This window comes from Ruegeria sp. G5 (assembly GCF_056533365.1).
Map to the genome: position 1 here is coordinate 1 of NZ_JBQFOK010000015.1, position 55,360 is coordinate 55,360.

The window sequence follows — 55,360 nt, forward strand, 5'->3', positions numbered from 1 at the left end:
GCGCGCCACGGGCGCGCTGCCGGGCTCAAAAACCGTAAGGTTGGTCGGCGAAGCCGGGCACCCGCGGTTGCGGGAGACCCCGTTCAACGCGTCAGGTCAGGTCTTTATAGCTGATCTCGCGTGTATCCGCGCCTGGGCCTGCTTTTTCACGACGCATGATCAAGCGGTTCAATGCATGGATATACGCCTTGGCCGAAGCTACGACAGTGTCCGTATTCGCCGATTGGCCGGTCGCTATCATGCCGTCTTCTTCCAAACGAACTGATACCGTCGCCTGCGCATCGGTCCCTTCGGTCACCGCATGCACCTGATAAAGCTGAAGATGGGCTTTGTTCGGATAGACCTTTCTGATTGCCTTGAATGTTGCATCGACCGGACCGTCTCCGTGTTCGGTTGCGATGATGTCTTTGCCGTCCATCTCAAGCTCAACGGTTGATTCCGCTTGGCCGCCTGTGCCGCAGGTGACCTTCATCGACACCAGCTGCAGGTAATCGTCGTGCTCATCCATCGTCATTAACGCGATGAGGTCATCGTCGAATACTTCTTTCTTGCGGTCGGCCAGGTCTTTGAACCGCACAAAGATATCTTTGAGCTGGTTGTCGCCCACATCAAACCCGAGGGTTTCGAGCTTGTCGCGCAACGCTGCTCGGCCAGAGTGTTTGCCCAGCGGTAAAGACGTGCCGGACAGACCGATATCTTCGGGACGCATGATCTCGAAATTCTCGCGGTTTTTCAGCATGCCGTCCTGATGGATACCGCTTTCATGTGCAAAAGCATTCTTGCCAACGATGGCTTTGTTGAACTGCACGTTGAAGCCTGACACCGTCGCGACCCGGCGCGAGATATGCATGATCTTGGTCGTGTCGATACCCGTATGCCAAGGCATGATGTCGTTGCGGGTGCGCAGGGCCATGACGACCTCTTCCAGTGCGGTGTTGCCCGCGCGTTCGCCCAATCCGTTGATGGTGCATTCAATCTGACGCGCCCCACCAGCGACGGCGGCCAGCGAGTTCGCGGTCGCCATGCCAAGGTCGTTGTGACAGTGGGTGGCAAAGATGACCTCATCCGCGCCCGGTACGGTTTCGATCAGGCGCTTGATCAGGTCGGCGCTCTCCACAGGTGCGGTGTACCCAACAGTGTCCGGGATGTTGATCGTCGTGGCCCCTGCCATGATCGCAATTTCGATAACACGGCACAGGTAATCCCATTCGGTCCGGGTGGCATCCATCGGCGACCACTGCACGTTTTCGCACAGGTTACGGGCATGGCTGACCGTTTCATGGATTTTCTCAGCCATTTCATCCTGCGTCAGGTTCGGAATGGCGCGATGCAGTGGCGAAGTGCCGATAAACGTATGGATACGACTTTTTTCAGCGTGTTTAACGGCGTCCCAGCACCGGTCGATATCGGCAAAATTTGCGCGGGCCAGACCGCAGATGCGGCTGTTTTTCGAACGCTCGGCAATCTCGCTGACCGCTTTGAAATCGCCTTCGGATGCGATCGGGAAGCCGGCTTCGATGATATCGACGCCCATTTCGTCCAAAAGTTCGGCAATCTCGAGCTTTTCGTTATGGGTCATGGTTGCGCCGGGGCTTTGCTCGCCGTCGCGCAAAGTGGTGTCAAAGATCAAGACGCGGTCTTGGTCGGTCACGTTTGTCATGGGATTCTCTTTCTTCTTCTGTCCTAAAGCCTTTGGCGCGCTGGCGTCCTCCTCTGAGCGGGCGCGCCGGATGGCACGCTCAGAGGCGGATTAGGATCAGTAGGCCACGCAGCGACGCACCGCGAGGGGCGGTGTGGGCAAAAGGGATATCTGCGCGGTTGATCATGAGGTTGAGGTTATACAGTGCGCACCAGGAATGAAAAGATGGAAATTTCGGCTTTGCCTTGGCGAACTTAGTTTTTTCGCATCAGTTGATCGAAGGTGAGTGGCTGCTAGATGGTCGAAAATGAAAACTGCACTTGTCATCGGCGCATCAGGCGGAATTGGGTCAGCCGTTCACAACCAATTGCTTCAACAGTCGGTATCCGTCACGACACTGTCCCGGTCGTCGGACGGGTTCGATCTGATGGACCCTGATCGGATTAATGCGGCCTTGCAGGCTTTGGATGGCCCCTTTGATCTTATTCTGGTCGCGTCCGGTGCCTTAGAGATTGATGGGGCGGTGCCCGAAAAGACAATCAAGGGCGTGTCGGCAGAGGCTATGATGAACCAGTTCGCGCTGAATGCGGTTGGTCCTGCGCTGATTTTGGCGCATGCAAGTCGTCTGATGCCCAGAGACACCCGCGCAGTGTTTGCAGTTTTGTCTGCAAGGGTTGGGTCGATCGGTGACAACCGGTTAGGTGGGTGGATTAGCTATCGTGCCTCCAAGGCCGCTGTGAACCAGATCGTACATACGACTGCGATCGAACTTGCCCGAACCCATAAGCATGCGATCTGCGTTTCGTTGCACCCCGGAACTGTGCGGACCGAGTTCACTCGGAAATACGTAGGTCGTCACCCTGCGGTCGCCCCAGCTGAGGCCGCGCAAAACCTGCTGACCGTGGTGGGCAACCTGACCCCCGCTGAAACGGGTGGTTTTTTCGATTGGTCTGGAAGACCTGTGCCGTGGTAGCGGCTTAACCGTCCGAGGGTGTGTCAGACGCGGGCTCTTGGGCGGGTGTATCGTTGGGTGCCGCGGCTTCGGGTTCGATCCTGTTTTCGCTGGGCAGAACGCCATTCTCCCACGTGCCGGACTCTTCTTCGCCGTTCGCATAGCGCATCGTGCCGTCGCCGTGGCGTTTGTTGTCCAGAAAGTTGCCTTCGTAGACGTCGCCCGTTGCATAGGTCGCCGTTCCACTGCCGCTGATCTTTCCGTCCGCCCAACTGCCAGTATATGTAAAACCACGCGGAGTGGTGATGGTGCCTTGACCGTGGCGATTGCCGTCCACGAATTCACCTTCGTAGACAGTGCCGTCAGGGAAGCTGGCTTTGCCAACGCCTTGTCTCGCCCCTTCAACCCAGTCCCCTTCGTAGCGGTAACCATTTGCGAATGTCAGTACACCGGTTCCGTGGCTGAGGCCGTTTTTGAACTGTCCTGTGTAGACCACGCCGTTTGGATAGGTCGCCGTGCCGTTGCCCTCAAAGATGCCCGCAATCCAATCCCCGTCATAGATGATGCCATCGGGATACGTGTGGGTCCCCTTGCCGTGCGGCAGATCCGAGCTGAAATCCCCGACATAAACCGAGCCGTCAGGGTACGTCATTTCACCAAAGCCATCGATCTGACCTTCGGCCCATTCGCCATTATACTCAAACCCATCCGAGCCCAGGAAACGGCCTTTTCCGTGCCGCCGGTCATCGACATAGTCGCCTTCGTAGATTGCTCCGTTGGCGTAGGTCGCTTTACCTTTTCCCTGCCGTCGACCGTCGATTAGATCGCCTTCGTAAACATCCCCGTTTGCCAGAACCTGTCGGCCCTTGCCGGTCATGCGATCTTCGAGCCATTCTCCGGAATAGGTCATGCCGTCCGGGACGGACAATGTGCCCTGTCCGTGACGCTTGCCGTTCAGAATTTCGCCTTCGTAGACGTTGCCTTGGGCCGAGGTGATCTTGCCGGTGCCTTGTTTGACACCTTCGACCCAGTCACCATCATAGATGTAGCCGCTTGGATCTGTCAGAACGCCGCTACCGTGATAGCGCGCATCCTTGAACCCACCGGCATAACGCACGCCGTTGGCATATATCGCCACACCAGTGCCGTTTATCGATCCGTCGGCCCATTCGCCTTCGTAGCTGCCGCCGTCCGGATAGACGATTTTGCCCTGGCCTTCGGGCTGTCCATTGGCAAATGTACCCTCGTAGACCGAGCCATTGGCGTATCGGGCTATACCTTGCCCCTGAATTTCGCCTTCGGCCCATTCCCCCGCATATTCAAAGCCGTTTGGCAGGCGATACGTGCCGGTGCCGTGTCTCAGGCCGTTCAGGAAGGTGCCTTCGTAGACGCCACCGACCTCATCGTCAGCCGTGATCACTTGGCTATCCTGCGCATTCGCGGCCAAAGCCGTCAAAGCGATCGCCGTTGCAGCAATTGAGGTACGGAATGCGTTCATGGTTGTCTCGGCCTGCCCGGTTATCATCCTTTGGCGCAAAACTAAGATACCGTTGGAGACAGGGCAACGGCTTTTGCCGTATTTGCCTTTTCCTCGCGGCGCGATCTGGTAAATGGCATTAGAACAGACGAGGGCAAGAGGGCACCATGGCCGACCGTTTCCGCATCACTCTGGCGCAACTTAACCCAGTTGTCGGGGATATCGACGGCAATGCGGCTAAGGCCTTCGATGCTTGGGAACAAGCGCGTGCAGCCGGGGCCGACATGATCGCTTTGCCCGAAATGTTCATCACAGGCTACAATACGCAGGACCTGGTGATGAAACCGGCGTTCCATCGGGCGGCTATGTCAGCGGTTGAAGCTTTGGCGGAAAAATGCGCAGACGGCCCTGCATTGGCCATCGGTGGCCCGTGGGTCGAGGATGGCAGCCTTTTCAACGCCTATCTGATTCTGAAAAACGGAAAGGTGGGCAGCAAGGTGCTCAAGCACCATTTGCCGAACGAGACTGTCTTTGACGAAGTGCGCCTGTATGACTCTGGCCCTCTTGGTGGGCCTTATTCGGTCGGCAATACCCGCATCGGCAGCCCGATCTGCGAGGACAGCTGGCATCCAGATGTCGCCGAGACACTGGAAGAAACAGGGGCCGAGTTTCTTCTGATCCCGAATGGATCGCCTTATTACCGCGACAAGTATGACGTGCGTCTGAACCACATGGTTGCGCGGGTTGTCGAAACCGGTTTGCCGTTGATTTACCTGAACATGGTCGGCGCGCAGGATGATCAGGTATTTGACGGCGCGACCTTCGGCCTGAACCCGGGAGGTGAGCTTGCGTTTCGCATGCCGGTTTTTGACGAGGCCGTAACCCATGTCGATCTGGAACGCGGTGATGACGGTTGGCGCATAGTGCCGTCCGAGATTGTGCCCCAGCCTGATGCGTGGGAGCAGGACTATCGCGCGATGGTTCAATCCCTGCGGGATTACATGGGTAAGACTGGGTTTCGTAAGGCGGTGTTGGGTCTTTCGGGTGGCGTGGACTCGGCCTTGGTTGCGACCATCGCGGTGGATGCGATTGGCGCGGAAAACGTACGCTGTGTCATGTTGCCGTCGGAATATACCAGCCAGTTATCTCTGGATGACGCTGAGGCAGTCGCCAAGGCACTGGGCGTTCACTATGATTACGTTCCGATTTCGGAAAGCCGCGCAGCGGTAACGGCGACCTTGGCCCCGATATTCGCCGGGCGGGACGAGGACCTGACCGAAGAAAACATCCAGTCCCGCCTGCGCGGGCTGCTGTTGATGGCAATGTCGAACAAATTCGGTGAGATGCTTTTGACCACCGGCAACAAATCTGAGGTGGCAGTCGGCTATGCCACGATTTATGGCGATATGAACGGTGGCTACAACCCGATCAAGGATTTGTACAAAACGCGCGTGTTCGAAACCTGTCGCTGGCGTAATTCCAACCATCGCGCATGGATGATGGGGCCAGAAGGCGAGGTTATTCGCCCTTCGGTTATCGACAAACCCCCGAGTGCCGAATTGCGCGCCGACCAAAAAGACAGTGACAGTCTGCCGGACTACCCCGTATTGGATGCGATTCTGGATATCCTGATAGATCAGGACGGGTCAATTGCAGATTGCGTCGCCGCTGGCTTCACCGAAGAGGATGCGCGCCGGGTCGAGCATCTGGTTTATATCAGCGAGTATAAACGCTTTCAGTCCGCTCCGGGTACACGTCTGACCAGCCGCGCGTTCTGGTTGGATCGACGGTATCCAATCGTGAATCGGTGGCGGGATCCGTCCTGATTTTGCGCGGATAATTGTCCGCAAATTAGCCTCAATAACTCGCTTTATGCGAAAGTGTTTCGCTTTCGTTGCTGAGTTATCCGTTCTTCTGCGAAAAAGGTCCTTGTCGCTTGAAGCGGTGCCGCCTTTTGGCCATATTTTAGCTGTATTGTTGCCCGATGTCGGGCGAGTGTGACGCAATTCTGTTTGCTGCAGAGAGACGAGTAAAGTTCTGGTCTGGGTTGTGCGGGACACTTAAAATTTGGTGGCTGTGTTAACGATTTGGTATCGCTATGCGTGAGGAATACGACAAACCGCTCCATTCTCCGCTTCCGTGGAGATCTATGGAATCCGAAGGCCAGGCTTTGGATGAGTCCAAGCTTGATCTGGCGATTTCTGACCTCTTGCAACAAGAACAACCCAAAGCACCGGTCAAGGCAGATGTGAACCCTCAGGCTGAAACGACATATGCCGACCTTTCGGAAGCAGAAGAGCTTGCCGAAGAAGACACTGATACGGTTATTGGGTTTACCGCATCATTGAAGCAGAAATGGGCGGAACTCGTCGGCGCAGCCTGATGCTGCAGCCTTTGAGGCGATCGGCTGAAACCGCCGCGCGTGTGCGCAAGAACACATATCACGAAAATAGTGGCAAACCCGACTAGGGTCGTATTGCCTCTGGTCAGGTCTCAGGCATTCATTGCGGTCCGAGCAATGATGTAAGAGCGGCTGATGCCCGGCCCCAAACCGACATTTGTAGAACCTGATCTGAATCTTCCGAAAAATGTCGATGTCGTCGTTATCGGAGGTGGGATTATTGGTGCCGCAACAGCTTACGAGCTGTCTGAACGTGGTGCGCGTGTCCTGCTGTGTGAAAAAGGGCAGATCGCGGGCGAACAGAGCTCTCGCAATTGGGGATGGGTCCGCTTGGGTTTGCGTGATCCGCGCGAAATCCCGTTGATGCTGGAAGCGCAGCGCATTTGGGACGGGTTGGATCAACGCACGGGCCGAAAAACAGGCTTTACCCGCTCGGGCATCTTGTTTTCAGCGTCAGGCAAGCGCGACGCTGAAAACCTGCAACGATGGATGCGCCATGTCGACCGGCTTGAGACGGGTGCGACGATGGTATCCGGGCAAGCCTTGGCCGCATTATTACCGGACCAGCACATGATTATTGAGCAGGCTTTGTTCATGCCTCTCGATGGCCGGGCCGAGCCGCAATGGGCAGCGCCTGCAATCGCAGAAGCGGCACGGGACAGAGGGGCTGTGCTAATGACGAACTGTGCCGTTCGCAGCGTCGATGTGCATGCTGGACGAATTGCGGGTGTATTCACAGAACGCGGGCGCGTCGCCTGTGACTATGTTGTTCTGGCCGGGGGCGCCTGGTCACGATTGTTTGCTGGGAACGCTGGCATCGATATCCCACAGCTCAAAGTGTTGAACACTGTTCTGCGGACCTCACCTGCGCAAGGTCCCGAAGCCGCCGTATGGTCGGATGATTTCGCGGTTCGCAAACGGGCCGACGGTGGGTACACGATCGCGTCGGGGCATGAAAATACGGTTGATATCGTGCCGGACAGTTTCAGATTGGCGCGCCAGTTCTTGCCCGCATTCCATCAGGAATGGCGATCGCTTCGGTTCCGTTTGTCCAAGCGCTGGTCTGTCGAAGCGGGCTATGACAGGTCGTGGCTTCCAACCGACGTCACGCCTTTTGAACACTGTCGGGTTCTGGATCCCGAACCATCACAGAAAGTGCTGAGGCGGGCGTGGAGCAAGGCGCAAAAGGGGCTGCCTGCGTTGCAAAAAGCCGAGCTTATCCAAAGCTGGGCGGGGCTGATTGATGTCACCCCGGATGCGATCCCCGTAATCTCGGACGTGGAAACGATACCCGGAATGTATGTGGCGACCGGTTTCTCAGGGCACGGTTTCGGTATTGGCCCCGGAGCGGGGCGGTTGATGGCCGATCTGGTTGCCAGAACAACGCCATGTGTTGATCCGGCCGCCTTTCGCCTGTCCCGATTTACGGATGGCTCAATTGTGCGGCCGGATACAGGGTACTAGCCCTTAGCCCATCATCTGATAGCTGACCGGTACAAAGCGGAAGCCGTCACCACGGGTTTCCACGAAACCGGCCGCTGGGAAAGGCATGTGGAAGCCGATCATCGGCACTTTGTCGGCCGCCAGCATTCCCAGAACTTTGCGGCGTGACGCCGTCGCTGCTTCCTTATCCATGTCAAAACGAACTTCCCATTCCGGGTGCGCGAATGACCAGACGTAGTGGTTTGCCAGATCCGCAGTCAAAACAAGACGCTGACCATTGCTTTCCAGATGGTAAACCGTGTGACCCGGCGTATGACCATAAGCCGCGACAGCGGTTATACCCGATGCAACCTCACCACCATCTGTGAGGAACGACAGTTTCTCGGCTTGGGGTTTCACCTTGGCTGTAACCAGATCACCCACGCGGTTACCCGCATCCTGTGCGGCCCAGAAATCATATTCCGGGGCTGCGGTCACAAAACGTGCCTTGGTGAAGGTTGGGGCATCGTTGGTTGTCATGCCGCCGATATGGTCGGGGTGCATGTGAGTCAGAACGACCACGTCGATCTGATCCGGCGTCACACCCGCATCCGCCAGCGCGGCTTGGATACCGCCCTGACCAAGTCCGGTGTCAAACAGGACAAGCTCGGACCCGGTGTTCACCAGTGTTGGCGTGAAGAAGAATTGGGCTGCATCTGCCGGGATGAAGTTGTCGGCCGACACTTTGGCAAAGTCTTCATCAGAAGCGCCGCCGCCAAAGATTTCCTTGGCGCCGTCTCGCGGAAGGCTGCCGTCCAATAGCGATGTAACGGTGAAGTCGCCCAGCGTAAATGATTTTGCGATGGTCGAATTGGCTTTGGTTTCTGTGCCTGCCGCCAGAACCGGCGCAGCAGCTGATGCAAATGGCAAAGCCGCCGCTGCACCCAATGCAGCCCGGCGGGTCAATTTAACAGTCATTTTGTGTCTCCCTGTGTGTGCGAGCCATCTTTAGATAGGTCACGGTTTTCAACATGCATCTGACGTTCCCGTGAACAGGCGCAGTGACTGGACAAAACGCCCCCCGTATGACATGAGCCGCGCCAACAGGAGACTCCTATGACAACCACCCGTTTCGCCCCGTCGCCCACCGGCTATATCCACGTGGGCAATCTGCGTACCGCCCTGATGAACTATCTGATCGCCCGCAAAGCAGGCGGCACGTTCATCCTGCGTATCGACGACACTGACCCCGAGCGGTCGAAGGAAGAATATGTCGATGCCATCAAGCAGGATATGGAGTGGCTGGGTCTGCATTGGGATCGGATCGAACGTCAGTCCGACCGCTTGGATCGCTATGCTGAAGCCGCGGACAAATTGCGCGAAATGGGTCGGTTTTATGAGGCGTTTGAAACGCCAACCGAGCTGGACCTTAAGCGCAAAAAGCAACTGAATATGGGCAAGCCACCGGTTTATGACCGGGCCGCGCTCAACCTCAGCGACGCCGAGAAAGAAGCGCTTCGTGCCGAGCGGGGAAATGGTGTCTGGCGCTTTAAACTGGACCATGAGCGCATCGAATGGACAGACGGGATTCTGGGTGACATTTCGATTGACGCAGCCTCGGTCTCTGATCCCGTGCTCATACGCGGCGATGGCCAGGTTCTGTATACCATCGCTTCGGTGGTAGATGACACAGAAATGGGTGTGACCGATGTTGTGCGCGGCTCTGACCACGTCACCAACACCGCAACCCAGATTCAGATTATCGAGGCGCTGGGTGGCCAATGTCCCCGTTTTGCCCACCATTCCTTGCTGACGGGTCCACAAGGTGAGGCTCTGTCCAAACGTTTGGGCACTTTGGCCCTGCGCGATCTGCGTGAACAAGGCGTACAGCCAATGGCCCTGCTGAGTCTGATGGCGCGCTTGGGGTCATCTGATCCGGTCGAGCTGCGCGCGGACATGGCCGAACTGATCGAGGGTTTTGATGTAAACCGCTTTGGCGCGGCGCCGACCAAATTTGACGTTCAAGACCTGTTCCCGCTGACGGCCAAACACCTGCAATCGCTGGATCTGTCAGCTGTGGCCGATGCCGTTGCAGGGGCGGGCGTTCCGGCAGAATTGGCAGAACCCTTCTGGGCGATGGCTCGCGAAAACATCACGACTCTGGCCGACCTCAAGGGATGGTGGGACCTGTGCCGCGACGGCGCGGAGCCTTTGATCGCTGACGAGGACCAAGAGTTTATCGCGCAAGCCATTTCTCTGTTGCCGGAAGGCCCGCTGGACAGTGACAGCTGGTCGACCTGGACGGCGTCAGTCAAAGAAGCGACAGGTCGAAAAGGCAAAGGCCTGTTCATGCCCCTGCGCAAAGCGTTGACCGGAATGGAGCGGGGACCCGAGATGGCAGCCCTTTTACCATTGCTTCAGGTTATCCGCGCGCGCGGGTAATTCGCTGATGAAAACTGTTACAAGGCGGGGTTAACGGCCCCCGCCTTTTTCTATGCTTGGCTGACGATATCTACTGAAAGTCGTCGCAGGCGATCGTCAACGAACTCCGCCTCGCTCGCTTTCAGTTGTTGATGCCGTGGGTATCGTGGTGCAGCCCGATCGTTGAGGATAGGTACGTCCCAACCATCAGTGGTGGCAAAGAACCGGTCTGCGCCATCTTCGCCGTATGCCCGCAAGTACCCCTGAACCACTACGTCAATATAGCTGAGAACAAGTGGATGGCGGTTCGTCGGTTCGTTCTGCTTATCATGGGGGACCGCATAAACTGCGATCTCGACCTCATGGGTAAGCGGGTGTGACACCGATTGTGTGGCTGGTACCCGGTCGTAAGCCCATTCGCGCTTGTCCAATGCGGCCCAGTCGTTTTTGGGCACGTGCGCGATCATTCCTTCAATCTCGGTGTCCGGATCAGGCACGACGGTCAGGAAGGCGACCTGCCGCAAGTCGGTGTGGCGCCAGACGCGCTTCCAGCCTTGCAACCGGGCGGGTCGCGGGTCGGGGAAATCGTGCGTCGCAAGGTTCACAAGGCTGCCATAGCCAAAGAAGTAGGGGTCTGCCATGGGATCTCGGTTCCTGTTTCGCTGATTGATGTATGTCAAACCGCTTTTTTGCAAGACATGCAATAAGGTCGCATCGTGAAAACTGGGAGGCAATCATGCGCATTACCAAAAGGACGAACATTGCAGTACGCCTGTTGATGTACTGCGCCGCGCATCAGGATCGGCTGGTGACCAAGTCCGAGATCGCAGAGGTTTGTAATATCTCGGAAAATCATCTGGCGCAGGTGATCAATCAGCTTAGCCAGCTTGAATATCTCAGCACGCAGCGCGGACGGAACGGCGGTATGGCTCTGGCGCGACCGGCCGAACAGATTCGTATTGGCTCGGTCTTTCGTCATGTCGAAGGAAACTTGCCTTTGGCCGAGTGTTTTGCGGACGCTGACAATACCTGTCCTTTAACCGACGCTTGCAGATTACGCTTGGCGCTGCAGGACGCGGCCGAAGTCTTTTACGCCTCGCTGGACGAAATCACCTTGGACGCGCTTGTCTGTGACAACGACAAACTGTTGAAAATCCTTCAGCCGGTCGCCTGCGTTCGCTAGTTCTAGTCACTGGCCCGCAAGATGCGGGCCGGTCGCACGGCAAGAGGGCGAAGGGCAAAGGCCAGACCTGCGCCCAGGGTCACGAGAACTCCGGCCAAGACTATGCCTATGGCGGACGGCCATATGATGCTGAACGCAGTGTCGAAGATATAGGTGGCGACGGCCCATCCGCCCAATATCCCCGTTAACAAGGCGACGCCCCCGGCGGCGGCTCCCAGAAAAACTGCGCGCAGGGCAAAGCTTAACAATATGCGTCGTCTGTCTGCACCCAGTGTCTTGAGAACCGCAGCTTCGTATCTGCGTGCGGGTTCACCTGCCGCGGCAGCGCCGATCAGGACCAAAAATCCGGTCAACAGCGATACGCCCGCGCCGTATGAGGTTGCCGAAGCCAGCCCGGCCAAAAGGCCCGAGACACGATCTATCGCATCGCGCACACGGATAGCGGTGATATTGGGGAACTGCCCGGCAAGATCGCGCAAGATCGGACCTTCGGCCTGCTCTTCGGCATAAACCGTTGCAATGAAACTATGCGGTGCACCTGCTAATGCTGCGGGGTTCATGGACATAATAAAGCCCATGCCAGCCGTCGAAAAATCAACTTCACGCAGTGAGGTGATTTCGGCAGATATATCCCGCCCGAGTATGTTTACCGTCAGAGTGTCGCCCAGTTTAAGACCCATTTCTTCGGCCTCTTCAGTCGCGAAACTGACTTGTGGGGTGCCGGTATAGGTCTCGTCCCACCATTTCCCTGTGGTGATGCGAGCGTTTTCGGGTGGTTTTTCCGAGTATGTCACGCCGCGATCTCCGTCCAGCACCCAGTGATCCCCGGCGACATCGCGGGCTGCGCGCCCGTTAATTTGTGTGATAATCCCACGCAACATAGGTGCGCTTTCGATACGGCTCACGGCTGGGTCGGTTTCCAGTCGTTCAAGGAAACCGGGCATCTGGTCCTTTTGGATATCAACGAAGAAGTACGAGGGGGCAACATCCGGCAAGTTGCCCGAAATCGCGTTGCGCAGCGTCCCGTCTATTTGGCCTACAGCGGCCAAGACCGAAAGGCCCAACCCCAGGGATAAAACCACGGAAGCGGCCCCTTCACGCGGGTCTGAGATGGCCGACAGAGCCCAGCGCAGTGCCGGTCGCCCGCGAGCCCACGGCGTCAGCGCGCGGGCTAGTTTTCGGATGATTACGGCCGACAGTGCCAGCAGTGCCAATGCCCCTATCAACCCACCGGCTGTCCATAAGGTCAGCCGTGTTGAACCACTGAACCATGCTGCCAAAGCGACCAGAACGGCTAATCCTATGGCAGTTGCCAGTAAGAATACAGGTCGCGGGAACACCCGGGCCGACGTCAGAGCATCGCGAAAGAGGGTCGCTGCGCGCACCTGTTCTGTGCGTGCCAAAGGCCAAAGCGTGAAAAGAAACGCGGTCAGTAAGCCGTAAAGCGAGGCTTCGATCAGGGGGCGGGCATAGATCGCGAAAACTGCGGGTACCGGCAATTGTGCTTCGATCAGCGGGGCCAGTAAAACTGGGATCGCGCCGCCCAAAACCACCCCAAGCAGTACGCCCACGCCGGACAGGACCCCTATCTGCAGCATATACGTCTGGAAAATCGTCGCCCGATCTGCACCAAGCGTTCGCAAGGTGGCGATCGTTTCAGTTTTTCGGGACAGATAGGCGCGGACCGCGGCCGAGACACCAATTCCCCCGACGGCCAATCCCGATAGACCAACAAGGACAAGAAAGGCGCTTAGGCGTGCGACGAACTCGGATATTCCAGGGGCGCCGTTTCGCGCATCGGTCCAGCGCATCCCTGTGCCCTCGAAATTGTCGCGCGCGGAGCCAGAGAGTTCTGCCAGGTCATTACCTTGCGGCAGCGAAAGGCGATACTTAGTCGAAAACAGTGTCCCCGGAGCCAGCAGTCCGGATGCCTGCAGATCTTTAGTCCGGACAAGGGTACGTGGTCCCAACCCAAACCCATCGGCGGCGCCATCGGGCTCATGCACAAGAGCGGCGGTTAGGACAAAGTCTTGGGTTCCCAAAGCGAATACGGATCCGATGGACAGGTTGAGCCTGTCGATCAGAGAGGGGTCCATGACGGCACCGGGCAGATCGCCATTGCCATTCAGCGCCTCTGATAGAGCGATATCCGGCTCAAGGACCAGCGTGCCCAGCAGCGGATAACTGTTGTCGACAGACTTCACCTGCGTCAACGCGCGATCCGTGCTGTCCCCAGCTGACGAAACCGCCATGGACCGGAAATCGACAACCTCTGATATCGCGTTGGCCGACTGCAGCATCCAGTCACGCTCTTCGTCTGTGGCAAAGCGGTAGGTGAATTCCAACTGGGCGTCCCCGCCCAGAAGAGCTGCCCCTTCCTGGGTGAGACCGGTTTGGATCGCATATCTGACAGAACCCACTGCGGCGATCGCGGCAACACCAAGGGCAAGACAAGCCAGAAAAACCCGAAATCCGCGCAGCCCGCCACGCAATTCACGGCGTGCCAAACGCCCGGCAAGGCGCAGGCTCATTCGGCGGCCTCTTGCAGCGTATCTTCGGCGATCCGCCCATCTCGCAAGCGAACGACGCGGTCACACCGGCGTGCAAGGCTGTGGCTATGGGTGACCAGAATGAGCGTCGCGCCGTGCTTGTCGCGAAGGTCGAACAACAGGTCTACGATGGCCGCCCCATTTGCTTCGTCCAAATTCCCCGTAGGTTCGTCGGCCAATAGAATCTGCGGTCGCGGCGCTGATGCCCGGGCCAAAGCGACGCGTTGTTGCTCGCCACCCGATAGCTGAGCGGGATAGTGGTTTCGCCGATGCGACAACCCAACCGCGTCCAATTCGGCCTCTGCCCGGGTAAAGGCATCCTTCTGCCCCGCCAATTCCAGCGGGGTCGCGACGTTTTCCAGTGCGGTCATGGTTGGGATCAGATGAAAGTTCTGAAACACAACACCCATCGACTGCCGCCTGAAACGGGCCAGAGCGTCTTCATCCAAGCGGGTCATATCCTGACCCAAAACCTCGATCGTGCCGGCCGTGGCGCGTTCAAGCCCGCCCATCAACATCAGCAGCGAAGACTTACCTGACCCGGATGGTCCGACCAGTCCCAAGGTTTCCCCCTTGTTCACGGACAATGTGATATCGTGCAGGATATCCACCAGACCGGCATTGCCATCCAACGACAATGCCGCATTCTTAAGGGACAGGACGATTGAGGTCATTGCGTTTTCCAACCTTGGGCGTTCGGATTTGATATGGAGCGTTAAAGATGTTGCGCAAGGTTTTGATGACGGTGCTGTTTACCTGCTGCGGTTTCGGAGCCACAGCCGAAACGACTGTGATCGCGGCGCTTGGCGATTCACTTACCCAGGGCTATGGGCTGCCCGAGCAAGATGGGTTCGTGCCGCAACTTGACCGTTGGCTCGCGGCTCAGGGCGCTGATGTTCGCCTTATCAACGCTGGTGTCTCGGGGGATACCACTGCAGGCGGGGCCGCGCGCGTTGACTGGACCTTGACGCCAGAGGTTGACGGCATCGTTGTGGCCCTTGGCGGAAACGATCTGCTGCGCGGGATCGACCCAGCAGTGTCGCGGTCCAATCTTGAGGCAATCGTCAAGACTGCCGAAGCCAAAGGCGTCGCTGTTCTATTGATTGGAATGCAGGCGCCGGGGAATTACGGTCCTGACTACAAAGCGTCGTTTGATGCGATGTACCCTGAATTAGCGCAACAATACGGTACTGCATATGCCCCAAGCTTTTTCACGGGTTTGACTGTCGAAGGGAACCCGGAGGCCGCGCGTGAGTACATGCAGCCAGACGGAATCCACCCCAATGCCACGGGTGTCAGCCGTATTGTCGAGGACTTGGGTCCCCACGTTCTGACCTTGGTTCAGACGATTAACCCGTAATCAGACAACCGTCACAACGGTTCCGATCGGTACGCGGTCGTAAAGATCCACGACATGCGCGTTCAGCATGCGGATACAACCGTTTGAGGCTGCACGTCCTATGGTTTGCGGCTGGGTTGTGCCGTGGATGCGGAAATAGGTGTCTACGCCGTTTTGAAACAGGTATAGCGCACGGGCACCCAGCGGGTTGTCGCCACCACCGGGTTGGACATAATCGTTATCCTTGAACCGCGCATAGGTGATGGGTTCACGCTCGATCATTTCGTCGGTGGGGCGCCATGTGGGCCATTCTTTCTTGACGTCAATCGTTGCGGTACCCGTGAACTCCAGCCCCGCTCTGCCAACGCCGCAACCGTAGCGGATCGCTTTGCGCGGCTCGGTCACATAGTACAAATAGAACGATCGGGGGACGACCAGAAGCTGCCCCGGCAGAAACTCTTTCTTGACCCGAACGAATTGGGGCGTGGGGTCATATTCGACGGGTTTTTTCTTTGCAATCGCTGCGCCTGGTACAAGGCTAGTCACGGCAGCGGCAGTCAGGAATGCACGGCGTGTAAACATATCGGTTCTCTTCAATACAACAGGAAAATCATGACCATAGTGTCGGAATGATAGCCGATCTGGTCAATCTGCGGTCAAGAGTAACTGAAATGTGATGTCGTCAACGGGCCACAGTTGTGTTGGTAGACGCAAAAAGGGCAGAGGTTTTCCTCTGCCCTTGGAACGGCTTACGCCAGTTCAATATTATCCGCGCTTTCGCGGCCGTCACGACCCGAGCGCAGCTCATAGGTGACTTTCTGGTTGTCGGCCAGGCCGGTCAGGCCCGAGCGTTCTACGGACGAGATGTGCACGAACACATCTTTGCCGCCATCTTCGGGCGCGATAAAGCCGTAGCCTTTGGTGGTGTTGAACCATTTAACGGTGCCTGCGGGCATATCCGTATTCTCCTGTTTGGTGCTGCCCACGGGGATGCGGCAGCCTGGCGTCGTAGTCTGGATCGAATGACTGAGCGCCGGAAAAGGAGACAGTGGGTCGAAATAGAAAAACGTAAGCCCTTTGCATATGGCACTGGGGTGGGCGTGTGGCAAGGGAGATTGTATTGGGCTTCGACAAAGGCCGAAGAAATCCGCCGTCAGCTGTTCAGAAAACCGCTTAGCGTGCCATCCAATGCTTGCGCAAGCAGACTGCCAGGTGGCAGCATTTGCGGCTGGTCAGAAGATGGGGTCCAATACCTTTGGCACACGCTTCTTACCATTGAACCATAAAAATGGATAGTCTCGCTATTTTTCGGCGTTTTCAGCGGGTTGTTCTGTGGATTGTGAATGTTCTTTCGGAGCTTGGGAGCGCCATAAGGGTAATGCACATAAGACGGGGTCAACGGCACATCCTGATGATCCAAGGCCAGCAATGACAACATGACAGGGCCAAAGAAGTTTCTTGGAAGGTCGGCTGAGAAAAAATTCACGTGTCCAATTCTATCGAACAGGGTACGCGCTGATTTATCCTCATCCTTGATATCCACTTTAGTGTCCCAGGATTCACGAAATTGAATTCGGTCTGTTGAAAGTACTGTCATATAATCTGCAAACAGATCCGAGGATGGGTCCAGGTACATGACTCCATTCCACAGGAACCGGGTGCCATCGCGAAACTCTCGACCGATTGTAACCAGATTGGCGTCGACATTTATGGGTCTCAAAAAGTAGACATCGCAATCAACCCATATCAGGTTTTCGACCTGCATCATCGTCAGGCGAAACAAGTCTGAAAATCGCGCTGGAAATTTTTTTAGGACATCCTCAAGCTTGTTTGTGAGAGGGAGCACCTCGGATGCGTCGCGCAGAATGACGCCTTCGGGTAGCCGCGCAATTGATTTTTCATAGGAGAAGAGCGAAATTGGCTGATCTGCGCGCGTAAAAGAGGATAGACAGGCATGCTCAAGAGGGCTCAGGTCCGACCTGTCCCAAAACGTCCCAAATCCTTCTTGTTGCATTCGTGAACCCTATTGAAACCTTAGCCGAAATAAATGATGTGCTGGCACGTAGGAGGTTTCAAGCCTCCATGCTTCAAGCGTATTGGCATGATCCGCATCATTAGTGTTTAGATCATAAATTGAGGCTCCGAACTCAGACAATCCACAGAAATATGGATGAAAACCCCTTCTGTTCAGAGCCTCTCAATTCCCGGAGAATTATTGCGGTTGTCCGATCTCTCACCGCGCAAACTTCTTGTGCTTCAATCGCTTGGGCTCCAGCGCGTCCGGTCCCAGACGGCGTTTTTTGTCCTCTTCGTAATCCTCGAAGTTGCCCTCGAACCACTCAACATGCGCGTCGCCTTCGAAGGCCAGAATATGTGTGCAGATCCGGTCGAGGAAGAAACGGTCGTGCGAGATCACAACAGCGCAGCCGGCGAAATCGACCAGCGCGTCTTCCAGCGCGCGCAGGGTTTCGACGTCCAAATCGTTGGTCGGTTCGTCGAGCAGCAGGACGTTGCCGCCCTCTTTCAACAGGCGGGCCATGTGGACCCGGTTGCGTTCACCACCCGACAGCAGCGAGACCTTTTTCTGCTGGTCGCCGCCCTTGAAGTTGAACGACGAGCAATAGGCGCGGGAATTGACCTGCGCATCGCCCAGTTGGATGATCTCGGCGCCGCCGGTGATCGCCTCCCACACGGTATCGTTGTCTTTCAGGTCGTCGCGGGATTGGTCGACATAGGACAGCTCGACCGTGTCGCCCAGCGTGATGGTGCCGCTGTCGGGCTGCTCCTGCCCCGTGAGCATCTTGAACAGCGTCGATTTACCCGCACCGTTGGGGCCGATGACGCCGACGATGCCGCCGGGGGGCAGGGCAAAGTCCAGCCCTTCGATTAGTTGCTTGTCGCCCATGTGCTTGGACAGGCCTTCGACCTCGATCACCTTGCCGCCAAGGCGCTGGCCGTTGGGGATGACGATCTGGGCGCGGGTCAGCTTTTCGCGCTCGGACTGTTCGGCCAGTTCGTTATAGGCGTTGATCCGGGCCTTGGATTTGGCCTGACGGGCTTTTTGGCCCTGACGCATCCATTCCAACTCGCGCTGCAGGGTCTTCTGCTTGGACTTGTCCTCGCGCGCTTCCTGCTCCAGCCGTTTTGCCTTTTGTTCCAGCCATGCGGAGTAGTTGCCTTCGTAGGGGATGCCGCGACCACGGTCGAGTTCCAGGATCCAGCCGGTAATGTCGTCCAGGAAATAACGGTCGTGCGTGACGATCAGGATGGTGCCCTTGTAGTCGATCAGGTGCTGTTGCAGCCATGCGATCGTCTCGGCGTCCAGGTGGTTGGTCGGCTCGTCAAGCAGCAGCATGTCGGGCGCTTCCAGCAGCAGCTTGCAGAGCGCCACGCGGCGTTTCTCACCACCCGAGAGGTTGGCAATGTTGGCATCGTCCGGCGGGCAGCGCAGCGCCTCCATCGAGACGTCAATCTGACTGTCGAGATCCCACAGGTTCTGGCTGTCGATCTCGTCCTGCAGCTTCGCCATCTCATCGGCAGTTTCGTCGCTGTAGTTCATAGCCAGATCGTTATAGCGGTCAAGGATCGTCTTTTTCTCGGCCACGCCCAGCATGACGTTTTCGCGCACGGTCAGCGACTCGTCCAGCTGCGGTTCCTGCGGCAGATAGCCGACTTTTGCGCCCTCAGCCGCCCAAGCCTCGCCGGTGAAGTCTTTGTCGAGGCCCGCCATGATCTTCATCAGGGTCGATTTACCCGCGCCGTTGACGCCAACGACACCGATTTTCACGCCGGGCAAAAAGCTCAGGTGGATGTTTTCAAAGCACTTCTTGCCACCGGGATAGGTCTTTGAGACACCCTGCATGTGGTAGACATATTGATAGGCGGCCATGTCGCGTCCTCTGGGTCGGGGAAATCAGGTTGAACCGCTAGATATCCAAGCATTGCGGGCGGGGCAAGCTGGTGGTTTTGTGAATTTCGCGCAGCGGCGCCTTTGTTTAGATTGGCGCAGTCGCAACACCCGGAGGGCAGATTGGCTGAACTGGCAGAATTGATTGCGGGATGGGCGCAACCCGGTCGGGTCGAATGGATTGGGCTTCGGCCAGAGCGACGAGCGCCGATGTTCGAGGTGGAGGCGGCCGAGGTGACCTCCGACGGGCTCGCGGGTGATCGTAGTCGGGCAGGTAAGCGGGCGGTGACCGTGATCCAGCAAGAGCACTTAGGCGCGATTGGCAGCTATCTGGGTCGCGGGCTTATCAAGCCGGAAGTTCTACGGCGCAATCTGGTGGTGTCGGGGATCAATCTAGCGGCGCTCAAGGGCCGTGAGGTAAGGGTTGGTGAAGCCATTTTACGCTTTACCGTGATCTGTGCACCCTGCAGCCGAATGGAGGAAGCACTGGGCAAAGGGGGCTACTCTGCCGTGCGCGGTCATGGTGGCTGGTGTGCCGAAGTGGTTCAACTTGGGCGCGTCAAGCTGGGCGATGTGGTGCAACCTGTTGATTGACAAGCCGCCTCAGTTCTGAACATCAGCGGGGAATGGAGCGTTTCCTAATCCCATATGCGCGGCCCGGACAGGTCATTGGGCTGTTGGGTGGGTCATTTGATCCGCCGCATCGCGGTCATGTGCACGTGACGCGCGAGGCGCTGAAGGCGTTTGGTCTTGATCGGGTTTGGTGGCTGGTATCTCCGGGCAACCCGTTGAAAGAACGTGGCCCTGCACCCATGCAAGACCGAATGCGAGCGGCGCAAGCCATGATGCAGCATCCGCGTGTCGACGTAACGGATTTGGAAGCTTTGACCGGAACGCGGGCAACAGCGGACACTCTGGCTGTGCTTCAACAGCTATATCCGCAGGTGAAATTCGTCTGGTTGATGGGGGCCGATAATTTGGCGCAGTTCCACAAATGGAAAGACTGGCGCCTGATTATGGATCGCGTGCCAGTCGGCGTTGTTGCGCGGCCGGGAGACAGGATATCGGCCCGCATGTCCCCCGCAGCGCGGGTTTACGCCAAATACCGGATCGACGGTCAGGCGCGGCAATTGTTGGGCCGGGCCGAGGCTCCGGCCTGGTGTTTTGTCAACATGCCGATGGTGGATGTCAGTTCAACTCAACTTCGCAATCGCGGCATCTGGGCGAATGGGGTGTTGCCGGAATAACCCCTCAAGACGCATAATCCCGGCGACCGGTTGTTTGCCCGAATACTCTGGGATTTTAATTGATCTATGGCTGATCGTTTTTCGCGTCGTATGTTTCTTGGTGGCCTGTCGGCCGCAATGCTACCTGGCATGGTGCTGGCCGATGCACCCGCGGTGTCCTTGCGGCCCCAGTTGCGCGGTGCCCAGCCAAACGGTGCAGAGCGGCTGATACAAGCCGCTGGACTGCGCGGAGAGGTTGCATTTGCGGTGGCGGATGCCAAAACCGGGATCGAACTGGAAGCAGTAGGCGGTGATTTGGGCCTGCCGCCAGCCAGTGTGGCCAAGGCGCTGACTGCTCTTTATGCGCTGGATGTGTTGGGCGCCGACTACCGGTTTGAAACCGCTTTGATGGCCGATGGTCCGATAGAAAACGGGATACTGAATGGCGACCTGATTTTGGTCGGAGGCGGCGATCCCTTGCTGGATACGGATGCGCTGGCCGCGATGGCGGCAAGTTTGCGAGAGGTTGGGATCACCGAAGTCCGTGGTGCGTTCAAGGTTTACGACGGTGCGCTGCCCTACGTTTTCAGTATCGACCCCGGGCAACCGGATCATCTGGGATACAGCCCGGCCATCAGTGGAATTTCTCTGAATTTCAACCGGGTACATTTCGAGTGGAAGCGGGCCGGAACAAATTACGCCGTCACAATGGATGCGCGTAGCGCGCGATACAAACCCGCTGTCGATATGGCGACGATGTGGGTCGATAGTCGCAAAGCGCCAATTTACACCTATGAACCAAGTGCTCGGCAAGACCGTTGGACGGTCGCGCGGTCTGCATTGGGGAACGGCGGCGCGCGCTGGTTGCCGGTACGCAAACCTGCGCTTTATGCGGGCGATGTGTTTCGGACGTTGGCGCGATCGAATGGGATCGTTCTGGGGCGTGTTCAAGTGACAGGTGAGGCACCGCAAGGGACTGTTTTGGTGATGCACGAGAGTGACTCGCTGGACAGTATTCTGCGTGGAATGCTGAAATTCTCGACCAACATCACCGCCGAAATGGTCGGAATGGCAGCTTCAAAAGCCCGTGGTGCGAATTTGCAGAGTTTGACGGACTCTGCGGCGGAAATGAATCGTTGGGCCGCGGAATCCTATGGCGTTCAAGGCATCTCGATGGTTGATCACTCGGGGCTGGGTGACGCGTCGCGGGTCGCGCCGGGTGATTTCGTCAAGACTCTGGTTGGGGCGCAGAAATCCGGGGCGCTGCGGCCATTGTTGAAGCGTTTCAACTTGACCGATAGCCAAGGTCGGCCTGTAAAAAATCACCCGATCAAAGTGGACGCAAAAACAGGAACGCTGAACTTTGTGTCGGGCTTAGGCGGGTTTTTGACGACACCCGATGGATCTGAATTGGTCTTTGCGATCTTTACGGCTGACGTTGATCACCGCGCAACTATTCCGCGCGCGCATCGGGAACGGCCAGCAGGCGCCCGCAGTTGGAACAGCCGTTCACGCAGACTGCAACGCGCCCTGATCGCGCGTTGGGGAACGCTGAGTGGTAGCTGAGGTCAGGTCGTGTGACGCGCGCGAGCTCCGCGTTCAATCGCGGCGGCGTGCAGGCGGTCAATGCTTAATTCATAACGGATTTCTTCCAGCAGGCGCAGCTCCGTTTCCGCCAGTGATCCATCGGCGGCGGCGACATCGCACGCCAGCGCATATGCAGTTTCATTCAAACGCTCAGGAAGGTTGTCGCGGATCAGGCCGAACAGGGCATCCAGACCGTCCTCTTGCTCAAACAAATCGAACACGATTTGAGAAACACGGCGGGTGCGGTCGATGTCGTAATCCGCAAAAACCGGCAGCATGTTCACCGCGCCCTCGATCTTGACCAGTTCGGCCGTGCGGATTGTTTCGTCCGAAGCAGAAATCGCAACCATGATCGCAACAAGGCAATCCTGAGGTGACATAGGGTGTGGAACTTGGTCAGTCATTTGATCGTCCTGCTTGGGCTGTTCTAAAGGCGCACGATAGGAGGGTCGCGAAACGGGTTCAACGGACTTTTGGCCGCAAGGGCTTATAGTATGGGCAATGGTCCGCGCGTTTTTGTCTGCCGCAGTACGAAATTGCTGCGTGTGTCGCGGACCAATCCGGATTTCAGAAGACGTTGCATGATAAAGTGTTCAAGGTCTTCGGGCGTCTTGGCATAGACCTTCAGTATGAAGTCATGATCCCCAGTGATCGAGGCGCATTCAACGATCTGCGGCTCGGTCTCAACCAGTCGCAGGAAGGCGGCGATACTGTCCTCGTGATGATCGCGAAGCGCGATGTGGACATAGGCGATGGCGTTTAAACCGACCAGTTTTGCAGGAACCCGCGCAGCATAACCGGCCAGAATACCCGCTGCTTCGAGGTCACGTACCCGGCGCCAACACTGCGACGCAGACAGGCCCGTGCGTTCGGCCAAATCCTGCATCGAAAGGCGGCCTTCCTTCTGCAACTCTTGCAGGATTGCGATATCTGCGATTTGGAGTATTTGGTTCGTCATTTTGGTATCTTTGAAATGTTTAACCCAAAATAGCCGAAATTCCGACGATAGAAAATCCAATAATCCCAAAATAGTCGGCTAAAATTCTCTTAAGGAGGATACACAATGCCGAATTCGACCAAGTATGTAGCGAAAGTGGCCGATACACAGGGTCATATCGTTTATTCGCCCGAAGAGGACGCTGTTTGGGCTGATCTTTATGCGGCGCAGGCCAACAATATTAACCGTTACATGGCGCAGGATTATTTGGATGGTTTGGCGCGGCTGGCTTTACCCAAGACAAAGGTGCCGTCCTGCGTCGAAATCTCGGAGCGTCTGATGGATATGACCGGTTGGCGCGTGCAGCCGGTTCCGGCCTTGATCGGGTTCAAGACATTTTTCGGGATGTTGGCTGACCGCGTGTTTCCTGCCGCTTCCTTTATTCGGTCTCGTGAAGATTTCGAATATATCGAAGAGCCCGATATTTTTCACGAGATATTCGGGCATACCCCGTTGTTGAGCGATCCTCGCTTTGCCGCGTTCAGCCAGGCGATTGGCAAAGCTGGCGTGCGGGCGGGCGACAAAGATTACGCGTGGCTCATACGTCTTTATTGGTTTTCCATAGAGTTTGGCCTGCGCCGCCAGAATGGCGAGATCAAGGCCCTGGGGTCGGGGCTAGCCTCATCCCCGACTGAGCTGGTTTACGCGGTTGAGAGCGATATCCCGGATCGTGATCCGTTCGACATAATGACAATCCTGCGGACACCGTATCGGATCGACATGCATCAGATGGGGTATTTCGTTTTGGACGATCCTGAAGATTTGTTCGCGGCCGCGGATCGCGATCTGCTGGCAGACGTTCGCCAAGCGCAGAGGTTGGGGCTGCTGCCCAGCAAATTCCCCGAAAAAACAACCGCCGCGGAGTAGATAGAAATGGCGCAATCAAACGAAACCTGTAACCTATCTGATCGAAATTGCGCGCCCTGTTCAGGCGGTCTTCCTGCGTTGTCACCTGAAGATGCCAGATCACGCCTGGGCGCGCTTGCTGCTGATTGGACCCTTGATGCAGACGGTAAGCAGCTATTAAGGCACTTTGCGTTCAAGGGCTTTGCCAAGGCGACCTATCTTGCCAATCTTTGCGCGTGGCTGGCCGACAAGGAGGGACATCATCCAGATATTTCTTTTGGTTGGGGATATGTGGATGTTCGTTTGACAACGCATGAGATTGGCGGGCTCAGCGAAAATGATTTTATCTGGGCGGCGAAACTGGATCAGCTAACGGCCTAGTTTATGGTCAGCCGTCGTTCTCGTTAGGAAAAATCCCGCCCTTTATTGACTCATGCTGCACCGGCACAATAGGAGGGGTCGGTCGGTTGCATAGGGCAACCGGTCCTGTTTTCCTGATGGAGCCCGTACACAAATGTCTGAACTGCGTGAAACCGCGATGTCGTCCAAGGCCTGGCCTTTTGAAGAGGCGCGTCGGGTCCTCAAACGCTATCAGAAAGCAGCGCCGGAAAAGGGCTATGTTCTGTTTCAAACCGGGTATGGCCCCTCGGGTTTGCCCCATATCGGGACCTTCGGCGAAGTGGCCCGGACGTCCATGGTACGCCACGCTTTTGAACAGATCAGCGATATCCCAACCAAGCTGATTTGCTTTTCGGACGACATGGATGGGTTCCGAAAGGTACCGACGAATGTTCCGATGCAAGAAGAGCTTAAAGAAGATCTGCATCTGCCATTGACCAAAGTGCGTGATCCCTTTGGAACCCATGAGGGCTTTGCACAACACAACAACGCAATGTTGTGTGATTTCCTTGATAGTTTCGGATTCGAATACGAATTTGCGTCGGCCACAGATTACTATACCAGCGGCAAGTTTGATGACATGCTGCTGACAGCGCTAGAGCGTTTTGAAAAGATACAGGAAATCATGCTGCCTACCCTTGGGGCCGAGCGGCGTGAGACCTATTCTTGCTTCCTGCCTGTAAGCCCGAAAACCGGTCATGTGCTGCAAGTGCCGACGTTGGAGCGAAACGTGGCCAAGGGTACGATTGTGTATCAGGAACCCGATGGTGAAAAGGTCGAAATCCCGGTCACCGGCGGCAACGTCAAGATGCAGTGGAAGCCTGACTGGGCGATGCGCTGGGCCGCCTTGGGCGTGGATTATGAGATGTCGGGTAAGGACCTGATCGACTCGGTCACGCAGTCGTCCAAGATCTGCCGGGCGCTGGGCAAACAGCCGCCCGAGTCCCTGAGCTATGAGCTATTCAATGATGAGCAGGGGCAGAAGATTTCCAAGTCGAAAGGCAACGGACTGTCTATGGAAGAGTGGCTGACTTATGCCGCGCCCGAGAGCTTGTCATATTTCATGTACCAAAAGCCCAAAACGGCAAAGCGTTTGTATTTTGACGTTATCCCGAAAGCGGTTGACGAGTATCATCAGCAACTGCGCGCCTATCCGGATCAAGAGTTGAAAGCGCAATTGAACAATCCGGCCTGGCATATTCACGGTGGGGATGTCCCCAAGTCGACCTTGATGGTGCCGTTCGCAATGCTGCTGAATTTGGCCTCAGTCTCAGGTGCCGAAGACAAAGAAGCGCTTTGGGGCTTCATTCGTCGTTATGCGCCTGAAGCGACGTCAGAAACGCATCCCGATCTGGATCAGGCCGCAGGTTTCGCGGTGCGATACTTCAACGATTTCGTCAAACCAACAAGGCAGCATCGTGCACCGAGCGAACAGGAACGTGAGGCGCTTGAGGCGTTGAAAGCCGCGCTTGAGGCCTATGACGGCCCGATCGAGGACGAGGCGCTGCAATCGGTGGTCTATTCCATCGGTCGTGAACGCTTTGATCCGATGCGGGGCTGGTTCACGGCGCTCTACGAAGTGTTGCTGGGCGCTTCACAAGGGCCGCGCTTTGGTGGCTTCATCGCGCTTTATGGTGTGCCGGAAACGATCGCGCTGATTGATAATGCACTGGCCGGAGAGCTGGCCTGATTTGACCTGTTTCCGCATGGGGCTACCCTTGTTTCAGGAGGTAGCCCCATGCGTCGTTTCTTACTTGCCTTGTCTTTGAGTTTTGGCCTGACCTCGGCTGTGTTCGCACAGAGCGATGAAATTGAGGCTAATATCGCGGCGCAGATACAGGCGTTCAAAGCGGACGATTTCGCAACGGCCTTTACCTTTGCCAGCCCGAACATTCAGCAGCTTTTCCAAACGCCCGACAATTTCGGGGTGATGGTGCGCCGCGGATATCCCATGGTCTGGCGCCCGTCTGAAGTTAGGTTCTTGGATCTGCGCGAGATTGACGGGGCCCTGTGGCAGAAGGTCATGATCGTCGATAGCGACGGGCAGGTCCATATTCTGGATTACCAGATGGTACAGCTTGAAAGCGGCTGGAAAATCAACGGCGTGCAGCTTCTGGCCAATTCGGACCCTGCAGCCTGACGCAACACCACCGTCACGGCGGCATGACTGGCAGTTAATTCCTTTCGGATACTCAGACCTTTGCGCTCGGGGCACCCTCGGGCACTGGGTTCACGCGCATGGTGTTCGACCGCCGCGCAATTGGGAAAGGGATTTTGATGAACAAGGCAATCACAGACGGTATCGTGTTTATGCCGCCTTCTTTTGCAAATGGCTTGAACGTTTGGTCCAGTGGCGATGGAACACCGGGTTCACCGACTTATGCCGGGTCTGGCAACGGGGTGTTTGTTCCTGCCGACGCGGATTTTGGCGGCTGTCTCGAAATTCTAAAGATCAGCCCGACGCAAAAGCTGCGCTATATGGGGCAAACTCCGCTGCAACCAGGGTGCTATTTGCAGATCAAGGCTCGCGTCAAGGCGATTAGCGGTCCGTTGCCCGAAGTCAGGATCGCAGCATGGGCTGGCGGGGCAGGTGACACCCATATTGATAGCGTTGTTGAACAAGGCCCTGCGGTGCAGCTTTCGGGGTATGGCAACGTACACGAAGTTACGGCGATTGTTGGCGCGGGTCAGCGCCAGGGTGTGGATATGCCGTGGGGTGTTTCTGCGCTATACGGCCATTTCGGATTGGACCTTGTTGGTGCCAATGGATCGGTTGTGCGCGTTGATGATATCGAGATTGCGGATGTCACCAGTGTCTTTCTACGCGATATGATCAGCCTTGTGGACGTTCGCGATTTCGGTGCGGTCGGAGATGGCTTGGCGGACGATACAGATGCGTTCGAAGCGGCGGATCAAGCCGCTGGCGGCCGCCGTGTCTTTGTATCTGAAGGTGTTTACCGTTTGACACAAAACACCACAATATCTTCCGAAATCGAGTTCGAGGGCACCCTGACCATGCCTGACGACAAGATGCTGCTTTTGACGAAAAACTTTGATTTGCCGGCTTACATCACAGCCTTTGGAGACGAAGAGCTGGCGTTCAAGAAAGCGTTCCAGGCGCTGCTGAACAATTCGGATCATGAATCCTTGGACATGGGCGGGCGCAAAATTTCGGTTAACGCGCCGATTGATATGGCAGCGGCTGTTCCGAATAGACAAAGCGGCTTTTCAACGCGGCGGATCATTCGCAACGGTCAATTCGATGTCAAAAGTAATGAAGCGTGGGATACCGAGTCGTTCACATCGGTCGCGACCTATAATCCAAACGACCCGACGCGGCTGACGAATGTTGCAAATGTCGCCAATATTCCGGTGGGGTCGCTTGTGCAAGGAAGTGGCGTGGGACGCGAAATATATGTGCGCTCCAAGAATGTCGGTGCTGGTGAAATAACGCTGAACGCGCCAATCTATGATGCATCGGGCACGCAGACATTCACGTTCGTTTCCTTTAAATATCTTTTGGATTTCAGCGGGTTCAGCACATTGCGCAAATTCGGAATGGAAGAGATTGAATTCCAGTGTAATGGCCGTTGCAGCGCGATCCGTCTGGCTCCGTCTGGCAGCACCTTTGCAATCTCAAACTGCTTTATCAGCCGTCCGATGGATCGGGGGATCACGTCGACGGGCACAGGCTGTCAGGGGATGCTGATCGACAATTGCCAGTTCTTGTCCACCGAAGAGTCGTTCAACGTGTCTGATCGAAAGTCGATTGCGTTGAATGCAACAGCTAACGACGTCAAGTTGCGGCACAACCGGGCTGTCAGGTTCCTGCACTTTGCCGTATTAGGTGGCACGAACAATCTGGTGTTGGGGAACCATTTCTTTCAGGGCGACAGCATTCCACAGGGCGTGCGCAGTGCGGGCCTGGTGATGATCGGGACGTATAACAGCTCGACCATTTCCGAGAATTATGTCGACAATTGCTTTGTGCAGTGGACGAATGAACGAGATGCCAACCCTGTCTACACGGCCGGGTTTTCATTCAGCGCCATGAGCATCACCGACAACATTTTCTACTCGAGCGAAGTTGCCCCTTGGTTCAGTTCGATTGTCATTCGCCCACACGGCGGAGGCCATTTTCTGAATGGTGTCGTGGTAACTGGAAACAAATTCCGTTCGACCAACGGCAGTATTGATCGCGCGGAACGGGTCGATACAAGTTTTGCAAGCCTGAATAAAAACGCCCATATGAATGTGACTTTCCAGAACAATACGTTCCACGGTGTCACGACAAAGGTCGAAAGCCCATTGCGGTTAAGGCATACACAGAACTCGGTTGCTCAAGTCTGGACGATCTCTGCGAATAGTCGGTTGCCGTTCGTGGGAAAAACCCGTGGTGCCGATGCGGTAACGGCGTTGGGGCCGCTTAAGAATGCTTTCGGGGCGACTGTCTACGCAACGCCTTACGTTGATCTGGAGCGCGGGTCCAACGGCGACGCTATCCAACTACGCTGGCCTCAGGCCGTTCGGGGAGAGGTATCCGCGATTACCCGAATGGATCGCTGAGGTTTAACTCAGTATTCGCCCCAAATAGCCAACCTGATGCCCGTGTTGCTACGGGCATCGTTTTGTTCGAGACCAATCACCCAAGTCGTGGGCTTTCCTGGTTTTCGGATGAGGATCGAGGGGCGTATGCGCCAATACAGCGGGTCTCCGCTGCGATAAGAGGTTTCTATCTGCACGAGCGGGTTCACAAGGCGCGGCGCAGACAGCCCTGCGGTCAGGTCCAGCTTTCGATAGAGTGCGTCATGGGTTCGATACTCGAGCGTTGTATCGACGGCCAACCAGCCGTTGCCCCAACCGGACTGAAATCCCTTGCCATAAGACAGCGTTGCTTTGTACAGCGCCCAAGCACCATGGTACCTGTGGTGCACCCCCGCACCGAACTGCGCTGCGAAGCGACCTTGGTTTTGAAGATCTACGATTGGTACGCGCATAAATGCAGTGGCATGGCCATATAGATCCCGGTTTTCTTCAAAGTCGAACCCGAGCGTCAGGTCGTCTTTCAGGCCCCATTCAGCATAAACCGACGATTTGTAATCGTAGCCATAATCGCCATCCTTAAAGACGGTCGCAGAGGCTGCGGTAAAAGCCGAACCCTTTTCGCGCAACCAAGCGCCTGACCAAGCCGGGGCGGCCATCAAAAATAATACCAAAAGGTAAACAACGCGAAACATGCGGGCAGCATCGACCAGCATGGTTAACGGATCGTTAGTAACTCTTCTTTTCTCTGAACCTGCAAAATTCCTGTGCGGGCAACGAAACCCAAGACCTTTTCCAATACTGTGTTAAGTTTAATGCATACAAGGGAGATTCCAGATGCCTAAGATCGTCAAAAACGCCAGCATCCAAACCGTTATTACCACCTTCGAAATGACACCGGGTACGTGTCAGGATTTGTTGGAAGCCCTCACCGATGCCTATTCCGAGTTTATCTCGAAGCAGCCCGGTTTCATCGCCGCTGGTCTGCATGTGAACGACGCGCAGACCCGGATCGCCAATTACTCACAATGGGAGCGGCGCGAGGATTTTCTGGCCATGTTGCGCACACCCGAAATGCGCGACCGAAACCGAAAGATCAATGAGCTTTGCAAAAGCTTTGAGCCGGTCATGTATGATGTAGCAGAAAGTTTTGCCGGATCGTGACCTGAATCAAAGTAAGCCAAGCTGAAAAGACGCATTTTTCCGTGGAATGAAACGGAGGTGTGCATCATGTATCACAACATTCTGGTCCCAATTTCCTTTGATGCCGAGCGGGACATTTCCGGCCCTATGAAACTTGCCGATGTTCTCGCCACACCCGATGCTCAGGTGACACTGTTGCATGTGGTCGAACATATTCCGAACTACGCCATTTCCTACATGCCGCCTGAGTATCTGACTGAGGCGCGCAGGGCGCTGCAGACGGAACTGGATGACTTGGCGGCCAAGTTGCCCAATGCCAAGGGCGTTGTGATCGAGGGCCACTCGGGGCGTACGATTCTGGATTGGGCGCAGGAACATAAACCCGATCTGATCATAATGGCGTCGCATCGGCCCGGAATGCAAGACCTGTTGCTAGGCTCTACGGCTAACCACGTGGTTCGCCACGCTGCTTGCGCAGTGCACGTCGTTCGTTAAGGCAGGGCAAGGTCTTCGGGGCTCAGGCGCCACGCCTTCCCGAAGCCACCGTTCAGAAGGCCGTCAGTGACGGAGAACCGCACAAAGCTGAAATCGGCGAAGCCTACATACAGCTTCGCTTTGGGCCGCAGTTCAAGGTAGTGGCCTCGCAGTCTGTCGTGTTCAGTTGTCGCGCGCGGGACAAACTCTGCCCGCGCGTGCAGCGTCAACCGGGGATGGGTCAGCGGGTCTCCGGTTTCGCCGGGTTCACCGATCAACAGCGCGCAGACGGGGTTGGCGTGCAGCGCGCGGGTATGATCCGAGAGGGATGAGATCAAGGTCATCGGTCGACGATCCGGATCTATGGCCAACGCGATCCGTGAAATCGACGGCACCTGAGTGCCTTCGCGCAGAACCGCCAAGGCCCCGAACGTTGCCGAATCCATTAGCCCTCGGGCAAGGCTGCGCGCTGAATCGTCTGCTGTCCTGAAGGGATCTGCCTTGGCCATTTTGTGTGTCCAATAGGGGTTCGTTGGCGTTTTTGAACCTTAGCTTCTGCAGGCCACAAGTACACGCTTTTGCAGGGGTTTAATTCACAAATGCGTGGTTTCGGTCAGATCGATGAAAAAGCCTCGGATTCGTCGCAATACGTGTATACTACAGATGTATGCCTCCTCAAGAATCCAATTCGCGCCCGGTTTTCACCGACCCGACGGCGCCAAGCCGACGCCGCCGCGCGGATGCCACACGCAGGCGGGCGCTATCTCCGTTTCGTATCTTTTTTATGATCCTGATGTTGCCGGTCACAACGGCGGCGATCGCGATGAGTGTTTATATCCGCACTTCTGAGTTTGAACAGGAAGAGGCTTTGTTGCACCTGATCGCCATGACCGGGTGCGAGGCCGCGACAAAGATCATACCGGGGCCATATTACGACGGGGAACCCGGCTATCACCTGCGCAACGATCCCGATGGCGACGGTATTGCGTGCGACCGGTCCTCGCGCGTTTCCCAACCGCAGGCCAGCGCGTCCCCGGCTATTGCACAACCTGCGGCGCGCGAAGTTGGCGATGCCAAGTTTTTGCGCCCCTGACGCTGGTTCTGTCAGACCTTTGAGGGCGAGCCCATCGAATGACCCGGGATGAGTTCAACACCTTTTGCGCATCGCTCAAGGCTACAACGCATGTTGTGCAGTGGGGCAATGCGGACGTGTGGAAAGTGGGCGGCAAGGTCTTTGCGATTTGCGGTTGGAACAACGGCAAGGATGCGTTCACCTTCAAGGCCACCGATCTGGCGTTTGAGGTACTAAGCGATGAGCCCGGCATCCGCCCTGCGCCCTATCTGGCCTCGCGGGGGATGAAGTGGCTGCAGATCTATGAAGAACGCGGGATGAGCGACGCCTCGCTGCGCGAGCATATCGTAACGTCCTATGATCTGGTGGTGTCCAAGCTGACCAAAAAGGCAAGGGCGGATCTGGGGGTCTAGGGTACACGGCAGACCTACAACCTTGGGGTGCTGATCAGCATGCCCGGGTGAGGCGCGTGGTTGAAAATGCGCCGAATTCATAAGTATCAATACGAGATTATCGACCGCCATGCTACCTTGTGCGCGGCGGGATTTCTTTGATCGCGCCCTATGGCAATTTCGCCAGACGAGGGAGGACAGTCATGTTTGCACGTATTACTCAATTCAAAATGAAGCCAGGCACGCGCGAGGCCGCGACGGCGAAAATGAACGCGTTGAAGTCAGAAATCATGGGCATGCCTGGCATGCACAGCTTTACCAACGTGATGAACGAAGACGGCTCGGGCTATGTGATCTCGGTGGTCGAGAGCGAGGCGACCTCGGACGCGAACGCGCCCAAAGTGGCCGAGCTGTGGGGCCATTTCGCCGAATTCATGGAAGGCCCACCGACACCGGTTGGGTATGATGTGATTGCCCATTGGGATAAGGGGTGAGTTAAAGGGCGGGGGTTTCCCCGCCCTTTTTGGGGCGGTGTAGGATGGGGTTTTACCCCATCATGCGTTTGGCCGCCGCCGGGTGATGGGTTGGAAACCTATCCTACGCTTGCTGCAAGTAAGAAGTGTAGGGTGTGTCGGATGAGGTATTATCCCACCATGCTTTTGGATGCTTCCAGTTTGCTCGGTCGAAAACCCATTCTACGAATGCTAGCCAAAAGCTGACAATCCGTCTAATTTGCTAGGGAGAAGCTCGGCACAAAGCGCGACTCCAAGTTGTGAAGCGCTGGCTTGGGTAATCACGTCAATTCTTGAACTCTCATTTGGATCAAACCTGCTAGATGTGTAATCTGGAAGAACAGATACGATATTTTTGACCTCTTTAAGAATGTCTTTGGGGAAAAATTTCTCTAGTTCATTCAAGAGCTTTTCTTGGTCGTGACCAATCTTTTTCCTCAAGTGTTCTTTGGGAAAGCCGTTTTCAAGCATGACTGCCTTAGCCGCCAGCTCAAACGTTAACCAAGTTTCAGAATTGGAGAACCCAACAAAATAAGATCGCGACAAATTGTCGGAAATCGAATTCAAGTACGAGTTGCTTTTCTGCCAAAAAAAGCGAGCGGTGTCGGATTTAATTGCTGAAGGTTGTACGTTGTTGGCTAGTAGAACCACTATGGATTGAGCCGAAACATGATTAAAGATATCGTCCCGATTGCGACAAAAGTCCCGCAACTCCTGTTCGGAATGGAAGCCGCAAATACTATGAGGTTTAAAGGTAACTGTGCCAAATGGAATAGGTAGCGCAACTTTTTTGACTCTATCCAAGGAATTGATAAACCCGGTACCCATTCCCGGCCAACTCAGCGAATATTCGGGAAACAGTTTTCTATAATCAGAAGCTATTTCTTGCTCTAGTTCCGTGGGGAAGTTTCCGTAGACCGGGCCTAAAATCATTTTCGCAGCACTTTCTGCTCGACAGTGAAATGGTACGCCAACTTCGCTCATTTTTTCGTCCGCATCCAAAATGTCTTTTTCAGACCATTTTTTCAATTCTACCTCTTCCTCCGCTTCACATTCCCGCCCCGCTGCCCCGGCCTGCCCGCCGTTGACCGTCCGCGCGATTTCAACGCATCCTCGGACGCTTTCTCGACCGCCCATTGACGCGCCATGGGGTCGTCGGCGACGGCCAGATCGACCGCCTCCAGACGTTTGATCTCATCCCGGATACTGGCGGCCTCTTCGAATTCAAGGTTCTCGGCGGCTTTGCGCATTTGCTCGCGCAGGCCGTCCAGGTGCGCTTCCAAATTCGCGCCGTGCATCGGTTTGTCGATGGTGGCAGTGACGCGGTTCATGTCGACGTCGCCTTCGTAGAGACCGGCCAGCACGTCCTCGACATTCTTTTTCACCGTCTCGGGCGTGATGCCGTGTTCCTCGTTATACGCGATCTGCTTGGCGCGGCGGCGGTTGGTCTCGTTCAGTGCGCGCTCCATGCTGCCGGTGATCTTGTCGGCATACATGATCACTCGCCCCTCGGCGTTCCGCGCGGCGCGGCCGATGGTCTGGACCAGAGAGGTCTCGGACCGAAGGAAGCCTTCCTTGTCGGCGTCCAGAATGGCGACCAGCCCGCATTCGGGGATGTCGAGCCCCTCACGCAGCAGGTTTATGCCGACCAACACGTCGAACGCGCCCAGCCGCAAGTCGCGTAGGATTTCGATCCGCTCAATCGTGTCAATATCCGAGTGCATGTAGCGGACTTTGATGCCCTGTTCGTGCAGGTATTCGGTCAGATCCTCGGCCATGCGTTTGGTCAGGGTCGTGACCAACGTACGGAAGCCATCGGCGGCCACCTTGCGCACCTCGTCCAGCAGATCGTCCACCTGCATCGATACGGGGCGGATTTCGACCTCTGGGTCTAGCAGGCCGGTGGGACGGATCACTTGTTCGGTGAAAACGCCACCCGATTGGTCCAGCTCCCAAGCCGCCGGGGTGGCCGACACAAAGACGGATTGCGGGCGCATGGCGTCCCATTCCTCGAACTTCAGCGGGCGGTTGTCCATGCAGGACGGCAGGCGGAACCCGTGTTCGGCCAGTGTGAATTTGCGGCGATAGTCGCCTCGGTACATGCCGCCGATTTGCGGGACAGAGACGTGGGATTCGTCGGCAAAGACGATGGCGTTGTCTGGGATGAATTCGAACAAGGTCGGGGGTGGTTCGCCCGGCGCGCGGCCGGTCAGATAGCGCGAGTAGTTTTCGATCCCGTTACAGACGCCGGTGGCCTCGAGCATTTCCAGATCGAAGTTGGTACGCTGTTCCAGACGCTGGGCCTCCAGCAGTTTGCCTTCGCCGACCAGTTGGTCCAGCCGGATGCGTAGCTCTTTCTTAATCCCGATGATCGCCTGCTGCATAGTGGGCTTGGGCGTCACGTAGTGCGAGTTTGCGTAGACCCGGATTTGCTCCATCGTATCGGTTTTCTCACCCGTCAGCGGATCGAATTCGGTGATCTGTTCCAGTTCTTCACCGAAGAAAGACAGCTTCCAAGCGCGGTCCTCGAGGTGGGCAGGCCAGATCTCCAGTGAATCACCACGTACCCGGAAGGAGCCACGCTGAAACGCCTGATCATTGCGGCGGTATTGCTGGGCGACCAGATCCGCCATCACTTGCCGCTGGTCATAGTCACTGCCCACCTTCAAATCCTGGGTCATCGCGCCATAGGTCTCGACTGAGCCGATGCCGTAGATGCACGAGACCGAGGCCACGATGATCACATCGTCGCGCTCCAGCAGCGCCCGCGTGGCCGAGTGGCGCATCCGGTCGATCTGTTCGTTGATCTGGGATTCTTTCTCGATATACGTGTCCGACCGCGGCACATAGGCCTCGGGCTGGTAATAGTCATAGTAGCTGACAAAATACTCGACCGAGTTTTCGGGGAAGAACCCTTTGAACTCACCATAAAGCTGCGCGGCCAGCGTCTTGTTGGGTGCAAGGATGATGGCGGGGCGCTGGGTTTCCTCGATCACCTTGGCCATGGTGAAGGTCTTGCCCGTGCCGGTCGCGCCCAGCAGAACCTGATCGCGCTCGCCGTCCCGGACCCCTCCGGCCAGTTCCGTGATGGCTGTGGGCTGGTCGCCTGCCGGGTTGAATTCGGTGTGCATGACAAACGCCTTGCCGCCTTCCAGTTTAAGGCGGGCGCGGACATCTTCGGCAGTCAGCTGGGTCTTGTCGGAATGAGCATAGGCCATAAGGGAGGGATTCCTTTCGCGCCTGATTTTGGTCTGTTTTTGTTCTTGTTCAAGGGGGCATTTCCATTGCACGAAATTGCGACAATTGCGGACTTGTCCACACCGCGCGTCTGACGCATAAACACCCTCAGCCAAGTGAGTACGGAGAGGCGATATGCGCGCACGGATTTACCAGCCTTCACGGAATGCCATGACCTCGGGTATGGCAAAGACCCGGCACTGGATTCTGGAGTATGCTCCTGCATCGGCGCGCGAGGTTGATCCGTTGATGGGCTGGACTTCTTCCAGTGACACACAGACTCAGGTGCGCCTAAAGTTCGATACCAAGGAAGAGGCGCTGGATTACGCCAAGGACAACGGCATAGATGCGCAGGTCAGCGAACCGCACAAGCGCAAGCCAAACCTGCGTGCCCGAGGCTATGGCGAGAATTTTGCCACTGATCGCCGGGCACCCTGGACACACTGAATGATCGAAATTCGAAGAGCAGACCCAACATCGGACGAATTGCGTCCGGTGGTTGAGGCGCATTTTGCCCACAGCGAAACGGCCGGCCCTGCTGAAAGCAATCATACGATGGATGCGGCTGGGTTGGCAGGTGCGTCCATGCGGTTCTGGGCCATGTATGACGGTGACCGGCCTGTCGGGTGCGGGGCTCTTAAAACGTTGCCGGATGGAACTGTCGAGGTGAAGTCTGTGCATGTGCTGGCGCGCGAACGCGGCCGCGGTTTGGCACGAACCATGATGGATTTTCTGGCGGATGTCGCGCGAGAGGACGGTGCATCTGCGCTGGTTCTTGAAACCGGCGCGGATCACCTGCCGGAATATGACGCGGCGCGAAAGCTGTACGAAGCCCTTGGATATTCCTATTGCGGTCCAATCTTCGGGTACGACCCGGACCCCAACAGCGCATTCATGCGCTTGGCCCTTGAACCCCGGTCGTAAAACCAGCAAGAAGGGCGCAGCGGTCCCGTAGCTCAACTGGATAGAGCAGCTGACTTCTAATCAGCAGGTTGAGGGTTCGAGTCCTTCCGGGATCGCCATATCATTCAAATCGAGAGTATTTGAACAACTCAAAAGGGCCGACAGCCTGTATGCTGTCAGCTTAAAATATCGGTTGCCGAATGCGCAGCTGGTCAAGTGGTGGCTTCAGCTGCGCCACATCTCACTTGATAAACACCAAGCGGCCAAGGCAGTAGAGCCCGATCAGTACGGCCACAAGAAGCACCGGATTGTCCACAAGTTGGCCAAACCACGATGAAACACCAAAATCGCCAAAGTTGAATCCGCTAAGACTGAACTTTGAACCGCCACCAGAGACGGACCCAAAATCAAACATAGTAATAACACCCCACAAACAATGGGGTATTATGGCACAAATCCGCTGAAAAATCGCGATATTCGGATGTTTGGTGTGTAAGCAGCTGTAAAATAACATTTTCCTCCGCTGCTGGTGATGTAATTCCAGTTGCTGCCAGCTCGGATTTTGCAGAGAATCACTTGAATTTTCAGGACGCTAGATTGGCTGATCCACTTAGGCCGGTTCAGACCGGGGCAACGCGGGAAGAAGGTGCTGTAACGACCAGTCCCGGGATGGAAAAGCCGACCTTTAGCAATTCAAGCTTGCGGATAAGCGCAAATTTTGGAAGCCGTTGAAAAAATTCTTGCAACCGGTTGCAATAGGAAACATTGTGTCCGGGAAGACTGGATTCGGGAGAACGGCATGCTCAAGATCGGATTGCTGGGGGCAGGGCGAATTGGCCGTGTGCATGCAAATACCATTTCTGCGCATCCTCAGACCGAACTGACGGCAATTTCGGATGCAGTTCCCGATGCGGCCAAGGCGTTGGCTGATGAATTCGGGGCTCAGGTAATGAATTCCGAAGAGATTATTGCTGATTCTTCGATTGACGCCGTTCTTATTGCGACGCCCACTGATACCCATTCTGATTTGATAGAATCCGCTACACAGGCGGGAAAAGCGGTTTTGTGCGAAAAGCCGGTCGACCTTGGCCTCAACAGGGCGATTGTCTGTCAAAAGACTGCTGCGGCGACTGAGAAACCTGTGATGATCGGCTTTAATCGCCGCTTTGACCCCGGGTTTTCGGCACTGAAGAATGCTTATGACAAGGGTGAAATCGGCAAGGCGGAACTATTGTCGATTACGTCGTTCGACCCTGCACCACCACCGGTAAGCTATGTAAAAGTCTCTGGCGGTTTGTTTCGCGATATGATGATCCATGACTTTGACATGGCCAACTATCTGACCGGACGCGTTCCGGTTACGATCTCTGCCGTCGGATCCTCGGTCGTGGACCCGGAAATCGGACAGGCTGGGGACGTTGATACCGCTGTAACCACAATGACTTACGAAGACGGCAGCTTGGCGGTTATCAAGAATTCAAGACGCGCGGCTTATGGCTATGATCAACGGGTTGAGCTGTTGGGGTCCAATGGGCTTTTGCAGGCACATAACGTGCTTGAAAACACCGTGGTAAAGTCCACGGCTGACGGCGTGATTGGCGCGAAACCCACATATTTTTTCCTCGAGCGATACATGCCCGCCTACCGCGCTGAATGGGATGCTTTTGTGCAGGCTTTGCTTGGGGGAACAGACATGCCTGTTTCGCTTGAAGACGGTGTTGCTGCACTGGCGATGGCCGAAGCTGCGACCCTCTCTGCCAAGTCCGGCAGGCCGGTCGCGTTGGAGGAAGTTTTTTGAAACCGGTTGCAAAATGATCGGATATCCGGAAACTGAAGACAGCCCGGTTTCTGACCGGGGCAGAGGAGATTCGGTTTAGCCGAATGGTCGGGCAAATCCCGGCAAAAAGTTTGACTGTTCTATTGGGAGGAATGGAAATGAAAATGTTCGTTAAAGGGGTACTGATGGCCAGTGCAGTCGCGCTTGCCGGTGCCACCGGCGCGGCCGCGGAAGGCGAGAAATACATTCTGGTCAGCCACGCCCCTGACAGTGACAGCTGGTGGAACACCATCAAGAACGGCATTGCCCTTGCAGGTGAGCAAATGGGCGTCGAGGTGGAATACCGGAACCCGCCCACGGGCGACCTGGCTGACATGGCGCGGATCATTGATCAGGCCGCCGCGTCTGGGCCAAACGGCATCATCACGACACTGGCAGACCCGGACATTCTGGAAGGCCCGATCCGCGCGGCCGTGGATTCCGGCATCGACGTGATCATCATGAACACCGGTACGCCTGAAAAGGCCCGTGAAGTCGGCGCGCTGATGTATGTTGGCCAGCCGGAATATGATGCAGGTTATGCGGCGGGGCTGCGTGCAAAAGGTGATGGCATCGGGTCGTTCCTGTGCGTGAACCACTACATCGTGCAACCTTCCAGCCAAGAGCGGTGCCAGGGTTTTGCAGACGGTCTGGGCATTGAACTGGGCGAGCAGATGATCGACGCCGGTCAGGACCCCGCGGAAATCAAGAACCGCGTTCTGGCGTATCTTTCCGCAAACCCCGACACGGATGCTGTTCTGACGCTTGGCCCGACCTCGGCTGATCCGACCATTCTGGCGCTGGAAGAAAACGGCATGGCTGGCGACATCTATTTCGGCACCTTCGATCTGGGTGGTGAGATCGTCAAAGGCATCAAAAGCGGTGTGATCCAGTGGGGCATCGACCAGCAGCCCTTCCTGCAGGCCTATCTGCCGGTTGTCGTTATGGCCAACTATCACCGCTACGGCGTGCTGCCGGGCAACAACATCAACTCGGGCCCCGGTTTCGTGACGGCTGACGGGTTGGAGAAGATCGAAGAATTCGCGGGCGAATACCGCTGATCTTCACTGTGGTGCGGGCGCCATATGCGCGCCCGCCCCTCATCAAGTTCTAAACATTCTGTAACGCGCGAGGGGAGGCAACAATGGCTGAATCAGCGCAAACCGCAGCCGGTGGCGACGAACGGATCAAAGAGATCTCGCCGCTGCGCAGGGCTTTAATCCGTCCGGAATTGGGCGGGATGGTCGGTACTGTGGCCGTGTTCACCTTTTTCCTATTGTTTGCCTTCGACAGCGGCATGTTCACCTCTCAGGGTGTTATGAACTGGTCGATCGTTTCGGCTCAATTCATGATTATCGCCGTTGGGGCCTGCCTGCTGATGATCGCCGGAGAGTTCGATCTGTCCGTCGGTTCGATGATCGGCTTTGCGGGGATGATGATCGCGATCTTTTCGGTCACACTGAGCTGGCCGGTTTGGATGGCGATCATTGTGACCTTTGCGCTGTGTGTCTCAATTGGCGCAGTGAACGGATATATCGTCGTACGAACAGGTTTGCCCAGTTTCATTGTGACGCTGGCTTTTCTGTTCATTCTGCGCGGTTTCACAATCTATCTGCCGCAAACGATCGAGCGTAAAACGATCATTGGGGGCATTCGCGATGCGGCTGAAGGGGATTGGCTGGCTTCGGTCTTTGGCGGCAAGGTCGGGCAGGGGTTCTTTGTCTGGCTGGGCGACAACGGGCTTATCGAAACGTTTGAGCGCGGCACGCGCGCCGGGCAACCCGTCGTCGACGGTATCCCGATGTTGCTGATCTGGGCGGCAATCATCATAATCTTTGGCCATGTTTTGTTGACTAAAACCAAATTCGGAAACTGGATTTTTGCCGCCGGAGGCGATGCCGAGGCCGCGCGAAATTCGGGTGTTCCGGTGAACCGCGTCAAAATCCTGATGTTTATGTTTACCGCTTTCTGCGCGACAGTATTCGCCACCTGTCAGGTGATGGAGTTCGGCTCGGCCGGGGCTGACCGCGGATTGCTCAAGGAATTCGAAGCGATCATTGCCGTGGTGATTGGCGGGGCGCTTCTGACGGGCGGCTACGGCTCGGTCCTGGGGGCCGCACTGGGAGCACTGATCTTTGGCGTGGTGCAACAGGGGCTGTTCTTTGCGGGGGTCGAAAGCTCTTTGTTTCGGGTGTTCCTGGGCGTGATCCTGCTGGGGGCGGTGATCCTCAACACCTATATCCGTCGTATCATCACAGGAGAACGCTGAGATGACCGAAGATACCAAGTTCCATCACGGTGACTCTGACCAGAGCGCGCCCATTATACGGATGGTCGACATCCAGAAACACTTTGGTTCGGTGATCGCCTTGGCCGGGGTCAGTTTTGATCTGAAACCGGGTGAGTGCCATTGCCTTTTGGGCGACAACGGCGCGGGTAAATCGACCTTTATCAAAACCATGTCCGGCGTTCACAAGCCAACGGCGGGCGAGATCTTTTTCGAAGACAAGCCGATGCATTTCGAGGACCCGCGCGATGCGATCGCGGCGGGGATCGCGACAGTACACCAGCATCTGGCGATGATCCCGCTGATGAGCGTCAGCCGAAACTTTTTCATGGGGAATGAACCGACGAAGAAGGTCGCCGGTATCAATTTTTTCGACAAAAAACTGGCCGACGAGATCACGATGGAAGAGATGCGTAAGATGGGCATCAACCTGCGTGGTCCCGATCAGGCTGTGGGTACCCTGTCCGGTGGCGAACGTCAGACTGTCGCTATTGCTCGAGCGGTGCATTTCGGCGCAAAGATTCTGATCTTGGATGAGCCGACCTCGGCGTTGGGTGTCCGTCAGACGTCAAACGTTTTGGCCACCATCGACAAGGTGCGAAGTCAGGGCGTGGGCGTTGTCTTCATCAGTCACAACGTGCGCCATGCACTGGCTGTCGGGGATCGCTTTACCGTTTTGAACAGGGGCCAGACACTGGGCACAGCCAAGCGTGGTGAGATTTCGCCCGAAGAACTGCAAGATCTCATGGCAGGTGGTCAGGAACTGGCCGAGCTGGAAGGATCGCTTGGCGGAACCGTTTGACGCGACACTGTCATACTTATTGGAAAAACTGGAATTCAACGGAACGCCGTTCAAGGCCTTGTGTTGAAAGGAAACACGAATGAGAAAGACAATCCGACTGACTGCGGCACAGGCATTGGTGCGCTATCTTGGTGCGCAGATGAACGAAGCCGGAGAGCCCTTTATCGCGGGTGTTTGGGCCATCTTCGGTCACGGCAACGTGGCCGCGCTGGGCGAGGCTTTGCACGCTGTCAAAGACAGCTTGCCCACGTATCGGGGCCACAACGAACAGACCATGGCGCATTGTGCGATTGCGTATTCCAAGCAGATGCGTCGCACACGGGCCATGGCTGTGACGTCGTCGATCGGACCTGGGGCGACAAATATGGTGACAGCCGCCGCGCTTGCTCATGTAAACCGTTTGCCAGTTCTTTTTTTACCCGGTGACGTGTTTGCCACCCGCGGTCCAGACCCTGTTTTGCAACAGACCGAAAGCTTTGGTGACGGTACGATCAGCGCGAATGACTGTTTTCGCCCGGTCAGCCGTTACTTTGATCGCATCACGCGGCCCGAACATCTGCTGACTGCGCTGCCGCGCGCGTTTCGTACGATGACCGACCCGGCCGATTGCGGTCCGGTGACGCTGGCCTTTTGTCAGGATGTGCAAGCCGAGGCTTACGACTATCCCGAAAGCTTTTTTGAACCCCGTGTCTGGTATCAGCGACGTATCCGCCCGGATGAAGGGGAACTGGCCCGCGCTGTCGCGGCGATAAAGTCCGCGAAACGCCCCGTGATCATCGCTGGGGGTGGTGTGCATTATTCGGACGCGACGGACGCGCTTCAAAGCTTCGCGGAAATGCACAACATTCCGATCACCGAAACGCAGGCGGGCAAGTCAGCCTTGGCCTGGGATCATCCGTTGAACCTCGGGCCCGTTGGTGTCACCGGGGGCGAGCCGGCAAACGCGACTTGCGCCGAGGCCGATCTTGTTTTGGCAGTCGGTACGCGGCTGCAGGATTTCACCACGGGGTCATGGGGCCTGTTCTCAAACCCCGAGCGTGAGATCGTTTGTCTGAACACCAATGCCTATGACGCCGAGAAACACGGCGCGATGCCGTTGCAGTCCGACGCCCGCGTTGGTCTGGACGAGCTGGGCGCGGCTTTGCAAGGTTATCGCGCCGATCCAGTGTCGGACACGCTCAAGGCCGATTGGTATGGCAAGGTTGATAAGCTGACCGATGCGCCCGGCGACGGGAACGCGCTGCCGACGGATATGCAGGTTGTGGGCGCGGTCCAGCGCGCCTCGCATAACGATACGGTGGTGATGTGCGCGGCTGGCACCATGCCGGGCGAGTTGCACAAACTGTGGAAAGCCCCGCGTCCCGGTGCGTATCACATGGAATACGGCTTTAGCTGCATGGGGTATGAGATCGCGGGCGCCATGGGCATCAAAATGGCTGAGCCTGAGCGCGACGTGATCTGTTTCACCGGCGACGGCACCTATATGATGGCGAACTCCGAAATGGCCTCGGCTGCGATGATGGGCGTCTCCTTCACCGTGGTGATCACGGACAACCGGGGCTTTGGCTGCATCAACCGTTTGCAGATGGGCACAGGTGGGGCCGAGTTTAACAATCTGCTGGACCATGCGGTGCATGAGAACCCGTCCAATATCGACTTTGCCGCCCATGCGGCGGCGATGGGGGCGACCTCGGTCAAGGTCGGCTCGATTGCAGAGCTCGAGGACGCGCTGGCCAAGCGCGCTGACATAAAGGGGCCGTATGTGGTTGTTATCGACACCGATCCTTACCCCTCGACCGAATATGGCGGCACGTGGTGGGAGGTTGCAGTGCCCGAGGTCAGCATCCGCCCCGAAGTGAACGAAAAACGCGCGGCCTATGAGTTGGCGATCAAGGAAAGAAATACGAAATGAGCGTTAAAATCGGGATTTCTCCGATCGCGTGGCAGAATGATGATCTGCCGGATCTGACGGCTGCTTACACGATGGAGCAGGCGCTGAAAGAGTCGCGTCAGATCGGCTATACCGGCGTCGAACGCGGTCAGCGGATGCCCGGTGATACCGAAGGTCTGCGTGCCTATCTTGAGGCAAATGACATAGCGCTCTGCGGTGGCTGGTGCTCGGGCGCGTCGCTGGTGAACGACTTTACCACCGAACGCGACGTCGTGCGCGAACAGGTCGAGCAATTCGTGGCGCTGAACAGTCCTTGCATCGTCTATGCCGAATGTTCGAACACCGTGCAGGGCCAGATCGAAACGCCGGTTAATGACCGCCCCAAACTGCCCAAAGATGAGGTTCTGGCCTACGCAGCCAAGATCACGGAACTGGCCAAGTGGATGGCGGATCAGGGCATGCCGATGGCCTATCACCATCACATGGGCACGATCATCGAAAGCGAAGACGACGTGAACTGGCTGATGGAGGGGTCAGGTCCCGAGGTGAAGCTGTGCTTTGACACAGGTCATCTGCTGTTTGGCGGTGGCGATGTGCTGTCCACGTTGAACCGTTGGGGCGACCGCGTGCATCATGTGCATTTCAAGGACATTCGCCCACATGTGGTGCAGGATACCCGCGAGAACAATCGCAGTTTTCTGGATGCCGTGATTGCAGGCGCATTCACCGTACCCGGCGACGGCTGCATTGATTTTCAGGCTGTGGCGAACGCGCTGAAGGCGATGGACTACAGTGGTTGGATCGTGGTCGAAGCTGAGCAAGACCCAGCCAAGGCACCGCCCTATGAGTATTCCAAAATGGGCTACGACCACATTGTCGATGTCTGCGGAGAGGCTGGATTGGAAATCACTGCTTAACAACCCGTCCTATTGGGCAGCACCAACGCCATGAGAAAGGAGATTATCATGGTAAGTCAGAAACTTGGATATGTCGGATATTTTGACCGAGAGTCCTGTGATCTGGACGAATTCAAGGTGCTGACCTCTCAGAACCTCACGGCGCAGACTGTGCCGCATGCCGCTGCTATTGAGAAAAACGTGCCCGTCTACGACATGGATGCGCTGCGTCCGATGTTGGAAGACGGGGACGCGCGCCAGGGGCTTTTGGCGGAATGGGGCCATGTCCTGAACGCATCTGCCGGGGTAATCGCGCTCAAGGGCGCTTTTGCGGATACCACCGTGATCGACCGCGCGACGGATGTATTTCGACAGATCATAGCCGAAGAGCGTGCCGGCGATGCCGGAGAAGGCGACCATTTCGCTGCATCCGGGGCGAATGATCGCGTTTGGAACGCGTTGCAGAAACAGTGCCTGCGGGATCCCGAGGGCTTTGCTTTGTACTTCGGAAACACGGCGATTGCAGCCGCATGCGAGGCGTGGCTGGGGCCAAACTATCAGGTGACGGCACAGATAAATCAGGTGCGACCCGGCGGTCAGGCGCAACAGGCGCACCGTGATTATCACCTGGGGTTTCAAAACGCTGAAGGTGCGGCGCAATACCCAGTGCATGCGCATCTTGTAACGGCAACCCTGACGCTGCAGGGCGCGGTCGCGCATTGCGATATGCCGGTGGAAAGCGGCCCAACAAAGTTGCTGCCGTTTTCTCAGCTTTATCCACCCGGGTATCTGGCGTTTCATGACGCAGCCTATAGGGACCACTTTGAAGCCAGTTATTTTCAACTGCCGTTGGAAAAGGGCGACGCGGTGTTTTTTAATCCTGCCCTGTTCCACGCTGCTGGGGAAAACCGCAGCAATGATATCCATCGCATGGCGAACCTTCTGCAGATCTCTTCAGCCTTCGGTCGTGCGATGGAGGCCATCGATCGCAGGGAAATGACACAGACAGTCTTTCCTTCGCTGATCGCGCTGAAACAACGCGGAGACCTGACCGGGTTGGAACTGGATGCGGCTATCGCGGCAACGGCTGAAGGTTACCCATTCCCGACCAATCTTGATACAGACCCACCGATTGGTGGAAACGCGCCAGCCAGTCAGGCGGATATTTTGCGCGAGGCTGTCTCGCTTGGTTGGACCGAAACGCAACTTGCCGAAGCTTTGGCTGCACTTGAAACACGTCAGGCTGCCTGAGTGAAAACAGGGCAGGCCGCCAAGCCTGCCCACCAAGGAGAATACAATATGGCGGACCTGCTCAAAAAGCCTTTCGGGACCCGGGGCAAAGTGCATGACATAACTCCGGCCAATGCGGGCTGGCGCTATGTCGGATTTGGGCTTTACCACTTGCGCGCCGGGGATGCCGCGTCCGAAGTAACAGGTGATCGCGAAGTCATTTTGGTAATGGTTGAAGGCAAGGCCCGCATCAGCGGAGCAGGGCAGGATTGGGGCGTTCTTGGCGACCGAATGGATGTGTTTGAAAAGACGCCGCCGCATTGTCTTTACCTTCCGAACGGAACCGAGTGGCAGGCGGTGGCTGAAACCGATTGCGTCATGGCCGTTTGTTCGGCCCCCGGTAAAGGCGGTCACGCGGCGCGTCGGATTGGGCCGGATGGCATCACTCTGACCGAACGTGGCAAAGGGGTGAATACGCGCCACATCAACAACATTGCCATGGAAAACGAAGACTATGCCGACAGTCTGCTGGTGACCGAAGTGTTCACGCCGAATGGCCACTGGTCCTCTTATCCCAGCCATCGCCACGATGAGGACGACTTTCCTCGGATTACGTATCTGGAAGAGACGTATTACCACCGGCTGAACCCGTCGAATGGTTTTGGAATACAACGTGTCTATACAGATGACGGGCAGTTGGATGAAACAATGGCCGTGTCCGATGGGGATGTCGTGTGCGTTCCGCGTGGCCATCATCCATGTGGGGCCCCATATGGGTTCGAGATGTATTACCTGAATGTTATGGCAGGACCCTTGCGGAAATGGCGCTTTGTTCCTGCGCCTGAGGTCGAATGGATCATGGAGCGCGACGTCTAGCACAAGGCCGCGCCCAACTGCACGCTAACGCATTGGCGGAGCACCAAAGGCGCGGATTACCAGCCGTGCGGCGGCTTCGACGGGGTTTTGCGTTTCCTTCAGGATTGCCACCCGGTCGAACCGGTCGGGATCGTGGTTCACGGCATCCCGTAGGGCCGCGCCAAAGGCCATGCGCAACTCGGTCCCGATGTTGAATTTGCAGATTGAAGTTTCGCGGGCCAACCTGCTGCGTTGTTCAACCGGCACACCCGATCCACCGTGGATCACCAAAGGCACTTGGGTCAGAGCGTCGATTTCAGCGATGCGAACCTCGTCCAACCCGCCCTCTTTGTCTTGCTGCAGGTGGACGTTGCCAACAGAAATTGCCATCGCGTCAACGCTGGTTTGCTGCGCGAATTGCGCGGCTTCGTTTGGATCAGTGCCAGCTGACCCCTCGCCCCCCGAATAACCGACGAAACCGATCTCTCCCTCGCAGGAGATGTCAGCCGTATGCGCCATTTCGGCGATTGCGGCGGTTTCGTCAATGTTCTGCTGAAGCGGCTTTCTGGAGCCGTCAAACATCAGCGATGTAAAGCCGCTCTCCAGTGCGATCTTGCATTCTTCAAACGTGTAGCCATGATCCAGATGTGCCACGACCGGGATCGAGGCGTTTTCGGCCAGATGCCTGAACATTTTTCCCAAGATCGGCAGAGGCGTGTGCTCGCGACAACTTGGGCCTGCCTGCAGAATGACGGGGGCGTTTTCAGCCTCAGCCGCAGCCACATAGGCGCGCATGTCTTCCCAGCCCAACGTAACCAACCCACCGACCGCGTAGCCTTGCGCATAGGCAGGGGTCAGAACATCTTTCAATGTGACCAGCGTCATTTGAACTTGGCGATCATGTCTTTGATGCCCGGTATCGTTTCGATTTGATAGGCATGGGTGGGCTGGAAATACTGCACCAATGATCGCTGCGTCAGGCCGCCGAGGATGGTGAAATAATACATCTCGTACCCCGGCAGAACGCAGCACGGATGATACCCATTGTCGATGCAGATCGTTGATCCGTCGACGATGTGATAGGCATCGCCGGGCGCGTTATCCTCGCGTTGCAACATCTGAAGCCCCGAGCCCCAATTGGGTTTGAAGCGAAAATTATAGGTCTCGTCGTGGCGTGTTTCGTCTGGCAGACGGTTGGTGTCGTGTTTGTGGCTGGGAAAGCCCGACCATCCACCCTGACCGACAGTAAACAGCTCGCTCACCAGAAGGCGACCGACCTTGTCATGCTGTTTCTGGCCGAGGATGTGCTTGATTTTACGGTGCGTTTTGGTGTCGTCGCTGCCGTACTGAATAAGATCATGTTCTCGTACGTCGAACGGGTTCAGGACCTTGTCGTATTTGGCACCGGCTACAAAAACTTCGGCCGTGTCGGACACGCAGACCATCTGGGCCTTGGCCCCGACAGGGACGTACACGCCTTCGGGTTCACCATCCCATACATCTTCGCCGCGGTTCCCCAGTTTTGGAAACTGCACCCCCTCGATTTCGACATCGACCGAGCCGGTTGCCGGAACGATGCAGGTTTCATAACCGGGCACCTGGTATTCGAACGCTTCACCGCGTTTGAGTTTGACGATGTTGAAATAGTTCAGGGGCACCGTCGGATCTTCGGCATCGACGATGGGTTTGTTCTGATTGTCATAAGGGGCGATATGCATGGGACCTCCTAGGTCGTCGGACCGGGGTGGGACGCAAGAAAAGCATCCAGTTCAGCAGTCGTGGGCATAGCCGGAGAGCAACCGGGCCGGGACACGACAATTGATGCGCAGGCGGATCCGCGCATGACTGCGTCTTTTAGGGGATGTCCAGCCGCGATCGACGCCAGCAGGCCCGCCATAAAGCTATCCCCGGCACCGACGGGTTTGATGGCGTCTACAGGGTAAATTCCGGTTTCGATTTCTTGCCCGTCAGCCAGCGTAACGGCCCCTTTTTCACCCATCTTGTATATGACAACCCGCCCAGGTTTCTCGGCCAGCTCTTTTGCCTTGGCAAAGCCCTTGTCGATGCCGCCGGCCATGAATCCGAACTCTTCATCATTGCCGACGATCAGGTCGCTGGCCTCACCCGCACGCGACAGAACATCGGCGGCCACGTCCGGTGAGGGCCAGCTATATGGTCGGTAGTCAATGTCAAAGATAACCGGCAACCCGGCTTTTTTAGCGTTGTCAAAGGCGCGAAACGTGGCGCTGCGCGAGGGCTCGCCCGCAAATACGGTTCCGGCGGAAATGGCGGCTGTGAACGCGGTGTAGTCGACCTTGTCCATGTCGTCTTCGGTTACTTGAAAATCGACCGCGCCATTGCGGTAGATCACGTTCTGGAAATTCTCGGTGCAGCTTTCGTATATCGCCAAAGATGTCCGGAACTCGCCCCCCACCACCCGTATGAAAGAGGTGTCCACGCCGTAATGAGTAAGCCGGTTCATGCAAAAACGACCTACCGCATCGTCCGAGACCGACGTGACAAGTGCGGCGTGGCTGCCCAGTTTGACCAGCCCTGCACAGATGTTGGCCGAGGACCCGCCGAGATCTGCGTGAAAACTACCGGCGTCCTCGCTTTTGACGCCAATCGGATCGGCAAACAAGTCCATGCCTGCGCGTCCAAAGACGGCAAACCGGTTTCCCTTGATACCGTCCATCAAAGTGCTCACGTCTGGTCCTCCGGCAAAAAGGGGTAGGCAAGGATCGTTGGTCCTTGCGTTGAATCGATTCACACGATACTCATTTTGCAACCGGTTGCAAATACATTGTTCGGAGCCGTTGCAAATGCCTGAAATCGGAATTGGAATCGTTGGTGGCGGCTATATGGGCAAGGCCCATTCCGTTGCGATGGCGGCGGTTGGGGCGGTGTTCAATACCACGTTGCGACCGCGACTGGAGATGATCTGCGCATCGTCTCATGACAGCGCAGAACGTTACAGGACGGCCTTTGGATTCAACCGAAGCACACATGATTGGTCTGTGTTGGTAAACGACCCAAAGGTCGAGGCCGTTGTAATTGCTTCGCCGCAGTCCACACATCGTCAGATTGCCGAAGCAGCCTTTGCCCTTGGCAAGCCGGTTTTCTGTGAAAAGCCCTTGGGTGCATCCCTTGATGACAGTCGCGCAATGGTTGCCGCGGCAGAAGCCGCCGGGACGGTTAATATGGTTGGCTTCAACTATATCCGTACCCCTGCAAGCCAATTCGCGCGGCAGTTGATTGCTCAGGGTGAGATTGGCGACGTCACGTGGTTTCGCGGTGAACACACCGAGGACTTTTATGCCGATCCTCAGGCCCCGGCGACCTGGCGTACCACTGGTATGGCAAACGGAACGATTGGCGATCTTGCGCCGCACATGGTCAACGGCGCGCTGGCTTTGATTGGCCCGATCGCCCGCGTCATGGCTGACGTGGAAACTGTGCATCGGACGCGCCCGGGCGGAGAGGTCACCAACGACGACCATGCTCAGATAATGTGCCGTTTTGAAAATGGCGTCATGGGCAATCTGTATTTCAGCCGCGTCGCGACCGGGCGCAAGATGGGCTACGCTTATGAGGTGACAGGGACAAAAGGGGCCATCCGTTTTGATCAGGAGGATCAGAATGCGCTGTGGCTATACCGACGCGAAGGCCCCGAGGCCGGTCGCGGATTCACCAAGATTCTGACGGGACCTGCGCATCCGGATTATGAACCCTTCTGTCAGGGGCCCGGGCATGGCACTGGCTATCAGGACCAGATAATTATCGAGGCCAAGGATTTCTTGCAGGCCATCGAAGCAGGTCAGAGCGTTTGGCCCACATTCCGGGACGGTCACGAGGTTAACCGCGTATTGGCGGCGGCCCTTGCATCCTCGGATCAACAGACCTGGCAAAATGTTGGCAACTTCTGATCGACGCGAAACACCAAACACGGACGAGAGACTAAGACCATGGCAAAGCTGAAATGGGGCATGATAGGAGGTGGCGAAGGCAGCCAGATCGGGCCTGCGCACAGGTTAGGGGCACAGGCGGATGGTTTGTTTGAGTTCGCGGCTGGCGCATTGGATCACCGGCCGGACGTCGGCCGGGAATATGCGCAAAGGCTGGGGGTCGCATCCGATCGCGCTTACGGCGACTGGAAAGAGATGCTGGCCGGTGAAAAGAACTGTTCCGACCGGATTGACCTGGTGACGATTGCGACGCCGAACTCAACGCATTTCGAAATCGCCAAAGCCTTTCTTGAGGCTGGCTTTAACGTCCTTTGCGAAAAGCCCATGACCATGACGGTTGAAGAGGGGGAAGAGATTGTCCGGGTGGCCGAAGCGTCGGGCAAGATCTGCGCTGTGAACTATTGCTATTCGGCTTATCCGATGGTTCGGCAAGCCCGTGCAATGGTACGCTCCGGTGATATCGGCAAAGTCCGCCTGATTGTCACCAATTTCAGCCATGGCCACCACGGGGATGCAACTGATGCCGACAATCCGCGGGTCCGGTGGCGTTATGATCCGGCGATGGCTGGCCTGTCCGGGCAGTTTGCCGATTGCGGGATTCATGCGTTGCATATGGCCAGTTTCATCAGCGATGACGAGGTCAAGACGCTGTCCGCCGATATGGCGTCGACCATTCCCAGCCGTGAACTGGAAGACGACGCAATGGTCAATTTCCGAACCGAAGGTGGGGCGGTTGGGCGCTTGTGGACCTCGTCCGTGGCGATCGGACGCCAGCATGGATTTGATATCCAAGTGTTTGGTGAAACGGGTGGTTTGCGCTGGGCGTCTGAGCAACCCAATCAACTGATCTACACTCCGGTCGGCGGTCGGACGCAGATCATCGAAAAAGGTGAGGGTGGTTTGCACGACGACGCGCAGCGCCTTTCGCGTGTGGCCATCGCGCATCCCGAAGGTTTCCCACTGGCCGTTGCAAATATCTATTGCGACTTGTCCGATGCGATACGTGGCGAACATCGCGACGGCTTGCCAACGCCAGCGGATGGCGTTCGTTCGATCGCAGCCGTTCATGCAGCGGTTGCGTCGGCCAAAAACGCCAGTGCCTGGATGGATGCGCGCCCGCCGATGTTTCGTTGATTACGACCGAGGTCGCAGTGTTCCGCGTTCGATCACACGACATGGGAATATGCGGGCTTCAGGATAGCGATCGGGATCTTTCAACATCTCTTCGACCAGATCGACCGAAGAGGTAATGATCTGTTTGATGGGCTGGTGAATCGTAGTGAGGTTCACGTTTTCCCAGCGTGACATCTCCATATCATTAAGCCCAATGATCCCGATGTCCTGTCCGGGGCGAAGGTTGTGATCCGACAATGCCGAAAGTGCTCCGATCGACAGAATGTCGTCGCCGCAAAAGTACCCTTCAGCCGGATTTTCCGCCAGCAAACGCAACATTTCGGCGCGACCGGCCTCAAAAGAATAAGCCCCGGCAAATGAATGCGAGACGGCAAGCCCCGGGTGCTTTTCAACCTCTTCCATGAAGCCCTGGTACCGGTCCATCGCCGAAGTGGCATCTTTGGGACCGCCCAGATAACCCACATGCTGGTAGCCGCGCGCCGTTAGTTCGCGTGCTGCCATACGGCCACACTCAACATTGTCGATGCCAACAACATGAACCTCTGGCGATGTGGCAGACCGCCCGAAGGTATGCACCACCGGGACACCTGCGTCATGAAACGCCTTTGCAAAACTGGGCGGCAACGTGGACGAGGCCACAATCACCGCATCCACAGAATACTGGCGCAGCATGCGAACCGAATTTGCGGGTTCGGTTTCGTCTGTCAGATTTACAATCAAGGGACGCAAACCGCGTTCCTGCAAAGCTCTGGTGAATTGATCGAACACCTCAAGGAAGATCGGATTGTGGAAGTTGTTCGAGATCAACCCAATCAGTTTTGTGCGCCCTGTTGTTAGGGACGACGCCAACGCGTTCGGGCTGTACCCCAACTCGGCCGCTGCTTTTTCGACCTTGCTGCGTGTTTTCGCCGAGACCGACGCGCCCTCAGTAAACGTCCGGGACACGGCCGAACGTGACACACCCGCCAGTGCGGCGACTTCTTTCAGGGTCACGACCACAGTGAACACCAAGGGCTTGCGAAGGATTCAGCGGATGATTTCATAGCACAGATACTATGCAGTACTGCACCGGTTTTGCAATCGGTTGCAATTCGTTTGGCCGAATTGGATTCGTTAGATAGGTTTTAAGGGGAATGGTGGGTGATGAGAGACTCGAACTCCCGACATCTTCGGTGTAAACGAAGCGCTCTACCAACTGAGCTAATCACCCGTGACGGTGCATGTATCCAAGCCTGAGCGCGGGCGCAAGAGGGTTTGGTGCAATTTATTCTGGGAAACTTCAGATTAGTCGGCCATCTCCTGTAGTGCAGACAATAACTGCGAGATTTCCTGTTCCGTATTGTAGTGGCACAGGGATATGCGAATGCATTCTTTCAGCCCTAACGGGTTGAGCACATTGCCGCTGTAATGGTCGGCCTTACGGATATGTGTGCGAATCCCTTGATCATTCAGGCGACCCACGACATCGGCTGCGGGCAGGTCTTTCACAACGATCGAAACCAAACCTTCGCGGGCAGGGTTGTCTGCTCCGGCAAGGATCGAGATGTGGTCCATATCGCGCAACCCGGGCAGGTTGCCAGTGCCGTTGATCATCGCATTCGTCAGATGTGTTTCATAGGCGTGGATAGCCCGACCGGCCGCCTCGATCCGCGCGCGGCGGTCGGGTGTGTCGGATACTTGCGTGCCCAGCCAGTCGAAGTAATCCACCACGTCCGACATAGTCGCGTAAGATCCCGTGTCCCGTGTGCCAAATTCCCACCCCGAAGTGGGCGCGTCCAGCAGTTGATCATGAGGGAGGGCCGTCAAGCGATCGGATATCCAGGCAACGCCGAAACCATGACGAGAGAAAACCTTGTAGGGTGAGATCGCATATCCATCGACTTCATAGCTGTTGATGTCCAACTGACCGTGAGCCGCATGTTGAATACCATCGACGATGATAAAACAGTCGGGAGAGATTTCACGAATTGCCCGCGAGATAGCAGCCACATCCATTCCCATCCCTGTGACAGGCGAGGCATGCACGATCGTCGCCACCTGCACGTCGGGCGTCATTGCGGCCAGATAGGCGTCAGCCGTGACCAGTCCTGTTTCGCTATTGTGCTGGACGTTGACGTATTCCAACCCTGCGATTTCGGCCCAGCGATGCGCAGCGCTGCGGCTAGCAGGATGTTCGATGGAACTGCCAATAACCTTTCCGCCCGATGGCGCGTTCACGCAAGCCGTGCGGATCATTCGAAACAGCAGCTCGGTTCCGCTTTCGCCCACGAAAAACTGTCCGGTTGGGGCGTTCATGAATACGGACAAATCCTCCTTTGCCTTGTTGATGATATCCACCAAGGCGTGACTGGCCACATTATCGCGCCCCTGGTTGTCAGGAATTGCTGCAAATTTGGCTGAGGTCTCAACCACGGAGTTCAGCGTCAGCGCGCCACCTGCGTTCTCGAAAAAGATACGCGGACCCTGAAATGGGCATGTTTCGACATGGGCAAATCGGGAGCGGATCGCTTCTATCAAACCGGGTGTGGTGTGCAGCATATCGGGCGTCCTGTCCTTGGTTTATGGGCAACATCCACGTGGCGCGCTGCAGGATCAATACCGTTTGCGACATTGGGGACGTTTCAACGACTGGAAAACACCTTGCACAGGTAATTATTTGTTCATTCTCGGCTATCTGCACCCGCACAATACTCATAGAAGCTTGCGTGCCCCCTGTCGGCTCAGATATCCCCGGGGGGACCTTAATTTTCGGGGTGGGATGGAATGATCCTGTCACATCTGCGCCGCGCTGTTTTTGCGGCTTTTTTGGGTGCTTTTACTCTGGCCCCTCTTCGCGCGGAAGCGGAGGGCCTTTTGGTGTTCGCTGCGGCCAGTTTGAAAAACGCGCTGGACGAAATAACCCCGGAATTCGAATTGCAGTCCGGCCATGATGTTACGGTGTCATTTGCGGCGTCCTCGGTATTGGCCCGGCAAATTCAAAAGGGCGCACCGGCGCATGTCTTCATATCCGCGAATGCCGACTGGATGGACCTCTTGCAACAGCAGGAGTTGGTCAAATCAGGCTCCAGAGTCGATCTGCTGGGGAATGGGCTTGTTCTGATTGGCGGTCATGCTGGGCCAGATATTGATGCGCTTTCTCCTCAGACGGATCTGCCGGGTGCTTTGGCCGGTGGATATTTGGCGATGGCATTGGTTGATGCTGTTCCCGCCGGCATTTATGGCAAGGCCGCGTTGCAGAGCTTGGGTCTGTGGGATGGCGTTCAGGACAAGGTCGCGCAAACGGACAACGTTCGTGCGGCGTTGGCGTTAGTTGCGACCGGTGCTGCGCCTTTGGGGATTGTCTACCGCTCGGACGCTCAGGTCGAAACCCGAGTTCGGGTTTTGGCGGACTTTGCCGCAGACCTGCATCCTGCAATTGTTTACACGGCGGCCGTGACTGCATCTGCGCCACCCGCGGCACAGGAATTTCTGGATTTTCTGCAATCCGACGCCGCACGGGCGGTGTTTGCAAATCAGGGCTTTGCCCTGCCGGGCGGGTAACGCATGGGTTGGCTCGGACCAGAAGAACTTGAAGCGTTGAAACTATCGTTGCGTGTTTCGTTTTGGGCAACGCTGGTTACGCTGCCAATTGGTGTCTTCGTCGCTTATGCGTTGGCGCGTTGGCGGTTCCCCGGGCGGCAAGTTCTGAACGGGCTGGTGCATTTGCCGCTGATCCTGCCGCCCGTTGTGACCGGCTATCTGTTGTTGCTAACCTTCGGTATTCAAGGTCCGTTGGGAAAACTACTGGCCGAGATTGGGATCGTGGTGGCCTTTCGATGGACCGGGGCGGCGCTAGCTGCGGGCATCATGGCCTTTCCTCTGATG

At 56.5% G+C, this 55,360-nt stretch carries 56 protein-coding genes and 2 tRNA genes (1 of these 58 cut by a window edge); 35 read left to right on the forward strand and 23 right to left on the reverse strand.

The genetic code is table 11. From position 1 onward, the window contains the following. Positions 1–91: 91 nt before the first annotated feature. On the reverse strand, positions 92–1,660 hold the full coding sequence (locus tag ACR0BD_RS18925) for a 2-isopropylmalate synthase (protein ID WP_480832754.1): 1,569 nt from the start codon (positions 1,658–1,660) through the stop codon (positions 92–94). Positions 1,661–1,946: 286 nt separating this feature from the next. On the opposite strand from ACR0BD_RS18925, the gene ACR0BD_RS18930 reads away from it, so the two are divergent. Beyond that, positions 1,947–2,612, forward strand: coding sequence for an SDR family NAD(P)-dependent oxidoreductase (locus ACR0BD_RS18930; protein WP_480832756.1), 666 nt, complete (start codon positions 1,947–1,949; stop codon positions 2,610–2,612). A 4-nt stretch (positions 2,613–2,616) separates the two neighbouring features. Here ACR0BD_RS18930 and ACR0BD_RS18935 read toward each other — a convergent pair whose 3' ends face one another. Then, positions 2,617–4,089: an MORN repeat-containing protein gene (locus tag ACR0BD_RS18935; RefSeq protein ID WP_480832758.1), complete on the reverse strand. Its 1,473-nt coding sequence runs from the start codon at positions 4,087–4,089 to the stop codon at positions 2,617–2,619. 146 nt (positions 4,090–4,235) lie between these two features. On the opposite strand from ACR0BD_RS18935, the gene ACR0BD_RS18940 reads away from it, so the two are divergent. The 3 genes from ACR0BD_RS18940 to ACR0BD_RS18950 all read left to right on the forward strand — a co-directional run bounded on the left by ACR0BD_RS18940 (position 4,236) and on the right by ACR0BD_RS18950 (position 7,933). After that, positions 4,236–5,894, forward strand: a complete 1,659-nt coding sequence (locus ACR0BD_RS18940; protein WP_480832760.1) for an NAD+ synthase — start codon at positions 4,236–4,238, stop codon at positions 5,892–5,894. A gap of 323 nt (positions 5,895–6,217) precedes the next feature. Beyond that, entirely contained in the window at positions 6,218–6,451 is a 234-nt protein-coding gene (locus ACR0BD_RS18945) for a hypothetical protein (protein ID WP_480832762.1), read from the forward strand. Between the two features lie 153 nt (positions 6,452–6,604). Then, a complete protein-coding gene (locus ACR0BD_RS18950) occupies positions 6,605–7,933 on the forward strand; it encodes an NAD(P)/FAD-dependent oxidoreductase (RefSeq protein ID WP_480832763.1) in 1,329 nt (442 codons plus the stop codon). A gap of 3 nt (positions 7,934–7,936) precedes the next feature. On the opposite strand, the gene ACR0BD_RS18955 is transcribed toward ACR0BD_RS18950, so the two are convergent. Continuing rightward, positions 7,937–8,869: an MBL fold metallo-hydrolase gene (locus ACR0BD_RS18955; RefSeq protein WP_480832765.1), complete on the reverse strand. Its 933-nt coding sequence runs from the start codon at positions 8,867–8,869 to the stop codon at positions 7,937–7,939. Positions 8,870–9,007: 138 nt separating this feature from the next. Here ACR0BD_RS18955 and gltX point away from each other — a divergent pair, with 138 nt between their 5' ends. Continuing rightward, complete coding sequence (gene gltX, locus ACR0BD_RS18960) at positions 9,008–10,333, forward strand: glutamate--tRNA ligase (protein WP_480832767.1); 1,326 nt, start codon at positions 9,008–9,010, stop codon at positions 10,331–10,333. 50 nt (positions 10,334–10,383) lie between these two features. Here gltX and ACR0BD_RS18965 read toward each other — a convergent pair whose 3' ends face one another. Continuing rightward, complete coding sequence (locus tag ACR0BD_RS18965; RefSeq protein ID WP_480832769.1) at positions 10,384–10,953, reverse strand: gamma-glutamylcyclotransferase family protein; 570 nt, start codon at positions 10,951–10,953, stop codon at positions 10,384–10,386. 95 nt (positions 10,954–11,048) lie between these two features. On the opposite strand from ACR0BD_RS18965, the gene ACR0BD_RS18970 reads away from it, so the two are divergent. Further along, a complete protein-coding gene (locus ACR0BD_RS18970) occupies positions 11,049–11,495 on the forward strand; it encodes an RrF2 family transcriptional regulator (RefSeq protein ID WP_480695121.1) in 447 nt (148 codons plus the stop codon). 2 nt (positions 11,496–11,497) lie between these two features. On the opposite strand, the gene ACR0BD_RS18975 is transcribed toward ACR0BD_RS18970, so the two are convergent. Together ACR0BD_RS18975 and ACR0BD_RS18980 are read right to left on the reverse strand one after the other, a co-directional pair. Continuing rightward, complete coding sequence (locus ACR0BD_RS18975; protein WP_480832770.1) at positions 11,498–14,026, reverse strand: ABC transporter permease; 2,529 nt, start codon at positions 14,024–14,026, stop codon at positions 11,498–11,500. Continuing rightward, positions 14,023–14,718: an ABC transporter ATP-binding protein gene (locus ACR0BD_RS18980; RefSeq protein WP_480832772.1), complete on the reverse strand. Its 696-nt coding sequence runs from the start codon at positions 14,716–14,718 to the stop codon at positions 14,023–14,025. Before ACR0BD_RS18980 ends, ACR0BD_RS18975 begins: the two co-directional genes overlap by 4 nt. A gap of 47 nt (positions 14,719–14,765) precedes the next feature. On the opposite strand from ACR0BD_RS18980, the gene ACR0BD_RS18985 reads away from it, so the two are divergent. Beyond that, positions 14,766–15,404 carry an arylesterase gene (locus tag ACR0BD_RS18985; protein WP_480832774.1) on the forward strand — a complete coding sequence of 213 codons (639 nt, stop codon included), beginning with the start codon at positions 14,766–14,768 and terminating at the stop codon, positions 15,402–15,404. Here the strand turns inward: ACR0BD_RS18985 and ACR0BD_RS18990 are convergent, their stop codons facing one another. From ACR0BD_RS18990 to ettA, 4 genes are all read right to left on the reverse strand, one after another. Beyond that, positions 15,405–15,965: a L,D-transpeptidase gene (locus ACR0BD_RS18990; RefSeq protein ID WP_480832776.1), complete on the reverse strand. Its 561-nt coding sequence runs from the start codon at positions 15,963–15,965 to the stop codon at positions 15,405–15,407. It lies immediately after the preceding gene. 167 nt (positions 15,966–16,132) lie between these two features. Next, positions 16,133–16,339: a cold-shock protein gene (locus ACR0BD_RS18995; RefSeq protein WP_155149991.1), complete on the reverse strand. Its 207-nt coding sequence runs from the start codon at positions 16,337–16,339 to the stop codon at positions 16,133–16,135. A 197-nt stretch (positions 16,340–16,536) separates the two neighbouring features. Next, entirely contained in the window at positions 16,537–17,151 is a 615-nt protein-coding gene (locus ACR0BD_RS19000) for a hypothetical protein (protein WP_480832778.1), read from the reverse strand. A gap of 465 nt (positions 17,152–17,616) precedes the next feature. Then, a complete protein-coding gene (gene ettA / locus ACR0BD_RS19005) occupies positions 17,617–19,272 on the reverse strand; it encodes an energy-dependent translational throttle protein EttA (RefSeq protein WP_480832780.1) in 1,656 nt (551 codons plus the stop codon). A 141-nt stretch (positions 19,273–19,413) separates the two neighbouring features. On the opposite strand from ettA, the gene ACR0BD_RS19010 reads away from it, so the two are divergent. From ACR0BD_RS19010 to dacB, 3 genes are all read left to right on the forward strand, one after another. After that, positions 19,414–19,884, forward strand: a complete 471-nt coding sequence (locus ACR0BD_RS19010) for an MOSC domain-containing protein (protein ID WP_480832782.1) — start codon at positions 19,414–19,416, stop codon at positions 19,882–19,884. A 32-nt stretch (positions 19,885–19,916) separates the two neighbouring features. Further along, complete coding sequence (locus tag ACR0BD_RS19015; protein WP_480832784.1) at positions 19,917–20,537, forward strand: nicotinate-nucleotide adenylyltransferase; 621 nt, start codon at positions 19,917–19,919, stop codon at positions 20,535–20,537. Positions 20,538–20,603: 66 nt separating this feature from the next. Continuing rightward, positions 20,604–22,082, forward strand: a complete 1,479-nt coding sequence (gene dacB / locus ACR0BD_RS19020; RefSeq protein WP_480832786.1) for a D-alanyl-D-alanine carboxypeptidase/D-alanyl-D-alanine endopeptidase — start codon at positions 20,604–20,606, stop codon at positions 22,080–22,082. Between the two features lie 2 nt (positions 22,083–22,084). On the opposite strand, the gene ACR0BD_RS19025 is transcribed toward dacB, so the two are convergent. Both ACR0BD_RS19025 and ACR0BD_RS19030 read right to left on the reverse strand, forming a co-directional pair. Continuing rightward, complete coding sequence (locus ACR0BD_RS19025) at positions 22,085–22,507, reverse strand: tellurite resistance TerB family protein (protein WP_480695103.1); 423 nt, start codon at positions 22,505–22,507, stop codon at positions 22,085–22,087. 83 nt (positions 22,508–22,590) lie between these two features. Continuing rightward, on the reverse strand, positions 22,591–23,061 hold the full coding sequence (locus tag ACR0BD_RS19030; protein ID WP_480695101.1) for an Lrp/AsnC family transcriptional regulator: 471 nt from the start codon (positions 23,059–23,061) through the stop codon (positions 22,591–22,593). Positions 23,062–23,166: 105 nt separating this feature from the next. Between ACR0BD_RS19030 and phhA the strand changes: the two genes are divergently transcribed. The 5 genes from phhA (at position 23,167) to ACR0BD_RS19055 (ending at position 28,911) form a co-directional block, all read left to right on the forward strand. Beyond that, a complete protein-coding gene (gene phhA / locus ACR0BD_RS19035) occupies positions 23,167–23,967 on the forward strand; it encodes a phenylalanine 4-monooxygenase (RefSeq protein WP_480832788.1) in 801 nt (266 codons plus the stop codon). Between the two features lie 6 nt (positions 23,968–23,973). Continuing rightward, positions 23,974–24,327, forward strand: coding sequence for a 4a-hydroxytetrahydrobiopterin dehydratase (locus ACR0BD_RS19040; protein ID WP_480832790.1), 354 nt, complete (start codon positions 23,974–23,976; stop codon positions 24,325–24,327). 133 nt (positions 24,328–24,460) lie between these two features. Then, a complete protein-coding gene (locus tag ACR0BD_RS19045; RefSeq protein WP_480832792.1) occupies positions 24,461–26,035 on the forward strand; it encodes a lysine--tRNA ligase in 1,575 nt (524 codons plus the stop codon). Between the two features lie 48 nt (positions 26,036–26,083). Next, positions 26,084–26,485 carry a DUF4864 domain-containing protein gene (locus ACR0BD_RS19050; protein WP_480832794.1) on the forward strand — a complete coding sequence of 134 codons (402 nt, stop codon included), beginning with the start codon at positions 26,084–26,086 and terminating at the stop codon, positions 26,483–26,485. A gap of 137 nt (positions 26,486–26,622) precedes the next feature. After that, on the forward strand, positions 26,623–28,911 hold the full coding sequence (locus ACR0BD_RS19055) for a right-handed parallel beta-helix repeat-containing protein (protein WP_480832796.1): 2,289 nt from the start codon (positions 26,623–26,625) through the stop codon (positions 28,909–28,911). 8 nt (positions 28,912–28,919) lie between these two features. On the opposite strand, the gene ACR0BD_RS19060 is transcribed toward ACR0BD_RS19055, so the two are convergent. After that, positions 28,920–29,603: a hypothetical protein gene (locus tag ACR0BD_RS19060; RefSeq protein ID WP_480832798.1), complete on the reverse strand. Its 684-nt coding sequence runs from the start codon at positions 29,601–29,603 to the stop codon at positions 28,920–28,922. A gap of 121 nt (positions 29,604–29,724) precedes the next feature. Between ACR0BD_RS19060 and ACR0BD_RS19065 the strand changes: the two genes are divergently transcribed. Both ACR0BD_RS19065 and ACR0BD_RS19070 read left to right on the forward strand, forming a co-directional pair. Further along, the gene (locus ACR0BD_RS19065) at positions 29,725–30,051 is read left to right on the forward strand and encodes an antibiotic biosynthesis monooxygenase family protein (protein ID WP_480832800.1); all 327 of its coding nucleotides are present in this window, start codon (positions 29,725–29,727) and stop codon (positions 30,049–30,051) included. Between the two features lie 66 nt (positions 30,052–30,117). Next, entirely contained in the window at positions 30,118–30,525 is a 408-nt protein-coding gene (locus ACR0BD_RS19070) for a universal stress protein (RefSeq protein ID WP_480695085.1), read from the forward strand. Here the strand turns inward: ACR0BD_RS19070 and ACR0BD_RS19075 are convergent. Next, positions 30,522–31,013: a HugZ family pyridoxamine 5'-phosphate oxidase gene (locus ACR0BD_RS19075; RefSeq protein WP_480832802.1), complete on the reverse strand. Its 492-nt coding sequence runs from the start codon at positions 31,011–31,013 to the stop codon at positions 30,522–30,524. The two genes, ACR0BD_RS19070 and ACR0BD_RS19075, sit on opposite strands and share 4 nt — an antisense overlap. A gap of 275 nt (positions 31,014–31,288) precedes the next feature. Between ACR0BD_RS19075 and ACR0BD_RS19080 the strand changes: the two genes are divergently transcribed. The 3 genes from ACR0BD_RS19080 (at position 31,289) to ACR0BD_RS19090 (ending at position 32,462) form a co-directional block, all read left to right on the forward strand. Next, positions 31,289–31,597: an excalibur calcium-binding domain-containing protein gene (locus tag ACR0BD_RS19080; protein WP_480832804.1), complete on the forward strand. Its 309-nt coding sequence runs from the start codon at positions 31,289–31,291 to the stop codon at positions 31,595–31,597. A gap of 38 nt (positions 31,598–31,635) precedes the next feature. After that, a complete protein-coding gene (locus ACR0BD_RS19085; protein WP_480832806.1) occupies positions 31,636–31,989 on the forward strand; it encodes an MmcQ/YjbR family DNA-binding protein in 354 nt (117 codons plus the stop codon). 182 nt (positions 31,990–32,171) lie between these two features. Continuing rightward, the gene (locus ACR0BD_RS19090; RefSeq protein WP_480695077.1) at positions 32,172–32,462 is read left to right on the forward strand and encodes an antibiotic biosynthesis monooxygenase family protein; all 291 of its coding nucleotides are present in this window, start codon (positions 32,172–32,174) and stop codon (positions 32,460–32,462) included. Between the two features lie 210 nt (positions 32,463–32,672). On the opposite strand, the gene ACR0BD_RS19095 is transcribed toward ACR0BD_RS19090, so the two are convergent. Beyond that, complete coding sequence (locus tag ACR0BD_RS19095) at positions 32,673–33,509, reverse strand: HEPN domain-containing protein (RefSeq protein ID WP_480832808.1); 837 nt, start codon at positions 33,507–33,509, stop codon at positions 32,673–32,675. Between the two features lie 2 nt (positions 33,510–33,511). Beyond that, a complete protein-coding gene (gene uvrB / locus ACR0BD_RS19100) occupies positions 33,512–35,698 on the reverse strand; it encodes an excinuclease ABC subunit UvrB (RefSeq protein WP_480832810.1) in 2,187 nt (728 codons plus the stop codon). 154 nt (positions 35,699–35,852) lie between these two features. Between uvrB and ACR0BD_RS19105 the strand changes: the two genes are divergently transcribed. From ACR0BD_RS19105 to ACR0BD_RS19115, 3 genes are all read left to right on the forward strand, one after another. After that, positions 35,853–36,164, forward strand: a complete 312-nt coding sequence (locus ACR0BD_RS19105; RefSeq protein WP_480832812.1) for an ETC complex I subunit — start codon at positions 35,853–35,855, stop codon at positions 36,162–36,164. After that, positions 36,165–36,641, forward strand: coding sequence for a GNAT family N-acetyltransferase (locus tag ACR0BD_RS19110; RefSeq protein ID WP_480695069.1), 477 nt, complete (start codon positions 36,165–36,167; stop codon positions 36,639–36,641). Between the two features lie 21 nt (positions 36,642–36,662). Further along, a tRNA-Arg gene (locus ACR0BD_RS19115) sits at positions 36,663–36,739 on the forward strand. A gap of 122 nt (positions 36,740–36,861) precedes the next feature. On the opposite strand, the gene ACR0BD_RS19120 is transcribed toward ACR0BD_RS19115, so the two are convergent. After that, on the reverse strand, positions 36,862–37,035 hold the full coding sequence (locus tag ACR0BD_RS19120; protein WP_480832814.1) for a hypothetical protein: 174 nt from the start codon (positions 37,033–37,035) through the stop codon (positions 36,862–36,864). Between the two features lie 384 nt (positions 37,036–37,419). Between ACR0BD_RS19120 and iolG the strand changes: the two genes are divergently transcribed. The 8 genes from iolG (at position 37,420) to iolB (ending at position 46,418) form a co-directional block, all read left to right on the forward strand. Further along, positions 37,420–38,418: an inositol 2-dehydrogenase gene (gene iolG, locus ACR0BD_RS19125; RefSeq protein ID WP_480832815.1), complete on the forward strand. Its 999-nt coding sequence runs from the start codon at positions 37,420–37,422 to the stop codon at positions 38,416–38,418. A 137-nt stretch (positions 38,419–38,555) separates the two neighbouring features. Further along, positions 38,556–39,497, forward strand: a complete 942-nt coding sequence (locus ACR0BD_RS19130; protein ID WP_480832817.1) for a sugar ABC transporter substrate-binding protein — start codon at positions 38,556–38,558, stop codon at positions 39,495–39,497. An 83-nt stretch (positions 39,498–39,580) separates the two neighbouring features. Continuing rightward, positions 39,581–40,705: an ABC transporter permease gene (locus ACR0BD_RS19135; protein ID WP_480695064.1), complete on the forward strand. Its 1,125-nt coding sequence runs from the start codon at positions 39,581–39,583 to the stop codon at positions 40,703–40,705. A 1-nt stretch (position 40,706) separates the two neighbouring features. After that, positions 40,707–41,525 carry an ATP-binding cassette domain-containing protein gene (locus tag ACR0BD_RS19140; RefSeq protein ID WP_480695062.1) on the forward strand — a complete coding sequence of 273 codons (819 nt, stop codon included), beginning with the start codon at positions 40,707–40,709 and terminating at the stop codon, positions 41,523–41,525. A gap of 79 nt (positions 41,526–41,604) precedes the next feature. Continuing rightward, on the forward strand, positions 41,605–43,437 hold the full coding sequence (iolD, locus tag ACR0BD_RS19145; protein WP_480832820.1) for a 3D-(3,5/4)-trihydroxycyclohexane-1,2-dione acylhydrolase (decyclizing): 1,833 nt from the start codon (positions 41,605–41,607) through the stop codon (positions 43,435–43,437). Further along, positions 43,434–44,333, forward strand: a complete 900-nt coding sequence (iolE, locus tag ACR0BD_RS19150) for a myo-inosose-2 dehydratase (protein WP_480832822.1) — start codon at positions 43,434–43,436, stop codon at positions 44,331–44,333. The genes iolD and iolE overlap by 4 nt, the downstream gene beginning before the upstream one ends. 48 nt (positions 44,334–44,381) lie before the next feature. Further along, positions 44,382–45,563, forward strand: a complete 1,182-nt coding sequence (locus tag ACR0BD_RS19155) for a phytanoyl-CoA dioxygenase family protein (protein WP_480832824.1) — start codon at positions 44,382–44,384, stop codon at positions 45,561–45,563. Positions 45,564–45,611: 48 nt separating this feature from the next. Continuing rightward, positions 45,612–46,418 carry a 5-deoxy-glucuronate isomerase gene (iolB, locus tag ACR0BD_RS19160; RefSeq protein WP_480832825.1) on the forward strand — a complete coding sequence of 269 codons (807 nt, stop codon included), beginning with the start codon at positions 45,612–45,614 and terminating at the stop codon, positions 46,416–46,418. 24 nt (positions 46,419–46,442) lie between these two features. Here the strand turns inward: iolB and ACR0BD_RS19165 are convergent, their stop codons facing one another. Genes ACR0BD_RS19165 through iolC form a run of 3 tightly spaced genes read right to left on the reverse strand, consistent with a single transcriptional unit; the run spans position 46,443 to position 49,092 of the window. Then, the gene (locus ACR0BD_RS19165) at positions 46,443–47,282 is read right to left on the reverse strand and encodes a class II fructose-bisphosphate aldolase (protein WP_480832827.1); all 840 of its coding nucleotides are present in this window, start codon (positions 47,280–47,282) and stop codon (positions 46,443–46,445) included. Further along, a complete protein-coding gene (locus tag ACR0BD_RS19170; RefSeq protein ID WP_480832829.1) occupies positions 47,279–48,115 on the reverse strand; it encodes a 5-deoxy-glucuronate isomerase in 837 nt (278 codons plus the stop codon). Before ACR0BD_RS19170 ends, ACR0BD_RS19165 begins: the two co-directional genes overlap by 4 nt. An 8-nt stretch (positions 48,116–48,123) precedes the next feature. Continuing rightward, on the reverse strand, positions 48,124–49,092 hold the full coding sequence (gene iolC / locus ACR0BD_RS19175; protein ID WP_480832857.1) for a 5-dehydro-2-deoxygluconokinase: 969 nt from the start codon (positions 49,090–49,092) through the stop codon (positions 48,124–48,126). A gap of 127 nt (positions 49,093–49,219) precedes the next feature. Between iolC and ACR0BD_RS19180 the strand changes: the two genes are divergently transcribed. Continuing rightward, positions 49,220–50,323: a Gfo/Idh/MocA family protein gene (locus ACR0BD_RS19180; RefSeq protein WP_480695049.1), complete on the forward strand. Its 1,104-nt coding sequence runs from the start codon at positions 49,220–49,222 to the stop codon at positions 50,321–50,323. A gap of 39 nt (positions 50,324–50,362) precedes the next feature. Further along, on the forward strand, positions 50,363–51,496 hold the full coding sequence (locus tag ACR0BD_RS19185) for a Gfo/Idh/MocA family protein (protein ID WP_480832831.1): 1,134 nt from the start codon (positions 50,363–50,365) through the stop codon (positions 51,494–51,496). On the opposite strand, the gene ACR0BD_RS19190 is transcribed toward ACR0BD_RS19185, so the two are convergent. The 3 genes from ACR0BD_RS19190 to ACR0BD_RS19200 all read right to left on the reverse strand — a co-directional run bounded on the left by ACR0BD_RS19190 (position 51,497) and on the right by ACR0BD_RS19200 (position 54,034). Continuing rightward, positions 51,497–52,495, reverse strand: a complete 999-nt coding sequence (locus tag ACR0BD_RS19190; RefSeq protein ID WP_480832859.1) for a LacI family DNA-binding transcriptional regulator — start codon at positions 52,493–52,495, stop codon at positions 51,497–51,499. A gap of 135 nt (positions 52,496–52,630) precedes the next feature. Beyond that, positions 52,631–52,706, reverse strand: a tRNA-Val gene (locus tag ACR0BD_RS19195). Between the two features lie 74 nt (positions 52,707–52,780). Next, positions 52,781–54,034 (reverse strand): aminotransferase class V-fold PLP-dependent enzyme, encoded by a 1,254-nt coding sequence (locus tag ACR0BD_RS19200; RefSeq protein WP_480832833.1) that lies wholly within the window; start codon positions 54,032–54,034, stop codon positions 52,781–52,783. Between the two features lie 225 nt (positions 54,035–54,259). On the opposite strand from ACR0BD_RS19200, the gene modA reads away from it, so the two are divergent. Further along, on the forward strand, positions 54,260–55,036 hold the full coding sequence (modA, locus tag ACR0BD_RS19205; RefSeq protein WP_480832835.1) for a molybdate ABC transporter substrate-binding protein: 777 nt from the start codon (positions 54,260–54,262) through the stop codon (positions 55,034–55,036). Positions 55,037–55,039: 3 nt separating this feature from the next. Continuing rightward, positions 55,040–55,360 carry the beginning of a molybdate ABC transporter permease subunit gene (gene modB / locus ACR0BD_RS19210; RefSeq protein ID WP_480695041.1) on the forward strand. 372 nt of this gene lie beyond the right edge of the window, so only the first 321 of its 693 coding nucleotides appear in the window; it begins with the start codon at positions 55,040–55,042; the stop codon falls past the right edge of the window.

Bases quoted from the DNA above. Each gene is read 5' to 3' on its own strand.
- ACR0BD_RS19040 (WP_480832790.1), top strand. From the start codon at position 23,974: ATGGCGCAATCAAACGAAACCTGTAACCTATCTGATCGAAATTGCGCG.
- ACR0BD_RS18955 (WP_480832765.1), bottom strand. From the start codon at position 8,869: ATGACTGTTAAATTGACCCGCCGGGCTGCATTGGGTGCAGCGGCGGCT.
- ACR0BD_RS18930 (WP_480832756.1), top strand. From the start codon at position 1,947: ATGAAAACTGCACTTGTCATCGGCGCATCAGGCGGAATTGGGTCAGCC.
- ACR0BD_RS18975 (WP_480832770.1), bottom strand. From the start codon at position 14,026: ATGAGCCTGCGCCTTGCCGGGCGTTTGGCACGCCGTGAATTGCGTGGC.
- ACR0BD_RS19120 (WP_480832814.1), bottom strand. From the start codon at position 37,035: ATGTTTGATTTTGGGTCCGTCTCTGGTGGCGGTTCAAAGTTCAGTCTT.
- ACR0BD_RS19065 (WP_480832800.1), top strand. From the start codon at position 29,725: ATGCCTAAGATCGTCAAAAACGCCAGCATCCAAACCGTTATTACCACC.
- ACR0BD_RS19185 (WP_480832831.1), top strand. From the start codon at position 50,363: ATGGCAAAGCTGAAATGGGGCATGATAGGAGGTGGCGAAGGCAGCCAG.
- iolD (WP_480832820.1), top strand. From the start codon at position 41,605: ATGAGAAAGACAATCCGACTGACTGCGGCACAGGCATTGGTGCGCTAT.
- ACR0BD_RS19080 (WP_480832804.1), top strand. From the start codon at position 31,289: ATGATCCTGATGTTGCCGGTCACAACGGCGGCGATCGCGATGAGTGTT.
- uvrB (WP_480832810.1), bottom strand. From the start codon at position 35,698: ATGGCCTATGCTCATTCCGACAAGACCCAGCTGACTGCCGAAGATGTC.
- ACR0BD_RS18935 (WP_480832758.1), bottom strand. From the start codon at position 4,089: ATGAACGCATTCCGTACCTCAATTGCTGCAACGGCGATCGCTTTGACG.
- ACR0BD_RS18970 (WP_480695121.1), top strand. From the start codon at position 11,049: ATGCGCATTACCAAAAGGACGAACATTGCAGTACGCCTGTTGATGTAC.
- iolB (WP_480832825.1), top strand. From the start codon at position 45,612: ATGGCGGACCTGCTCAAAAAGCCTTTCGGGACCCGGGGCAAAGTGCAT.
- iolC (WP_480832857.1), bottom strand. From the start codon at position 49,092: ATGGACGGTATCAAGGGAAACCGGTTTGCCGTCTTTGGACGCGCAGGC.
- ACR0BD_RS18940 (WP_480832760.1), top strand. From the start codon at position 4,236: ATGGCCGACCGTTTCCGCATCACTCTGGCGCAACTTAACCCAGTTGTC.
- ACR0BD_RS19025 (WP_480695103.1), bottom strand. From the start codon at position 22,507: ATGACTGACCAAGTTCCACACCCTATGTCACCTCAGGATTGCCTTGTT.
- dacB (WP_480832786.1), top strand. From the start codon at position 20,604: ATGGCTGATCGTTTTTCGCGTCGTATGTTTCTTGGTGGCCTGTCGGCC.
- iolE (WP_480832822.1), top strand. From the start codon at position 43,434: ATGAGCGTTAAAATCGGGATTTCTCCGATCGCGTGGCAGAATGATGAT.
- gltX (WP_480832767.1), top strand. From the start codon at position 9,008: ATGACAACCACCCGTTTCGCCCCGTCGCCCACCGGCTATATCCACGTG.
- ACR0BD_RS19130 (WP_480832817.1), top strand. From the start codon at position 38,556: ATGAAAATGTTCGTTAAAGGGGTACTGATGGCCAGTGCAGTCGCGCTT.
- ACR0BD_RS19015 (WP_480832784.1), top strand. From the start codon at position 19,917: ATGGAGCGTTTCCTAATCCCATATGCGCGGCCCGGACAGGTCATTGGG.
- ACR0BD_RS19055 (WP_480832796.1), top strand. From the start codon at position 26,623: ATGAACAAGGCAATCACAGACGGTATCGTGTTTATGCCGCCTTCTTTT.
- ACR0BD_RS19165 (WP_480832827.1), bottom strand. From the start codon at position 47,282: ATGACGCTGGTCACATTGAAAGATGTTCTGACCCCTGCCTATGCGCAA.
- ACR0BD_RS19140 (WP_480695062.1), top strand. From the start codon at position 40,707: ATGACCGAAGATACCAAGTTCCATCACGGTGACTCTGACCAGAGCGCG.
- ACR0BD_RS19060 (WP_480832798.1), bottom strand. From the start codon at position 29,603: ATGCTGGTCGATGCTGCCCGCATGTTTCGCGTTGTTTACCTTTTGGTA.
- ACR0BD_RS19045 (WP_480832792.1), top strand. From the start codon at position 24,461: ATGTCTGAACTGCGTGAAACCGCGATGTCGTCCAAGGCCTGGCCTTTT.
- phhA (WP_480832788.1), top strand. From the start codon at position 23,167: ATGCCGAATTCGACCAAGTATGTAGCGAAAGTGGCCGATACACAGGGT.
- ACR0BD_RS18945 (WP_480832762.1), top strand. From the start codon at position 6,218: ATGGAATCCGAAGGCCAGGCTTTGGATGAGTCCAAGCTTGATCTGGCG.
- ACR0BD_RS19105 (WP_480832812.1), top strand. From the start codon at position 35,853: ATGCGCGCACGGATTTACCAGCCTTCACGGAATGCCATGACCTCGGGT.
- ACR0BD_RS19000 (WP_480832778.1), bottom strand. From the start codon at position 17,151: ATGATGCAGGTCGAAAACCTGATATGGGTTGATTGCGATGTCTACTTT.
- ACR0BD_RS18990 (WP_480832776.1), bottom strand. From the start codon at position 15,965: ATGTTTACACGCCGTGCATTCCTGACTGCCGCTGCCGTGACTAGCCTT.
- ACR0BD_RS19030 (WP_480695101.1), bottom strand. From the start codon at position 23,061: ATGACGAACCAAATACTCCAAATCGCAGATATCGCAATCCTGCAAGAG.
- modA (WP_480832835.1), top strand. From the start codon at position 54,260: ATGATCCTGTCACATCTGCGCCGCGCTGTTTTTGCGGCTTTTTTGGGT.
- ACR0BD_RS19075 (WP_480832802.1), bottom strand. From the start codon at position 31,013: ATGGCCAAGGCAGATCCCTTCAGGACAGCAGACGATTCAGCGCGCAGC.
- ACR0BD_RS19180 (WP_480695049.1), top strand. From the start codon at position 49,220: ATGCCTGAAATCGGAATTGGAATCGTTGGTGGCGGCTATATGGGCAAG.
- ACR0BD_RS18980 (WP_480832772.1), bottom strand. From the start codon at position 14,718: ATGACCTCAATCGTCCTGTCCCTTAAGAATGCGGCATTGTCGTTGGAT.
- ACR0BD_RS18985 (WP_480832774.1), top strand. From the start codon at position 14,766: ATGTTGCGCAAGGTTTTGATGACGGTGCTGTTTACCTGCTGCGGTTTC.
- ACR0BD_RS19070 (WP_480695085.1), top strand. From the start codon at position 30,118: ATGTATCACAACATTCTGGTCCCAATTTCCTTTGATGCCGAGCGGGAC.
- ACR0BD_RS19170 (WP_480832829.1), bottom strand. From the start codon at position 48,115: ATGCATATCGCCCCTTATGACAATCAGAACAAACCCATCGTCGATGCC.
- ACR0BD_RS19155 (WP_480832824.1), top strand. From the start codon at position 44,382: ATGGTAAGTCAGAAACTTGGATATGTCGGATATTTTGACCGAGAGTCC.
- ACR0BD_RS19200 (WP_480832833.1), bottom strand. From the start codon at position 54,034: ATGCTGCACACCACACCCGGTTTGATAGAAGCGATCCGCTCCCGATTT.
- ACR0BD_RS19050 (WP_480832794.1), top strand. From the start codon at position 26,084: ATGCGTCGTTTCTTACTTGCCTTGTCTTTGAGTTTTGGCCTGACCTCG.
- ACR0BD_RS18950 (WP_480832763.1), top strand. From the start codon at position 6,605: ATGCCCGGCCCCAAACCGACATTTGTAGAACCTGATCTGAATCTTCCG.
- ACR0BD_RS19090 (WP_480695077.1), top strand. From the start codon at position 32,172: ATGTTTGCACGTATTACTCAATTCAAAATGAAGCCAGGCACGCGCGAG.
- ACR0BD_RS19135 (WP_480695064.1), top strand. From the start codon at position 39,581: ATGGCTGAATCAGCGCAAACCGCAGCCGGTGGCGACGAACGGATCAAA.
- ACR0BD_RS19085 (WP_480832806.1), top strand. From the start codon at position 31,636: ATGACCCGGGATGAGTTCAACACCTTTTGCGCATCGCTCAAGGCTACA.
- ettA (WP_480832780.1), bottom strand. From the start codon at position 19,272: ATGGCCGCCTATCAATATGTCTACCACATGCAGGGTGTCTCAAAGACC.
- ACR0BD_RS18965 (WP_480832769.1), bottom strand. From the start codon at position 10,953: ATGGCAGACCCCTACTTCTTTGGCTATGGCAGCCTTGTGAACCTTGCG.
- iolG (WP_480832815.1), top strand. From the start codon at position 37,420: ATGCTCAAGATCGGATTGCTGGGGGCAGGGCGAATTGGCCGTGTGCAT.
- ACR0BD_RS18995 (WP_155149991.1), bottom strand. From the start codon at position 16,339: ATGCCCGCAGGCACCGTTAAATGGTTCAACACCACCAAAGGCTACGGC.
- ACR0BD_RS18925 (WP_480832754.1), bottom strand. From the start codon at position 1,660: ATGACAAACGTGACCGACCAAGACCGCGTCTTGATCTTTGACACCACT.
- ACR0BD_RS19110 (WP_480695069.1), top strand. From the start codon at position 36,165: ATGATCGAAATTCGAAGAGCAGACCCAACATCGGACGAATTGCGTCCG.